The sequence below is a fragment of the Kitasatospora sp. NPDC034023 genome (assembly GCF_055575795.1).
This window is the reverse complement of sequence record NZ_JBVIRY010000026.1, coordinates 57,672-111,607: the sequence shown is the minus strand read 5'-3', so window position 1 is coordinate 111,607 and position 53,936 is coordinate 57,672. Positions and strand designations below refer to the sequence as shown.

The 53,936-nt window shown below is 73.9% G+C and carries 56 protein-coding genes and 1 pseudogene (2 of these 57 cut by a window edge); 32 read left to right on the top strand and 25 right to left on the bottom strand.

Annotation, left to right across the window (positions count from 1 at the left end; genetic code table 11):
• Window positions 1-483: the final stretch of an NUDIX domain-containing protein gene (locus ACZ52R_RS29770; RefSeq protein WP_465754463.1), read on the top strand. The gene continues 648 nt to the left of window position 1, outside the view; 483 of the gene's 1,131 nt are visible here — the last part of the coding sequence; its start codon lies beyond the left edge, outside the window; its stop codon occupies window positions 481-483.
• Between the two features lie 178 nt (window positions 484-661).
• Window positions 662-1,105, top strand: coding sequence for a DUF6188 family protein (locus tag ACZ52R_RS29765; protein ID WP_465754462.1), 444 nt, complete (start codon window positions 662-664; stop codon window positions 1,103-1,105).
• Between the two features lie 36 nt (window positions 1,106-1,141).
• Here ACZ52R_RS29765 and ACZ52R_RS29760 read toward each other — a convergent pair whose 3' ends face one another.
• The 7 genes from ACZ52R_RS29760 to ACZ52R_RS29730 all read right to left on the bottom strand — a co-directional run bounded on the left by ACZ52R_RS29760 (window position 1,142) and on the right by ACZ52R_RS29730 (window position 7,472).
• Window positions 1,142-1,516 (bottom strand): hypothetical protein, encoded by a 375-nt coding sequence (locus tag ACZ52R_RS29760; protein WP_189917531.1) that lies wholly within the window; start codon window positions 1,514-1,516, stop codon window positions 1,142-1,144.
• A gap of 88 nt (window positions 1,517-1,604) precedes the next feature.
• The gene (locus tag ACZ52R_RS29755; RefSeq protein ID WP_360503266.1) at window positions 1,605-2,000 is read right to left on the bottom strand and encodes a roadblock/LC7 domain-containing protein; all 396 of its coding nucleotides are present in this window, start codon (window positions 1,998-2,000) and stop codon (window positions 1,605-1,607) included.
• A gap of 82 nt (window positions 2,001-2,082) precedes the next feature.
• Window positions 2,083-3,159, bottom strand: coding sequence for a hypothetical protein (locus ACZ52R_RS29750; RefSeq protein ID WP_465754461.1), 1,077 nt, complete (start codon window positions 3,157-3,159; stop codon window positions 2,083-2,085).
• A gap of 139 nt (window positions 3,160-3,298) precedes the next feature.
• Window positions 3,299-3,682, bottom strand: a complete 384-nt coding sequence (locus tag ACZ52R_RS29745) for a hypothetical protein (protein ID WP_465664242.1) — start codon at window positions 3,680-3,682, stop codon at window positions 3,299-3,301.
• A gap of 622 nt (window positions 3,683-4,304) precedes the next feature.
• A complete protein-coding gene (locus ACZ52R_RS29740) occupies window positions 4,305-5,333 on the bottom strand; it encodes an MsnO8 family LLM class oxidoreductase (protein ID WP_465754472.1) in 1,029 nt (342 codons plus the stop codon).
• Window positions 5,334-5,443: 110 nt separating this feature from the next.
• On the bottom strand, window positions 5,444-5,953 hold the full coding sequence (locus ACZ52R_RS29735) for a DUF2269 domain-containing protein (protein ID WP_465623374.1): 510 nt from the start codon (window positions 5,951-5,953) through the stop codon (window positions 5,444-5,446).
• 334 nt (window positions 5,954-6,287) lie between these two features.
• Window positions 6,288-7,472: a peptidoglycan-binding protein gene (locus ACZ52R_RS29730; protein ID WP_465754460.1), complete on the bottom strand. Its 1,185-nt coding sequence runs from the start codon at window positions 7,470-7,472 to the stop codon at window positions 6,288-6,290.
• A gap of 361 nt (window positions 7,473-7,833) precedes the next feature.
• On the opposite strand from ACZ52R_RS29730, the gene ACZ52R_RS29725 reads away from it, so the two are divergent.
• From ACZ52R_RS29725 to ACZ52R_RS29710, 4 genes are all read left to right on the top strand, one after another.
• Entirely contained in the window at window positions 7,834-9,186 is a 1,353-nt protein-coding gene (locus ACZ52R_RS29725; protein WP_465754459.1) for a DUF6271 family protein, read from the top strand.
• An 11-nt stretch (window positions 9,187-9,197) separates the two neighbouring features.
• The gene (locus ACZ52R_RS29720; protein ID WP_465623369.1) at window positions 9,198-9,695 is read left to right on the top strand and encodes a GNAT family N-acetyltransferase; all 498 of its coding nucleotides are present in this window, start codon (window positions 9,198-9,200) and stop codon (window positions 9,693-9,695) included.
• A 133-nt stretch (window positions 9,696-9,828) separates the two neighbouring features.
• Window positions 9,829-11,151 (top strand): hypothetical protein, encoded by a 1,323-nt coding sequence (locus ACZ52R_RS29715; RefSeq protein ID WP_465754458.1) that lies wholly within the window; start codon window positions 9,829-9,831, stop codon window positions 11,149-11,151.
• Window positions 11,152-11,440: 289 nt separating this feature from the next.
• A complete protein-coding gene (locus tag ACZ52R_RS29710; RefSeq protein WP_360503248.1) occupies window positions 11,441-12,472 on the top strand; it encodes a hypothetical protein in 1,032 nt (343 codons plus the stop codon).
• 39 nt (window positions 12,473-12,511) lie between these two features.
• On the opposite strand, the gene ACZ52R_RS29705 is transcribed toward ACZ52R_RS29710, so the two are convergent.
• Window positions 12,512-13,159 carry a response regulator transcription factor gene (locus tag ACZ52R_RS29705; RefSeq protein ID WP_360503245.1) on the bottom strand — a complete coding sequence of 216 codons (648 nt, stop codon included), beginning with the start codon at window positions 13,157-13,159 and terminating at the stop codon, window positions 12,512-12,514.
• A complete protein-coding gene (locus tag ACZ52R_RS29700; protein WP_465754457.1) occupies window positions 13,144-14,454 on the bottom strand; it encodes a sensor histidine kinase in 1,311 nt (436 codons plus the stop codon). Before ACZ52R_RS29700 ends, ACZ52R_RS29705 begins: the two co-directional genes overlap by 16 nt.
• Window positions 14,455-14,703: 249 nt before the next feature.
• Here ACZ52R_RS29700 and ACZ52R_RS29695 point away from each other — a divergent pair.
• The 9 genes and pseudogenes from ACZ52R_RS29695 to ACZ52R_RS29655 all read left to right on the top strand — a co-directional run.
• Window positions 14,704-16,311 (top strand): annotated as a pseudogene (locus ACZ52R_RS29695) (AMP-binding protein); the annotation flags it as partial.
• Complete coding sequence (locus ACZ52R_RS29690; protein WP_465623404.1) at window positions 16,297-16,731, top strand: acyl-CoA thioesterase; 435 nt, start codon at window positions 16,297-16,299, stop codon at window positions 16,729-16,731. The pseudogene ACZ52R_RS29695 and the gene ACZ52R_RS29690, both read left to right, overlap by 15 nt.
• Entirely contained in the window at window positions 16,728-19,154 is a 2,427-nt protein-coding gene (locus ACZ52R_RS29685; protein WP_465754456.1) for an oxidoreductase, read from the top strand. Before ACZ52R_RS29690 ends, ACZ52R_RS29685 begins: the two co-directional genes overlap by 4 nt.
• 9 nt (window positions 19,155-19,163) lie before the next feature.
• Window positions 19,164-20,135 carry a carbon-nitrogen hydrolase family protein gene (locus ACZ52R_RS29680; RefSeq protein ID WP_360503240.1) on the top strand — a complete coding sequence of 324 codons (972 nt, stop codon included), beginning with the start codon at window positions 19,164-19,166 and terminating at the stop codon, window positions 20,133-20,135.
• The gene (locus ACZ52R_RS29675) at window positions 20,132-21,286 is read left to right on the top strand and encodes a cupin domain-containing protein (protein WP_465623360.1); all 1,155 of its coding nucleotides are present in this window, start codon (window positions 20,132-20,134) and stop codon (window positions 21,284-21,286) included. The genes ACZ52R_RS29680 and ACZ52R_RS29675 overlap by 4 nt, the downstream gene beginning before the upstream one ends.
• A 17-nt stretch (window positions 21,287-21,303) precedes the next feature.
• Window positions 21,304-22,197 carry a fumarylacetoacetate hydrolase family protein gene (locus ACZ52R_RS29670; RefSeq protein WP_465623358.1) on the top strand — a complete coding sequence of 298 codons (894 nt, stop codon included), beginning with the start codon at window positions 21,304-21,306 and terminating at the stop codon, window positions 22,195-22,197.
• 16 nt (window positions 22,198-22,213) lie between these two features.
• A complete protein-coding gene (locus ACZ52R_RS29665) occupies window positions 22,214-22,972 on the top strand; it encodes a maleate cis-trans isomerase family protein (RefSeq protein ID WP_465664250.1) in 759 nt (252 codons plus the stop codon).
• A gap of 73 nt (window positions 22,973-23,045) precedes the next feature.
• The gene (locus ACZ52R_RS29660) at window positions 23,046-23,933 is read left to right on the top strand and encodes a PaaX family transcriptional regulator (RefSeq protein ID WP_465623355.1); all 888 of its coding nucleotides are present in this window, start codon (window positions 23,046-23,048) and stop codon (window positions 23,931-23,933) included.
• On the top strand, window positions 23,930-25,549 hold the full coding sequence (locus tag ACZ52R_RS29655; RefSeq protein WP_465664251.1) for an amidohydrolase: 1,620 nt from the start codon (window positions 23,930-23,932) through the stop codon (window positions 25,547-25,549). Before ACZ52R_RS29660 ends, ACZ52R_RS29655 begins: the two co-directional genes overlap by 4 nt.
• A gap of 7 nt (window positions 25,550-25,556) precedes the next feature.
• On the opposite strand, the gene ACZ52R_RS29650 is transcribed toward ACZ52R_RS29655, so the two are convergent.
• Together ACZ52R_RS29650 and ACZ52R_RS29645 are read right to left on the bottom strand one after the other, a co-directional pair.
• Window positions 25,557-26,078 (bottom strand): universal stress protein, encoded by a 522-nt coding sequence (locus ACZ52R_RS29650; protein ID WP_465664252.1) that lies wholly within the window; start codon window positions 26,076-26,078, stop codon window positions 25,557-25,559.
• A gap of 105 nt (window positions 26,079-26,183) precedes the next feature.
• On the bottom strand, window positions 26,184-26,792 hold the full coding sequence (locus tag ACZ52R_RS29645; protein WP_465664253.1) for a hypothetical protein: 609 nt from the start codon (window positions 26,790-26,792) through the stop codon (window positions 26,184-26,186).
• Between the two features lie 76 nt (window positions 26,793-26,868).
• Between ACZ52R_RS29645 and ACZ52R_RS29640 the strand changes: the two genes are divergently transcribed.
• Entirely contained in the window at window positions 26,869-27,015 is a 147-nt protein-coding gene (locus tag ACZ52R_RS29640) for a hypothetical protein (RefSeq protein WP_465664254.1), read from the top strand.
• Window positions 27,016-27,025: 10 nt separating this feature from the next.
• Here ACZ52R_RS29640 and ACZ52R_RS29635 read toward each other — a convergent pair whose 3' ends face one another.
• A complete protein-coding gene (locus ACZ52R_RS29635) occupies window positions 27,026-27,766 on the bottom strand; it encodes an alpha/beta hydrolase (protein ID WP_465664255.1) in 741 nt (246 codons plus the stop codon).
• 249 nt (window positions 27,767-28,015) lie between these two features.
• Between ACZ52R_RS29635 and ACZ52R_RS29630 the strand changes: the two genes are divergently transcribed.
• The 3 genes from ACZ52R_RS29630 (at window position 28,016) to ACZ52R_RS29620 (ending at window position 30,129) form a co-directional block, all read left to right on the top strand.
• Entirely contained in the window at window positions 28,016-28,657 is a 642-nt protein-coding gene (locus tag ACZ52R_RS29630) for an alpha-ketoglutarate-dependent dioxygenase AlkB (protein WP_465664256.1), read from the top strand.
• A gap of 116 nt (window positions 28,658-28,773) precedes the next feature.
• A complete protein-coding gene (locus ACZ52R_RS29625) occupies window positions 28,774-29,547 on the top strand; it encodes a VOC family protein (RefSeq protein ID WP_465664257.1) in 774 nt (257 codons plus the stop codon).
• A gap of 54 nt (window positions 29,548-29,601) precedes the next feature.
• The gene (locus ACZ52R_RS29620; RefSeq protein WP_465664258.1) at window positions 29,602-30,129 is read left to right on the top strand and encodes an IclR family transcriptional regulator; all 528 of its coding nucleotides are present in this window, start codon (window positions 29,602-29,604) and stop codon (window positions 30,127-30,129) included.
• A gap of 37 nt (window positions 30,130-30,166) precedes the next feature.
• Here the strand turns inward: ACZ52R_RS29620 and ACZ52R_RS29615 are convergent, their stop codons facing one another.
• Window positions 30,167-30,706 carry an Lrp/AsnC family transcriptional regulator gene (locus ACZ52R_RS29615; protein WP_465664259.1) on the bottom strand — a complete coding sequence of 180 codons (540 nt, stop codon included), beginning with the start codon at window positions 30,704-30,706 and terminating at the stop codon, window positions 30,167-30,169.
• Window positions 30,707-30,751: 45 nt separating this feature from the next.
• Here ACZ52R_RS29615 and ACZ52R_RS29610 point away from each other — a divergent pair, with 45 nt between their 5' ends.
• The 3 genes from ACZ52R_RS29610 to ACZ52R_RS29600 all read left to right on the top strand — a co-directional run bounded on the left by ACZ52R_RS29610 (window position 30,752) and on the right by ACZ52R_RS29600 (window position 33,687).
• On the top strand, window positions 30,752-31,660 hold the full coding sequence (locus ACZ52R_RS29610; RefSeq protein ID WP_465664260.1) for an NAD-dependent epimerase/dehydratase family protein: 909 nt from the start codon (window positions 30,752-30,754) through the stop codon (window positions 31,658-31,660).
• Entirely contained in the window at window positions 31,657-32,547 is an 891-nt protein-coding gene (locus ACZ52R_RS29605) for an aldo/keto reductase (protein WP_465664261.1), read from the top strand. Before ACZ52R_RS29610 ends, ACZ52R_RS29605 begins: the two co-directional genes overlap by 4 nt.
• Before the next feature lie 429 nt (window positions 32,548-32,976).
• Complete coding sequence (locus ACZ52R_RS29600) at window positions 32,977-33,687, top strand: alpha/beta hydrolase family protein (RefSeq protein ID WP_465664262.1); 711 nt, start codon at window positions 32,977-32,979, stop codon at window positions 33,685-33,687.
• 47 nt (window positions 33,688-33,734) lie between these two features.
• Here ACZ52R_RS29600 and ACZ52R_RS29595 read toward each other — a convergent pair whose 3' ends face one another.
• The 3 genes from ACZ52R_RS29595 to ACZ52R_RS29585 all read right to left on the bottom strand — a co-directional run bounded on the left by ACZ52R_RS29595 (window position 33,735) and on the right by ACZ52R_RS29585 (window position 35,769).
• Window positions 33,735-34,280 carry a universal stress protein gene (locus tag ACZ52R_RS29595; RefSeq protein ID WP_465664263.1) on the bottom strand — a complete coding sequence of 182 codons (546 nt, stop codon included), beginning with the start codon at window positions 34,278-34,280 and terminating at the stop codon, window positions 33,735-33,737.
• A 197-nt stretch (window positions 34,281-34,477) separates the two neighbouring features.
• A complete protein-coding gene (locus tag ACZ52R_RS29590; RefSeq protein ID WP_465623336.1) occupies window positions 34,478-35,149 on the bottom strand; it encodes a TetR/AcrR family transcriptional regulator in 672 nt (223 codons plus the stop codon).
• 227 nt (window positions 35,150-35,376) lie between these two features.
• Window positions 35,377-35,769: a ribonuclease gene (locus tag ACZ52R_RS29585; protein WP_465623334.1), complete on the bottom strand. Its 393-nt coding sequence runs from the start codon at window positions 35,767-35,769 to the stop codon at window positions 35,377-35,379.
• A 283-nt stretch (window positions 35,770-36,052) separates the two neighbouring features.
• Here ACZ52R_RS29585 and ACZ52R_RS29580 point away from each other — a divergent pair, with 283 nt between their 5' ends.
• Window positions 36,053-37,705 carry a carboxyl transferase domain-containing protein gene (locus ACZ52R_RS29580; RefSeq protein ID WP_465623333.1) on the top strand — a complete coding sequence of 551 codons (1,653 nt, stop codon included), beginning with the start codon at window positions 36,053-36,055 and terminating at the stop codon, window positions 37,703-37,705.
• Window positions 37,706-38,209: 504 nt separating this feature from the next.
• Entirely contained in the window at window positions 38,210-38,584 is a 375-nt protein-coding gene (locus ACZ52R_RS29575) for an aggregation-promoting factor C-terminal-like domain-containing protein (protein WP_465664264.1), read from the top strand.
• Window positions 38,585-38,809: 225 nt separating this feature from the next.
• Here the strand turns inward: ACZ52R_RS29575 and ACZ52R_RS29570 are convergent, their stop codons facing one another.
• Complete coding sequence (locus ACZ52R_RS29570; RefSeq protein ID WP_465623402.1) at window positions 38,810-39,268, bottom strand: HD domain-containing protein; 459 nt, start codon at window positions 39,266-39,268, stop codon at window positions 38,810-38,812.
• A gap of 169 nt (window positions 39,269-39,437) precedes the next feature.
• Between ACZ52R_RS29570 and ACZ52R_RS29565 the strand changes: the two genes are divergently transcribed.
• Window positions 39,438-40,364, top strand: a complete 927-nt coding sequence (locus ACZ52R_RS29565) for an AEC family transporter (protein ID WP_465754455.1) — start codon at window positions 39,438-39,440, stop codon at window positions 40,362-40,364.
• 38 nt (window positions 40,365-40,402) lie between these two features.
• Here ACZ52R_RS29565 and ACZ52R_RS29560 read toward each other — a convergent pair whose 3' ends face one another.
• Window positions 40,403-40,846 carry a MarR family winged helix-turn-helix transcriptional regulator gene (locus ACZ52R_RS29560; RefSeq protein ID WP_465623401.1) on the bottom strand — a complete coding sequence of 148 codons (444 nt, stop codon included), beginning with the start codon at window positions 40,844-40,846 and terminating at the stop codon, window positions 40,403-40,405.
• A 209-nt stretch (window positions 40,847-41,055) separates the two neighbouring features.
• Here ACZ52R_RS29560 and ACZ52R_RS29555 point away from each other — a divergent pair, with 209 nt between their 5' ends.
• The gene (locus ACZ52R_RS29555; RefSeq protein ID WP_465623330.1) at window positions 41,056-41,922 is read left to right on the top strand and encodes an alpha/beta fold hydrolase; all 867 of its coding nucleotides are present in this window, start codon (window positions 41,056-41,058) and stop codon (window positions 41,920-41,922) included.
• 109 nt (window positions 41,923-42,031) lie between these two features.
• Here ACZ52R_RS29555 and ACZ52R_RS29550 read toward each other — a convergent pair whose 3' ends face one another.
• Both ACZ52R_RS29550 and ACZ52R_RS29545 read right to left on the bottom strand, forming a co-directional pair.
• Window positions 42,032-42,331, bottom strand: coding sequence for a barstar family protein (locus tag ACZ52R_RS29550; protein ID WP_465754454.1), 300 nt, complete (start codon window positions 42,329-42,331; stop codon window positions 42,032-42,034).
• Between the two features lie 446 nt (window positions 42,332-42,777).
• The gene (locus tag ACZ52R_RS29545) at window positions 42,778-43,041 is read right to left on the bottom strand and encodes a DUF1707 SHOCT-like domain-containing protein (protein ID WP_465754453.1); all 264 of its coding nucleotides are present in this window, start codon (window positions 43,039-43,041) and stop codon (window positions 42,778-42,780) included.
• A 43-nt stretch (window positions 43,042-43,084) separates the two neighbouring features.
• Between ACZ52R_RS29545 and ACZ52R_RS29540 the strand changes: the two genes are divergently transcribed.
• Window positions 43,085-43,552, top strand: coding sequence for a hypothetical protein (locus ACZ52R_RS29540; protein ID WP_465754452.1), 468 nt, complete (start codon window positions 43,085-43,087; stop codon window positions 43,550-43,552).
• Between the two features lie 124 nt (window positions 43,553-43,676).
• Here the strand turns inward: ACZ52R_RS29540 and ACZ52R_RS29535 are convergent, their stop codons facing one another.
• Window positions 43,677-43,940, bottom strand: a complete 264-nt coding sequence (locus tag ACZ52R_RS29535; RefSeq protein ID WP_350524766.1) for a dsRBD fold-containing protein — start codon at window positions 43,938-43,940, stop codon at window positions 43,677-43,679.
• A gap of 374 nt (window positions 43,941-44,314) precedes the next feature.
• On the opposite strand from ACZ52R_RS29535, the gene ACZ52R_RS29530 reads away from it, so the two are divergent.
• The gene (locus ACZ52R_RS29530; RefSeq protein WP_465623321.1) at window positions 44,315-45,313 is read left to right on the top strand and encodes a DMT family transporter; all 999 of its coding nucleotides are present in this window, start codon (window positions 44,315-44,317) and stop codon (window positions 45,311-45,313) included.
• Between the two features lie 8 nt (window positions 45,314-45,321).
• Entirely contained in the window at window positions 45,322-45,984 is a 663-nt protein-coding gene (locus ACZ52R_RS29525; protein ID WP_465754451.1) for a DUF6629 family protein, read from the top strand.
• A gap of 24 nt (window positions 45,985-46,008) precedes the next feature.
• Here ACZ52R_RS29525 and ACZ52R_RS29520 read toward each other — a convergent pair whose 3' ends face one another.
• Window positions 46,009-47,454 (bottom strand): MFS transporter, encoded by a 1,446-nt coding sequence (locus tag ACZ52R_RS29520; protein WP_465754450.1) that lies wholly within the window; start codon window positions 47,452-47,454, stop codon window positions 46,009-46,011.
• Complete coding sequence (locus tag ACZ52R_RS29515) at window positions 47,451-48,065, bottom strand: helix-turn-helix domain-containing protein (protein ID WP_465623316.1); 615 nt, start codon at window positions 48,063-48,065, stop codon at window positions 47,451-47,453. Before ACZ52R_RS29515 ends, ACZ52R_RS29520 begins: the two co-directional genes overlap by 4 nt.
• A 344-nt stretch (window positions 48,066-48,409) precedes the next feature.
• Here ACZ52R_RS29515 and ACZ52R_RS29510 point away from each other — a divergent pair, with 344 nt between their 5' ends.
• Both ACZ52R_RS29510 and polX read left to right on the top strand, forming a co-directional pair.
• The gene (locus ACZ52R_RS29510) at window positions 48,410-49,171 is read left to right on the top strand and encodes a histidine kinase (protein ID WP_465623314.1); all 762 of its coding nucleotides are present in this window, start codon (window positions 48,410-48,412) and stop codon (window positions 49,169-49,171) included.
• Between the two features lie 134 nt (window positions 49,172-49,305).
• Window positions 49,306-51,033, top strand: a complete 1,728-nt coding sequence (polX, locus tag ACZ52R_RS29505) for a DNA polymerase/3'-5' exonuclease PolX (RefSeq protein WP_465623312.1) — start codon at window positions 49,306-49,308, stop codon at window positions 51,031-51,033.
• A gap of 139 nt (window positions 51,034-51,172) precedes the next feature.
• Here polX and ACZ52R_RS29500 read toward each other — a convergent pair whose 3' ends face one another.
• Both ACZ52R_RS29500 and ACZ52R_RS29495 read right to left on the bottom strand, forming a co-directional pair.
• Window positions 51,173-52,051: a carbohydrate kinase family protein gene (locus ACZ52R_RS29500; RefSeq protein WP_465623311.1), complete on the bottom strand. Its 879-nt coding sequence runs from the start codon at window positions 52,049-52,051 to the stop codon at window positions 51,173-51,175.
• Between the two features lie 3 nt (window positions 52,052-52,054).
• Window positions 52,055-53,056 carry a pseudouridine-5'-phosphate glycosidase gene (locus ACZ52R_RS29495; RefSeq protein WP_465623310.1) on the bottom strand — a complete coding sequence of 334 codons (1,002 nt, stop codon included), beginning with the start codon at window positions 53,054-53,056 and terminating at the stop codon, window positions 52,055-52,057.
• Between the two features lie 150 nt (window positions 53,057-53,206).
• Here ACZ52R_RS29495 and ACZ52R_RS29490 point away from each other — a divergent pair, with 150 nt between their 5' ends.
• Window positions 53,207-53,936, top strand: partial view of a LysR family transcriptional regulator gene (locus ACZ52R_RS29490; protein WP_465623308.1) — the 5' portion only. Its footprint extends 173 nt past the window's final position; the window shows 730 of its 903 coding nt (coding positions 1-730); it begins with the start codon at window positions 53,207-53,209; the stop codon falls past the right edge of the window.

The window sequence follows — 53,936 nt, the reverse complement described above, 5'->3', positions numbered from 1 at the left end:
CGGGCGCTGTTCACCGACGCCGCCGGGCGGGTACTGCTGGTGCGGCTGCGGCCGTGGGACGGGCCGCGCGGACAGGAGCCGTACTGGACGCTGCCGGGCGGCGGGGTCGAGGCGGACCGGGAGACGCCCCGGGCGGGCGCCCGCCGGGAGATCCGCGAGGAGCTGGGGTGGGAGGTCGAACCCGGGCCGCTGCTGGCACTGGACTGGCAGCCCGGAGCGGCCGCCGACCCCGGGGCGGACCCGGCGACTGGCCGGGACACCGCCGTGCTGGTGTACGTCTACGACGGGGGCGCGGTGACCGACGGGATGCTCGATTCGATCGTGCTGCAGGAGGCGGAGCTGGTGGAGTGGCGGCTCTGCGGTCCGGCCGAGGCACGGGCCCTGCTGAGCGGACCGTCCTGGGACCGTACGGCCGGGGCCCTGGCCGCCCGGGAGGGGACGGGCGGACCGGTCGAGCTGGTGCGCGGCCGGGCCGCCGGATAGCGGGCAGACGGGCAGCGGGCAGACGGGCAGCGGGCAGCGAGCGGCCGGCGGGCTGCGGGCGGCCGGCCGTCCGGGCTGCTGGATGGCGGACGGGCAGGTGCCTGGGCTGCGACCCGGTCGGGACAAGATCGGTTGGGACAGGCCGGTTGGGACAGGCCGGTTGGGACAGACTGGGGGTATGCAGAACGCGATCACGGAGGTGCTGGCCGGCCGTCGGGTGGAGTCGGTCAGCGGGGGCGGGCGGCTGAACCTGCTGCTGGACGGCGAGGTGACCGTCCGGGTGGCGCACGAATTCCGCTTCGCGGCGCCGTCGTTCGCCGCGCCGGAGGAGGTCGGGCACTACTTCCCGGCACTGACCTTCCAGCCGAGCACCGCGCTACTGGCACTGGTCGGGCGGACCGTCGACTCCGCCCGGATCACCCTGGCCGGCGGACTCGAGCTGGGCTTCGCCGGGGGCGGTGCGCTGTCCGTCCCACCGCACGCGCAGCTGGCGCCATGGAGCGTGCTGACCGCCGGGGGTGTGGCGTGTGCGGCACTGCCGGGCGGCGAGGTCCGATGGACCGGGCCGCCCGCGACGCAGGGGACCCAGGGGACACGGGGGACGGAGCCCGGCGGGGCCTGAGCCGCCGCCGGGGACTCCTCCGGTGCCCGGTGGGTGTCAGACCTCGAGGTCGGCCTCGATCTTGACGAGCTGGTGGCGGGCCATGGCCAGGTTGGCGCGGGCCTTGTCCAGGGCGAGGTAGAGGAACAGGCCCTTGCCGGTGCGGCCGGTGAGCGGACGGATCAGGTGGTACTGGCTGGACAGGGTGATCAGGATGTCCTCGATCCCGTCCTGCAGCCCGAGCATGTCCATGGTGCGCATCTTGGCGCGGACCACGTCGGTGTTTCCGGCCGCGGCCACGTTGAGGTCCAGGCCGCCGGGGCCGTCGAGGGTGGCGAGCGCCATGCCGCTGTTGTAGTCGACCAGGGCGGCGCCGATGGCGCCCTCGATGCTGGTCATGGCCTGCTTGAGCGCGCCGGCTGCGTCGGTCATCTGGGTAACTCCCTTTCGGTGGCTGGGCTGTGGGGTGGTGAAGTCGTGAGGTCGGGGGGTGGCGAGGTGGTGGCGTGGGCGGTTCGGGTCAGCCCGCGTCGCGCGGGTCCTTGGGCAGGAGGGTGTCGTTGAGCAGCCCGGCGATGCGCTGGGCGCTGCGACGGGCCTCCAGGTGGAGGCGGCCGACATTGACGTCCGGGTGCGCCAGCAGGGTCAGCACGCAGCTGCCGCCGGCCGCGTAGGTGGCCACGTAGCCGTACTCGCCACGCACCAGCGACTCCCGGAACTCGCCCTGGCCGGTGGTGTCGGCGAGCCGTTGGGCCAGCGAGAGCGAGGCCGCCGTCATCGCGGCCAGGCCGGAGGGTTCGACCCCATGGGTGTCGTGCGCGACGAGCAGGCCGTCCACGCTGGCCACCAGGCCGCCCGCGAGGTGCGGGACGCGGTGCTTGCAGGCACGCAGTTCGGCGAGCAGCTCGGTCTCCAAGGCGATCAGTTGTCTCCTTCCGACACGCTGCTTGAGCGCCCGCCTCATGGCCGGAACGACGGGGTCGCGGGCGGGGAGTGGGTCAAAGTCGGGCCTCCAGAAGGTCTCGGACCCGGGTCAGCAGCGCGATGTCCGGGTCGGGGACGGTCAGCGGGTGGGCCGCTGCCGGGGTGGGCTGGCGTTCGGGGCGGGCGTGAGCGGCGATCGGAGCGATCGGGGCGACGACCTGGGCGGCGAACGGAGGGCCGGTCGGCACGGCGGACGGAGTGCCGACCTGGGCTGCGTCGGCGGCTGGAGCACCGGTCGCCGTGACACCGCGCAGGGTGGCGCCGGGGATCCGGCGGTGCAGGCCGCCGGGCGGCCTCCCGCTCGTGGCGGCAGGGCCCGCAGCCGGCGGCGCGGTGGCATGCGGTACGACGGCCGGCGGCGCACTGGTGTGCGGTGGTGCGGCAGGCCCCAGTGCGTCGAGCAGTCCGGCGGCGGCCAGGCGGCGGATGTCCGCCGTGACACCGAAGCCGGAGCGGCCGAGCAGGCGGGCCAGGTCCGCCGGGGTTCTTCGACCGTCGGCGTGGTCGAGCAGCTCGCGGCTCCGACGGCCGGGCGGGCGGTGGGACGGTCGGCGGTTGTGCTCGACCGGGCGGACCGGCGCGGTGTCGAGCTGCGCCCAGGGCCAGATCCGGTCGAGGAGCCGGCGTCGGCGTTCGACCTCGCGGCGGAGCCGGTCCGGATCGACCGTCGCGACCGTTCCGAGCCAGTGCCGGGCGTCGGACTCGAACCGCCACAGGCCGCCGCCCGGATCGGCGAGGACGAAGAAGGCGGCGTCGAACAGCGTTCCCAGGTGGCCGAGTTCGAGCTCTCCCCGGGTGAGCAGCCGGCGTTCGACCAGCACGTCCCCGACCCGTGCCCGCGGGCCGTGGACGTGGAGGAGCTCCGCCCAGCCCTCGGGGGTGATCCGGCCGCAGCCGGTGAGCAGGTCGGCCAGACCGGGCGCCCGGGGGGACTCGGCGCCGACCACCTGGCCGTCGACGAGGTGGAGGGTGCCGAGCGGGCCGTGCAGGGTGCCAGTGGCGCGGCGGTCGGCGAGCAGGGCGAGCGCCTCGCCCGGGGTCGTCGGCGCGGCGCACTCCGGGGGCGGGGCGGTGCCGGTGGCGGCGGTCACGCGGTCCACCGCCGGGAGACGGCTCCGGGAACGGCTCCGGGCACAGCCCTGGGGGCGGCTCCGGGGGTGGCAGAAGGGCGGGCCGGCGGCCGAAATGCGACGGGCGGCCGGCGCGGATCGGGTGTCACGGACGTCGAGTTCACCCCAGCACCAGTTCCTCGGCCAGCGCCTGGAGGCGGAAGCGGGCGACGGCGAGGTTGCCCTCCGTACGGTCCAGCCAGAGGTGCAGGACGAGCCGGCTGTCGAAGACCGTGTCGATGAAGCGGATCAGGTGGTAGCTGCGGCCGGCCGTGACGATGATGTCCTCCAGCGGGGATCGCCGGTCCTCCGCCACCGTGAAGGTCTGGCTCTCAACAGCCGCTCGCACGAGGTCCGTTGCCTCGGCGGCGGAGGTCTCGTGTTCGCCCGTCGGGCTGCCTCCGAGGCTGCCGAGGGCGAGCCCGCTACTCCAGTCGACGAGGCTCGCGGCGCGTGCTCCGGCGATCGCCATCGCTCCGGATAGGCATTCGTCGATACCCGGCACACCGGCTCCTTCGCGGGGTCTGGGCGGCCGGGCGCTGCGCGGCACCGGCCGGATCGCCACCAGCAGTGGCAGGTTCGACACGGAAGGCTACTGCCGGATTCCGTATGACGAACATTCCAATGGCATATTCACATCATTAGCGGCCAGTTCCGGCCAAGGTATGACGATGCGTCAGACCTGCCCGATGGGCAAACCCGCTGGCCGGTCGATCGTTCGGAAGCGGCATTCCTCGGCCACCTGGCACGGGACCTTGGCCGATACCAGGCCGCCACGGAGGGTTTCGAGCCCCGAAGTGCGATAAAGGGACATCCACGCGAGAAGCGAACACATGCGGCCCCGGCCATGAGGAACGCTCATGGCGAAGGTGATGAGAAACGCTCATGGCGAGAGTCATGAGGAACGCTCATGGCGGCGGTCATGAGTGCCGCACATGACGAAGGGGCCCGTTCCGTTGGACGGAACGGGCCCCTTCGGGTGGAGCGCCAGGCCCGGGTTGCACGGACTCTTCCTACTGAAAGTAGGACGTGCTCTGGTAGCACCGCTGACGCCTGCTCGAGAGTTTCGCTCTCCGGAAGATCACTTCCTCTCGACGAGAAGAACAGTAGCAGGTCATCACGCCTGGTCAGAAATCGTGCATCCCGGTTCGGGCCTGGCCGACCGCCTCGGCGAGCAGGCGGTAGGAGTCGAGCAGCGCGGTGCGGTCGTAGGTACTGGTGGTGACCAGGAACTCGTCCGCGCCGCTGCGCTCCACCAGCGCGGCCAGTTCGGCGGCGGCCTGCTCCGGAGTGCCCGCGATGTGACCCTTGAGTGACTGCTCGTACGCGGCGCGCTCCCGCGCCGTCATCGACCGGGCGCGGATCTCGTCGGCGGGGGCCAGCGGCGGGAACTCGCCGTGGGTGCGGGAGTACGCGCCGGACCAGGCCTCCGGGACCAACAGCTCGTGGGCCCGCTCGGCGGTTTCGGCGACCGCGACCGTCCCCGCGACCACCACGTACGGCTCGGCGGCCCGTGCGGAGGGGCGGAACCGGGCACGGTAGCGGTCGATCGCCGCGAGCATCCGGTCGTCCCCGCGCGCGGCAGCGATGACCAGCGGCAGCCCGGCGTCGGCGGCCAGGTCGGCGCCCGCGCCGGTGGCCAGCACGAAGGCCGGCACGTGCAGGCCCTCGGCGGGCCGGGCGTGGACATCGCGGTGCACCTGCTGTGAGCCGTCGAAGTAGCCGAGCAGCTCGGCCAGCTGGGCGCCGAAGTCGTCCGCCGCGTCCTTCTCCCGCCCGAGCGCCCGCCGGACACCGTCGGTGAACCCCACCGAGCGGCCGAGGCCCATGTCGATCCGGCCGGGGAACAGCGCGGCGAGCACCCCGAACTGCTCGGCCACCACCATGGGCCGGTGGTTCGGCAGCATCACCCCGCCGGTGCCGACCCGGATCCGCGAGGTGGCCGACGCCACCGCCGCGGCGAGCACGGTAGGCGCCGAACCGGCCACCCCCGGCACCCCGTGGTGCTCGGAGACCCAGAACCGGTGGTATCCGAGCCGCTCGGCCTCGCGGGCGAAGTCCACCGTGTCCCGCAGCGCCCTGGCCGACTCCTCGCCCTGTCGGGTGCGGGAGCGGTCGAGCACGGAGAGCCTGACGGCGGGCGTAGCGCTGGTCACATGGCTGGACAACGCGCGCCCACCTGGCGGGCATTCCCGCCGGGCCGGGCCCCGGAGCCCGGAGCCCGGAGTCGGCGGCCCGTGGCTCAGGCGACCCGTCGGCCCGCGACTCAGGCGCCCGCCCCCGGTATTCGGCCCTGACGCGCACCCGCGGCGGCGACGCGACGGCGACCCCAGGGCTTGTACACCGACAGGATGACGTTCACCAGGTAGAGCGACAGGGCGACCGCCGGGACGATCACCGTGTTGTAGCGGACGAAGCCGAGCGCCGCCGCCGGGATCGGGCCGTACGGGTGCGCGTCCACCACGCGCACCGCATCGTGCAGCCGGGCGGTGAGGGCGAAGACCGAGGCCGCCATCGCCGCGAGCGTCAGCCAGAACTTGGTGCTCACCCAGTAGTAGCGGAACAGGCCCCAGGACGTGCCGAGCCCGAGCGCCACCCCGCTCAGGAAGGTGAGCAGGCTGAGCGGCAGCACCAGCGCGTCGCCGAGCATGCCCATCGCCCGGTAGGCGGTGCGCAGTCGGTCGGCGTCCCCGGTCGTCAGCGCCGTCACCGCCAGGGTGAGCAGGCAGAGCATCAGTGCCAGCCAGCTCACCGAGGCGACGACGTGCAGGACCACCAGAGGCTTGCGCGCCCTCGGTGGCAGTCGGCGATCCGCCGATCGCCGCCTGCCACCGGGGACCGGTTCGGGCGTCGCGACAGCTCCGACGACCCGGTTGGATCCGGCGGCCCCGCCGCCGGATGCTCCGCCGGCGCCGTTGACTCCGCTGGACGAGCGCACGGATACCTCCTTCGAGTCTGGCCACGCGAACGGCCCCAGACTCTCCCGCCCGCCCCTCATCGGGCATCTGACGACGGAAGTAACCTCGGCTACTCCCGGGCGAGTACGCTCCCTCGTCCGGACGCGCCGACACACCTTCCCCAGGAGTACCACCCCCGGAGAACCGCGTCGCTCAGTCGGTCACCGCGAAGCCCTGCGCCGCGCCCAGCCGGTGGAGCGAGGCCTGTCCGGGAATGCCGTCCGCCGCGCCCGCCTCGTACCCGCAGCGCCGCTGCCAGGCCGCGTACGCGGTGACCGTACGGCTGCCGAACGAGCCGTCCGCCCAGCGCTGTTCGAGCAGTCCCTCGTCCACCAGCGCCTGCTCCACGATCGCCACCTCGGCCCCGTACGTCCGGTGGCCCTGCTCGGCGCCCGGGTCGGTCCGCGCGGCGGAGACCACGTGGGCGACCGACACCGACCGCTGCCCGGGGATGTAGCCGAGCAGCCGGTTCAGCGAGCCCTCGCCGGGGACGCCGTCCGCCGCCTGGCCGGAGTAGCCCAGACTCACCTGGTAGTCCGCGTAGTTCTCGGTGTCCGCGTCCGTCCAGGTCGGCCCGGGGCCGGAGTGGTAGTGGGCGCCGAAGCCGCGCGAGACGAGCGCCCGCCCGACCGCCGTCACCTGGTAGCCCTGGGCGCCGTAGCCGTACGGCAGGCCGTTGATGGAGACCTGGTAGCGGGCCGGGGGCACCGGGTGCTGCTGCGAGGGCGGGGTGTCCGGGGAGCCGGGGCCGGCCGTGAGGTCGGGCCAGGATCCGGGGTCGGTGTGGTCGTTGAACGGTACGTGGGCGTGCGCGTACCAGCCGCCGCAGGTCTCCCACACGTGCTCGTCGCGGTGGCCGGAGAAGTCGACCGGGCGTCCCATCGGCCACGCGTCGGGGACGCCCCAGGAGGCGATCCAGGCGTGGATCCGGTCCCAGCCCGCGCACGGGGTGTCGACCAGCCGCGGGTAGACCTTTCCGCCGTAGCGGCAGTAGGGGAAGAACACCGCCTCGATCTGGATCACCACGCGGCCGGCCCGGTTGGTGCGGGTCGGGCTCCCGGTCGGGCTGAGCAGGCTCTTCGAGCGGGAGTCGGCGGGGAACAGCTGCGCCGTCCGGCCGCTGAACGGGTCCCAGACCAGGTGCGGCGCGTCGCCGGCGCCGCTGCCGGTGAAGTAGTTCACCAGGTCCTCGTAGGAGCACCAGTCCTGCGGCGCGGCGGCGGTCGCGTTGCGGTCCCAGGTGATGTGCGCGATGGCCTTCGGCGGGTACTGCTGGTCGGTCGGCGCGTGGTCGCCGAGGTCGTGGACCTCGGCACCGGGCAGCCACGGGTCGGGCATTGCGGTCTCCTCCCAACGGCATGAGGACATCGCTTCCGGTATCGGCACATCGGCGGTCCGGATTGACCCCGACGGCTCAATACGCGGCGTTGAACCGCCCACACTCGCCCGGCCGTTCGACTCGGCGAGTGGATTTCGCTCTCGCGTGCGAGCCGCGGGCCCGGACACGCTGCCGGGCCCGCGGCCGCGCGAGGAGGGCGCGTTCCACCCCGCCGAGGCCCGGCTGTCAAACGTTGACATCACAAATGGTCTAGTCCACGGTAGTCCGACGGACCGGTCGAAGCCCGCCCCAGGGCCTCCCTGTGCGCCCAACTCGCTGCCGTGACAACGAATCTGACGATCCGACGGAGACACCCGCGCCATGCAAAGAGTCTGCCTCGCCCTGCCCACCATGCGCCCCTGCGCCGCCACCATCGCGGACCTCGCCGAGGAGGCGGCCTACGCCGTCGCCACCTTCGACGTCGAGGTGCACCTGCTCATCCTCGACACCACCGACGCCGCCGGATTCGCGGAGAACGCGGGCGCCGTCAGCGCACTCGCACCCACCCCCGGCGTGGTCGTCCACCACCTCGGCGAGGCGCAGCAGCGGGAGTTCCTGCGCCGGGTGGCCGAGCGCTCCGGTGCCCCCGACCCGGAGCTGCTGCTCGACCTGATGCTCCCGCAGGCCGTCGCGTACGGTTCCTGCGTCAACCGGCTGTTCCTGGGCGCGGCCGCCCTGGGCTGCACCTCGGCGCACCTGCGCAACGACGACGCCGACTTCCAGGAGCTCGACGGCCGGAAGGTCTTCCCGATCCACCACGAGTTGCTCTCGATCGGCCGGCCGGCCGGCGAGGCGGCGGCCGGCGTGTCCCGCTCCGAACTCGACCCGGCCGACGCGGACAAGCCGGTGATGCTGGTCAGCGGCTCCTTCATCGGCGAACTCAACGTGGACATCAGCGAGATCCACGAGCTGGACCCGGCCGTCTACCGCGACGTGGTGCGCCTGTGGACCCCGCCGGTGTGGTCGGAGGAGGACCGGGACGCGATGGTGGACGTCTCCTTCAAGGGCGCCGGCGCCGAGCCGTTCGGCACCGACCACTCCGTCCTCGGCGTGCCCGACATCTGGGACGTCTACATGTGCAACATCGCCCTGGACCACCGGGCCTACGAGGTGCTGCCGCTGCTGCCCTCGATCGAGACCATCGGCAGCGACTACGCCCTGCTGCACGCCATGGTCCACTCCCGGCTGCCCGGCGTCACCCACAACCGCCACATCGTCAACTACTACACGTCCGAGCGCCGCACCGGCGCCGGCTTCGTCTCCTACCAGATGCGGTTCGTCAAGTTCCTGCTCTCGATGCTGTATCTGTACCCGGTCTACGGCGGGATGATCGACCTCGACCGCGGGATGCTGGACGAGCGGCACGGGCTGAAGGTCGAGCCGATCCTCGGCCTGGTGCGGGGCAGCGTCGACTGGGACCGGGCCGGGAACGAGCACTGCCTGGACGTCCTGGACCGGTCCTACCGCAAACTGGGCGGCAAGTACGCCGAGCTCGCGGACGTGGTGGCCGGGCGGCGCCGGCAGCTCCTGGACGAGGCACAGGAGGACGCCGAGCGGTGGGCGGTGCTGATGGAAGCCTGGGCGGCGCTGGTGGCCGCCGCCCGCGCGGAGGGCATCGGCGGCGGTGCAGAAGGGATCGGCGCCCGCGCGGAGGGCATCGGCGCCGGCGCGTAGGGGCCGGCCGAGTGAGCGAGGATCTCCGGATCCGGCTGCTGGCCGAGCCGGACTGGGACGCCGTGGTCGACCTGGAACACGCCGCCTACGCGGCCGACGGCCTGTCCGAGGGCCGGGAGGCGTTGCAGTCCCGGGCCCGCAGCTCGCCCGACACCTGCTTCGTGCTGGAGGAGCGCGGCGTCGTGCGCGGCTACCTGCTGAGCCTGCCGTACCCGCCGCTGCGCTGCCCGGACCTCCGCCGGTCGGAGGAGGCGGTGTACGAGTCGGGAAACCTGCACGTGCACGACCTGGTGATCGCCGAGGACCTGCGCGGGCGGGACGTCGCGCTGGGGTTCATGCGGCACTTCCGGGAGCAGGCGAGCGAGCAGGGGTTCGAGCGGATCTCGATGGTCGCGGTGCGCGGGGCGGACATCCTGCTGCGGCTGCTCGGCTACCGGGCGCACCGGGAGGTGGGGGTGCCGGCGAGCTACGGGCGGCGGGCGGTGTACATGTCCATGCCGGTGGCCTGAGCCCCCCGCCGGCCCCCGACGGCCCCCGCCGGCCCCCGACGGCCTGACCGCACCCCGGCGGGGGCCGACCGCCCCAGGCCGGGTCCGCCGGAAATCGGCGGCGGACCGGCCTGGCAGCGGGCACAATGCCCGGATGCCGCCCCTGCTGTACGCCGTCGCCCTCAACCCCGCGCTGCCCCGCGACCTTCTCGGGTACCTCATCCGCGCCACCGACGCCGACGAGGAGCTGGCCTGTGCTCTCGCGGACCGGGCCGACCTCGCGCCGGAGCAGGTCCGACGGCTCGCCGAACGCGACGAGGACGCCGCCGTCCGGCTCGCCTACGGCGGGCAGCTGCGCGCGGAGGACATCGATCCGGTCGCCCGGCCGGCCGTCGCGCTCGCCCTGCTGGACGAAGGGCGCGGGGATCCGGCCTGGGCGCGGCAGCTGGTCCGGGACCCGGACCCGTACGTCCGGATGCGGCTCGGTTCGTGTCCCGGCCTCCCGGACGAGGTGGCCGACCTCCTCGCGGAGGACGAGGAGACCGACGTGCTGGCCGAGTTCGGTCGCCACACCCTGCGGTCTGACCTGTCGGCCCGGCTCGCGGGACACCCGGAGGCCGAGGTGCGACGGTGGGTCGCGGCGAACGAGGCCGCGCCGCCGGAGCTGCTGACGGCGCTGCTGGCCGACGCCGACGACCGGGTCCGCGGCCAGGCGGCGGGCAACCCCGCGACGCCGGGCGCTGCGGCCGCCCGGCACGTCGACGACCACCTGTCGGTCCGGTGCCAGCTCTCCGAGCACCCGGGGCTGTCCGCGGAGACCTACCACCGGCTCGCCGAGGACCCCACCCCCTGGATCCGGGGCAACCTCGCCGAGAACCCCGGCATCGACCTGCCGCTGATGCACCGGCTCGCCACCGACGACGGCTACGACGTGCGACGACGGCTGGCCTTCCACCCGCGGATACCGCTCGACCTGCTCGAGCGGCTCGCCGTCGCCGTCCGGATCGGGCCGGCCCTGCTCCCCCGGATCGCCACCGCCGATCCGGCCGAACTCGCCCACCTCGCAGGCTTCTCGGAGCCCCGGGTGCGGATGCTCGTCGCCCGGCACCGCGACCTGCCCGCCTCCGTACGGGACGCGCTCGCCGCCGACCCGGACGCCGCGGTGGCGAAGGCCGTCGCCCCGCACCCCGGCCTCAGGCCCGCGCAACTCGCCGCCCTGCTCGACCGGTTCGGCACCAAGGTCGCCACCGCCGTGGCCGCCAACCCGGACACCCCGACCGCCCTGCTCGACCGCATCGCCACCACCGAACCGGTACCGGTCAAGGCCCTGCGCGCCATCGCGGCCCACCCCCAGGCCGGCCCCGAGGCCCTCACCCGCTGCCTGGCCTCGCCCGACCCCCGCACCGCCGAAGCCGCCGCGAGCAACCCGGCCCTGCCGCCGGAGGTCATCGCCGCCCTGGCCGTCATCCCCCGGTGACGGGGACGCCCGCGAAGCCGCCCTGCCCTGCCGGTCCGCGTCGGCGGCGCTCCTCCGGCGGACGGTAGCCGAGGCGGCCACGGCGGCCGGTCCGCGCCGCCACGCACCACGGCCCCGTTCACCGTGCCCCACGCACCACACCCGCCCCACCGGCCCCGTCATCGTCCGGGAGCGGTTGCAGTTGCGTCTCCATTCCGTTTCGGCGGGCGTACGAAGTACCGGCCGGTCCGGGATCGTGGAGGCAACGACTGGTCCGGCAAGGGGAGTTGCCATGGGGGACGGCCGCGGGATGGTACCCGATGTCGTGGAGGCGCTGCTGGTCGGCGGGCCGCACCAGGCGGTGGCGGACGTGGTGCGGGCGCGGCTGCGGATGGTGCCGGAGGGGGCGCGGGCACTGGCCTCGGCCGAGGCGAGCCCGAAGGACGTGGGGGCGCGGGCGCAGCTGACCGCCGCGGTCGCCCATCTGCTGGCCTCCGACGAGGCGTTCGCGCAGTACCTGGCGACGACCGGGCTGGGGCGGCCCGCCGATCCGTCGACCGTCCAGCTGCGGACCGGGCCGAGCACCGTCCAGTTGCGGACCGGGCCGCCCACCGCGCCGCCGACGACGGGCCCGACGACCGTCCAGCTGCGGGTCGGCCCGGCGGACGCCCGGGCCCAGGCCCTCGCCGCGCGCCGTGGCAGCGCCGGGATCGTGGTGGCCCTGGCGCTGGTGCTGATCGCCGCCCTGGTCGCAATCGGCATCCACCTGGGCTCGCGCCCGCTGCTGAAGCCGGGCGGGCCCGGTCTGGCGCACGCCGCACAGCCGTTGCGCGACCCGGCGCTGGTGCAGGGCGTGCTGCCCGACGCGCGGGCGATGCCGAGCGGGTGGCAGGTGCAGAGCGGGCCGGAGTCGGGGTCGGGTACGAACGGCGAGGTGCCGTGTCTGCTGCCGGACTCCTGTGATCAGCAACTTGCCTACGCCACCGTGCGGTTCAGTGCGGCGGACATCCAGAGTGTGGAGTTCACCGCGGTCACCTTCGTCTCCCCCGAGGCCGCCGCCCGGGCCTTCGACACGACGCTCGACCGCACCGCCGGCGAGGATTCGGGGGCTATGGCCCTCCCCCGGATCGGCGACCAGAGCGCCGTCCGGACGCGCGGTTCGTCGGCGGCGGTGGCGCTGGTCCGGGTCGGCGGCGTGGTGCTCACGGTGCACGACAACGGGCCGGGTGCCGCCGTCACCGCACCCTGGCTCACGATGTTCGCCCGGCTGCTGGCCGATCGCGCCCGGCAGGCGCAGGACGGCCACACCCCGGACGCGGCCGCACAGACCGCAACCACCTGACGGTCAGGGCTTGTTTCACGGCTTGTTTCACGGCTCGTTTCACGGCTTGTTGAGGTACGCGAGGACCGCGAGGACCCGCCGGTTGCCGTTCTCGTCGTCGATGAGCCCGAGCTTGCCGAACATCGAGGTGGTGTACTTGCTGATCGCGCTGTCGCTGAGGAACAGCCGCTGCGCGATGGCCTGGTTGGACAGCCCTTCCGCCATCAGGCCGAGCACCTCCAGCTCGCGCTCGGTGAGCCGGTCGAGCCGCCGGTTCGAGGGGGCGGAGGAGACCAGCGCGGCGATGACGGCCGGGTCCATGGCCGTGCCGCCCTTGGCGACCCGCTCCAGGGCGTCGACGAACTGCTCGCCGTCGAACACGCTCTCCTTGAGGAAGTAGCCGATGCCGCCCGTGCCGTCGGCCAGCAGCTCGCGGGCGTACAGCTGCTCGACGTGCTGGGAGAGGATCAGCACCGGCAGTCCGGGTACCTCCCGGCGTGCGGCGAGGGCCGCCTGCAGGCCCTCGTCCGACTGGGTCGGCGGCATGCGCACGTCGACGACGGCGGCGTCCGGACGGTGGGTCAGCAGGGCGTCGAGGGTTTCGGGGCCGGTGGCGGCCGTGGCCACCACCTGGTGCCCGTAGGCCTCCAGGAGGTGGACCATTCCGTCCCGGAGCAGGTAGAGGTCCTCGGCTACGACGATTCGCATGGCACCATCATCGTCGCACGCGTCGGCCCGCCCTCGGGGCTGGTGATCTCCAGGGTGCCGTCGAACACCGCGAGTCGGCGGCGCAGGCCCGCGAGTCCGCCCTCGCGCGGCACGGCTCCGCCGCGGCCGTCGTCCTCGACATCGACGACGATGCCGGTCTCGTTGGGGGCGATGTCGATCCGCACGGCCGTCGCCCGGGCGTGTTTGGTGGCGTTGGCGAGCAGTTCGGCGATCCCGAAGTAGACGGCGGACTCGATCGGCGGTTCCCACCGGAACGGCCGGTCGGCGGTGCCGGACAAGGTGCCGGTCGCAGCGCCGACGGCGGCGGCGCCGGCCACGGTGACGGCCACGTCGAGCGGGCTGTTGAGGGCGAGCGCGTGGACGGCGGCGACCAGGCCGCGCTCGGTCAGCACCGGCGGGTTGATCCCCCGGACCAGGTCGCGCAGTTCGGCCAGCGAGCTCGCGGCGCCGGCCCGCGCCGCCCGCATCAGGGCCCTGGCCCGCTCCGGGTTCGTCTCCATCAGCTTCTCGGCGGTGGCGAGGGAGAGCCCGAGCGCGACCAGGCCCGCCTGCGCCCCGTCGTGCAGGTCCCGTTCGATCCGGCGGATCTCGGCAGCCTGGGCGACCGTCGCGTCCGCCCGCTGGGCGGTCAGCTCGTCTACCCGCTCGGCCAGCAGCATCGCGGCGGACGGGCCGAGGAAGCGGACCGCCACCGGCTCGACCAGCCGCCAGGCGTACGGGGCGGAGGCGACGGCCGCGACCGCGGCGAGCGCCCCGACCAGGCGGGCCAGGGGCTCCGGCCGGGCCGACCCGAGGACCGCCGCGGCCACCCCGGCCGACGGGACGGCCGCGGCCAGGCCGGCGGTGAACGGCGCGATGCCGGTGAAGCGCAGGTCGCGCCAGGTGGCCGGGTCGCCCCACCAGGTACGCCACGCCTGGTCAAGCACGGCGTCCCGGCGGCTGCGCTCGTAGGAGTGCCCGTTCCACCAGTAGCCGGTGGACATCCGGGTGACCGGCCCGGGCTCCCGGTAGCCGGCGGGGACGGCCGTGCCGGTCCACCGCTCGACCAGGAAGCGGACGGCCCGGCAGACCGGAGGGGCGAGGGCGAGCGTGCCGGTGCCCACCAGCACCACCGGCAGCAGCCACGACCACGGGTTCGCCGGCCCCCACCGGATCCCCAGCGCCACGGCGGCGGCCCACACCGCCGGGATCAGCAGGGTGACGACCGCCACCGCGCACGCCCGGGCGAACCCCACACCGACGCGTGCACCCCATGAAGCCAGCTGTCTCAGCATCCCCGCTCCTCGACCTCCGTTCGAATGCTCCCACTCTGCACCGACCGGAGCCCCGGATGTGCTGGTCAGCGCAGGAGTACGCCCAGGCCCACCCCTCCGTACGTCCAGCCCCTCACCTCCGCACGTTCAGGCCCCGCACCGCCACCATCGGCAGGGCCCGTCGCCCGAATGCATGTATCGCTCTCTTGACTGGCGTCACCAACGCGCCATACTGGCCTCACTCCCGCTCGCACGATGAGGTGCCCGCCCATGGAGCTCTCTCCCTCAGCGCACGTGGACACATACTGTCGAGACCACCTCCCGCCCTTCGAGCAGTGGCCCGAACTCCTCTTCGAACTCCCGGAGTTGGCCTACCCGGATCGCCTGAACTGCGCCTCCGCCCTGCTCGACGACACCATCGACCGCCTCGGACCCGACCGCCGTTGCCTGCTCACCCCCACCGAGCAGTGGTCCTACGGCGAACTGCGCGACCACGCCGACCGGATCGCCCGCCTGCTGACCGAGGACCTCGGCCTCGCCACCGGCAACCGGGTGCTGCTGCGCGGCCCCAACACCCCATGGCTGGCCGCCTGTTGGCTCGGCGTACTGAAGGCCGGCGGGGTGGTCGTGACCACCATGCCGCTGCTGCGCGCCACCGAACTGACCGAACTGACCGGCATCGCGAAACCCGTCCTCGCCCTGTGCGACCACCGCTTCCTGGCCGAGCTGCGGCAAGCGCGGACCCCCGGCCTGCGGATCGTCGCCTACGGCGGCAGCGGACCCGAGGACCTCACCGCCCGCTGCGCCGCCAAGCCGCCCGGCTTCGCCGCCGTCCCGACCGCCGCCGACGACGTCGCCCTGATCGCCTTCACCTCCGGCACCACCGGCCGGCCCAAGGCCACCCTGCACTTCCACCGCGACGTGCTCGCCAACGCCGACACCTTCTCCCGCCACCTGCTCCGCCCCACCCCCGACGACCTCTTCGCCGGCACCCCGCCGCTGGGCTTCACCTTCGGCCTCGGCGGCCTGCTGGTCTTCCCCCTGCGAGCCGGCGCCGCCGGCCTGCTGCTGGAGCAGGCCACACCCGAACAGTTGGCCGAGCAGGTCCGGCAGCACCGGGTCAGCGTGCTGTTCACCGCGCCGACCGCCTACCGGGCGATCCTGGCCGCCGGGCTGGCCGACCGGCTGGCCGGGGTGCGGCGCTGCGTCTCGGCGGGCGAGCCGTTGCCCGCCGCCGTCTGGCGGGCCTTCCACGCGGCCACCGGGCAGCGGCTGATCGACGGGATCGGCGCCACCGAACTTCTGCACGTGTTCATCTCGGCCGCCGACGAGTCCATCCGCCCCGGCTCCACCGGCCGGCCCGTCCCCGGCTACCGCGCCGCGATACTGGACGAACAGGGCCGCCCGGTGCCGGACGGCGAACCCGGGCTGCTCGCCGTCAAGGGCCCGACCGGCTGCCGCTACCTGGACGACGAGCGCCAGCTGAGCTACGTCCGGGACGGCTGGAACCTCACCGGCGACACCTACGTCCGTGACCGGGACGGCTACTTCTGGTACCAGGCGCGCAACGACGACATGATCGTCTCGGCCGGTTACAACATCGCCGGGCCCGAGGTCGAGCAGGCGCTCGCCGCCCACCCCGACGTGGCCGACTGCGCGGTGGTCGGCACGCCCGACGAGCGGCGCGGCAGCGTGGTCACGGCGTACGTGGTGCTGCGCACGGGCGTCCCGGCCGGGCCGGACACGGTGCGTGCCCTCCAGGAGCACGTCAAGCGCACCATCGCGCCGTACAAGTACCCGCGGGTGGTGGAGTTCGTCACCGGGCTGCCGCGCACCGCGACCGGCAAGCTGCACCGCGCCGAACTGCGGCGGCGGGCCTCGCTCGCCCCGGCCAGCGTCGCGATCGAGCGCCGGGTCGAGTGGTCCGACACCGACGCGGCCGGGCACTACCACTTCTCCGCCGTGCAGCGCTGGGCCGAGGCGGCGGAGGCGGCCCTGCTGCGCCGGCTCGGGCTGGCGGAGCTGTTCGGGCGGATCCCCCGGGTGCACTTCGAGGCCGACTACCGCGAGCGGCTCTGGTTCGGGGACGTGGTCCGCACCGAGCTGCGGGTGGTCCGGGTCGGCGGCTCCTCGCTGCACTACGCCTTCGAGGTGCACGGCCCGCAGGGCCTGGCCGCGAGCGGGAGGATGTCGGTGGTGCACGCCGCGCCGCACAGCAAGGGCGCCGAACCGTGGCCCGACCGGGTGCGCCGGGCGCTGACCGAGGCGGGGCCGCAGCAGCCGGAGGTGGTCGCATGAGCGGCACCGGCCCCAGCCCCGGCCCCGACACCAGCCCCGGCCCCGGCCCCGGCCCCGACACAGGTACCGGCACCCGGGCGCGCCGGATCGCGGTGATCGGCGCCGGCCCCGGCGGGCTCTACTTCGCCGCCCTGGCCAAGCAGCTGGCGCCGGACCGGGAGATCACCGTCTTCGAACGGGACGGCCGGGAGGACGAGTTCGGCTTCGGCGTGGTCTTCTCCGACGAGACCCTGGACGGCATCGCCCAGGCCGACCCGCAGGTCTTCGCCGCGATCAGCGCCGAGTTCGCCCGCTGGAGCGACATCGACATCCGCTACGCGGGCCGGGTCCGCACCAGCGGCGGCCACGGCTTCGCCGCCCTGGACCGCAACCGGCTGCGCGCCATCCTGCAACAGCGCTGCGCCGAGCTGGCGGTGGACGTGCGCTACCGCACGCCCGCCCCGCCCGTCGAGCGGCTCGCCGCCGAGTACGACCTGGTGGTGGCCGCCGACGGCATCCACTCCGGCACCCGGGCGGCCTACCCGGACGCCTTCCGCCCCGAGTCGGACGAGCGGCGCTGCCGCTACATCTGGCTCGCCACCGACAAGGTCTTCGAGGCGTTCACCTTCATCGTCGAGCAGTACGACTTCGGCGTACTGCAGGTGCACACCTACCCGTACAGCGCGACCCGCTCCACCTTCATCGTCGAGATCGCCGAGGACGCCTGGCGCCGCGCCGGCTTCGAGGCCTTCGCCGCCCGGGAGTTCGCGCGTGGCGAGAGCGACACGGAGAGCGTGCGGCGCTGCGCGGAGCTGCTCGCCGGCCACCTGGACGGCCACCGGCTGATCCCCAACGCCTCCCGCTGGATCCGCTTCACCACGGTGCGGAACGCGAGTTGGCACCACCGCAACGTGGTGCTGCTCGGCGACGCCGCGCACTCCGCGCACTTCTCGATCGGCTCGGGCACCAAGCTGGCGTTGGAGGACGCCCTCGCCCTGGCCGCCGCGCTGAGCGAAAACCCTTCCCCCGAAGAGGCGTTGGCGGCCTACGAGGCCGAGCGTCGCCCCGTGGTGGAGTCCACCCAGCGCGCCGCGCAGGCCAGCCTGGAGTGGTTCGAGACCGTCGGGCGGCGCACCGGACAGGGCATCGACCAGTTCGCCTTCAACCTGCTCACCCGAAGCCGCCGGGTCACCTACGGCAACCTCCGGGCCCGCGACGCCGCCTTCGTGGACGCCGTGGACACCGCCTTCGGCGGCTCGCCCGGGGTGCCGCCGATGTTCCGGCCGCTGAAGCTGGGCGCCTTGGAGCTGCGCAACCGCGTCGTGGTGCCGCCGCTCGCGACCTTCACCTCCCCCGACGCCCTGCCCAGCGTCTTCGACCGGGCCCAGCTGACCGGGCACGCGCTCGGCGGCGCGGGGCTGGTCCTCGCCGGGATGACCGCGGTCAGCCCCGAGGGCCGGACCACCGACCGCTGCCCGGGCCTGTGGACCGACCGCCAGGAGGCCGCCTGGCGCGAACTCCTCCGCGCCGTACGGGCGGTGAGCGACACCCCGCTCGGCATCCAGCTGACCCACGCCGGACGCCGGGGCGCCACCACCGTCCCCGGGCCGGACGGCATCGGGCGCCCGCTCGTCGAAGGTCGGCCGCTGACGGCCGCCTCGCCGATCCCGTGGGACGCCGACAGCCCGGTGCCGCACGAGGCCAACGACATCCAACTGGCGGCCATCACAGCCGACTTCGCGGCCGCCGCCGAGCGCGCCGCGCGGGCCGGGTTCGACGTGCTGGAGCTGCAGTTCGGCCACGGGCACCTCGTCTCCTCCTTCCTCTCCCCGCTCACCAACCACCGCACCGACCGCTACGGCGGCCCGCTCGCCCACCGGCTGCGGCTGCCGCTGGAGGTGCTCACGGCGGTGCGCGCCGCCTGGCCGGCCGGGCAACCGCTGCTGGTGCGGATCTCGGCGAGCGACTGGGCGCCCGGCGGCACCACCGAGGCCGAGGCCGTGGCGATCTGCCGCGCGCTGGCCGAGGCCGGGGCGGACGCGGTGGACGTCTCCACCGGCGAGGTCGTGGCGCACCAGCGGCCGCCGTACGGGCGCGGCTACCAGACGCCCTTCGCCGAGCTGGTCCGCGCCGCCACCGGCCTGCCGACCGTCGCGGTCGGCGCGATCTCCGGGCCCGACGACGCCAACTCCGTCCTGCTGGCCGGGCGGGCCGACCTGGTCGCGGTCGGCCGGGCCCAGCTGTACGACCCGCTCTGGACGCTGCACGCCGCCGCCGAGCAGGGCTACACCGGGCCGGGCGCCCGCTGGCCCGAGCCCTGGCGGGCGGGCAGCCGCAAACCGCCCGGCCCGGGCGCCGACCGGGTCGCCCCACGGCTGCACCTGCTGCGCGAGCCGCCCGCCCCCGTCCACCGCCGGTGGCTGCCGGCCCCGCCCGAGGAGTGACGAGGACCCATGCCCCATCTGCCCCGCTTCACCGCCGCCGCCGTCCAGGCCGCCCCCGTCTACCTGGACCCGGCCGCCACCGTCGACAAGGCCGTCGCGCTGATCCAGGAGGCGGCCGGCCACGGCGCCGAGCTGGTGGTCTTCCCCGAGGTCTTCGTGCCCGGCTACCCGTACTGGAACTGGACGATGAACCCGGTGCAGGGCTCGCCCTGGTACGAGCGCCTGTACCGCGCCGCCGTGGACGTCCCCGGCCCGTACGTCGACACCCTGCGCGCCGCCGCCCGGCAGGCCGGCGTGGTGCTGGTGATCGGCGTCAACGAGCGCGGCCGGCACAGCCTCGGGGCGCTCTACAACACCCTGCTGATCATCGACTCGGACGGCGAACTGCTCAGCGTCCACCGCAAGCTGGTGCCGACCTGGGCCGAGAAGCTGACCTGGACCCAGGGCGACGGCAGCACCCTGAAGGTCCATCCCACCACCGTCGGCCCGCTCGGCGCGCTCGCCTGCGGCGAGAACACCAACACCCTCGCCCGCTTCGCCCTGCTGGCCCAGGGTGAACTCGTCCACGCCGCCTGCTACATCGCCCTGCCGGTCGGCCCCGAGGACTACGACATGGCGGAGGCGATCGCGGTGCGCGCCGCCGCGCACTGCTTCGAGGGCAAGCTGTTCACGGTGGTCTCCTGCTCCACCGTCTCGCCCGAGATCGTCGACCTGATCGCCGGCGACGACCAGCAGGTCCGCAAGCAGCTCGCCCGCCCGCGCAGCGCGCTGTCCGGGATCTTCGGCCCGGACGGGCGTGCCGTCACCGAGCCGCTGGTGGACGAGGAGGGCATCGTCTACGCCGAGATCGACCTCGGCCGCTGCATCCAACCCAAGCAGATGCACGACATCGTCGGCCACTACAACCGCTTCGACGTCTTCCGGCTGCACGTGAACGACCGCCCGCTGCGGCCCCTGGTGTTCCCCGAGGAGGAGTCATGACCAGCCACGACGACGACCGGAACGACGGCCGCGACAACAGCTACGACGACGACCGGATCGGCCGCGCGAGGGTCACCGACAGCCCGGAACTTCTCGCCTACTACGAGGAGTTGGCCAAGCACGAGGCCGGCGCGCTGTGGACCGTGGCGAACGAGATCGAGCCCTGGTACCCGCAGCCGAAGTCCGTCCCGGTGCTCTGGCGCTACGCGGACCTGCGCCCACTGGTGCGCAAGGCGCTGCCCCTGGTGAAGGGCGACGACGCCGGCCGCCGGGTGGTGATGCTGGTGAACCCCGGACGCCGCGAACTGAGCGCCGCCGTCGGCCTGTTGTACACCGGCCTGCAGATCATGGGCCCCGGCGAGGCGATGACCGCGCACCGCCACCAGGCCTCCGCGCTGCGCTTCGTCCACGAGGGCACCGGTGCCTGGACCATCGTGGACGGCCAGAAGCTCAAGGTCGGCCCGCGCGACTTCGCGATCACCCCCAACAACACCTGGCACGAGCACGGCAACGAGGCCGACGACGCCCCGGTGATCTGGCAGGACGGTCTGGACATCCCGCTGGTCAACACCCTCGACGCCAACTTCTACGAGGTCCACCCCGAGCTGTACCAGCGCCCCGGCCCGGTGGTGAACTCCTCACTGCTCAGCCACGGCGGCAACCTGCTGCCGTACGGCGCCGAGAAGTGGACCCGGCCCTACTCGCCGCTGCTCGGCTGGCCCTGGGAGCCCAGCTACCACGCGCTGTGCCAACTCGCCCGCGCCAGCGAGGGATCGCCGTACGACGGCGTCATCATGGAGTACACCAACCCGGTCACCGGCGGCTCGGTGATGCCGACCATGGCCGCCCACCTGCAGCTGCTGCGTCCCGGCCAGGCCACCCGCGCCCACCGGCACACCGGCTCGGTGGTCTACACGGCGGCCAAGGGGCGCGGCGTCTCGGTGATCGCCGGACAGCGCTTCGAATGGCAGCAGGGGGACATCTTCGTCGTCCCGTCCTGGGCCTGGCACGAGCACGCGAACCTCGATCAAGGCGAGGACGCCTGCCTGTTCTCCTTCAACGACTTCCCGGTGACGCACTCGCTCGGCCTGCACCGCGAGGAGGCCTACCCGGACCACGACGGGCACCAGCCCACCACCCCCGCCACCTGACCAGGAGACCCACCACCATGCACCTGCTGACCTACTGCGCGGACGGCGACGACACCCCGCGCCTCGGCGCACTGCTCGCCGGGGACAAGGTCGCCGACCTCACCGCCCTCGCCACCGCCGCCGGGGCCGAACTGCCGGGCGACCTCCTCGGGTTGATCCGCGCCGGGGCGCCGGCGCTGGCCACCGCGCGCGAGCTGATCGCCGGGGCGCCGGACACCCGGCCGCTCGCCGAGGTGTCGCTGCGCGCGCCGCTGCGCCCCGGCAAGATCGTCGGCGTGGGCCTCAACTACGTGGAACACGTCGCCGAGTCGCACCGCACCCTGGACACCGACCGCGAACTGCCCGACCGCCCGGTGCTGTTCAGCAAGCCGTCGACCGCCGTCACCGGCCCGGGCCAGCCGATCCGGCACAACGCGAGCCTCACCAAGCAGCTCGACTGGGAGTGCGAACTCGCGGTGGTGATCGGCGAACCCGCCTTCCAGGTCGCCGAACGGGACGCCCTGCGGCACGTGTTCGGCTACAGCATCGTCAACGACATCAGCGCCCGCGACCAGCGCCGCTCCGGGCAGTGGTTCTTCTCCAAGGGCCAGGACAGCTACGCGCCCTTCGGCCCGGCCGTGGTGACCGCCGACGAGATCCCCGACCCGCAGCGGCTCGACCTCTCGCTGAAGGTCAACGGCGAACCGCGGCAGGACTCCAACACCCGCCACATGCTGTTCGGCATCGCCCGGCTGATCGCCGACATCTCCTCCGGCGTCACCCTGGAACCGGGCGACGTGATCGCCACCGGCTCCCCCTCGGGCGTCGGCGCCGGCATGGTGCCGCCGCAGTTCCTGCAGCCCGGCGACCTGGTCGAGGCCACCATCGAACGGATCGGCACGCTCGCCAACCCCGTGATCGACGCCCGCTGAGAGGAGCGCCCCGCTGATGCCGACGTACCGGATCGGCCAGATCGTCCCGAGCTCCAACGTCACCATGGAAACCGAGGTCCCCGCCCTGCTGCGGGCCCGCGAGGCGGTCGCCCCCGAGCGGTTCACCTTCCACTCCAGCCGGATGCGGATGACCAGGGTCACCCCCGAGCAACTGCGCGCCATGGACGGCGAGTCCGACCGCTGCGCCGCCGAGCTCTCGGACGCCCGGGTGGACGTGATCGGCTACGCCTGCCTGGTCGCCGTGATGGCCACCGGCCCCGGCTACCACCGCGAGGCCGAGCAGCGGCTGCACCGGCGCACGGTGGAGAACGGCGCGCCCGCGCCCGTGGTCACCAGCGCCGGGGCCCTCGTCGCCGGGCTGCGGACGCTCGGCGCCAAGAAGGTCGCGATGGTCACCCCGTACCTGCGGCCGCTGGCCCGGACGGTGGTCGACTACCTCGCCGAGGAGAGCATCGAGGTGCTCGACCACGCCGCCCTGGAGATCGCCGACAACCTGGACGTGGCCGCCCACGACCCGGCCCGGCTGCCCGCGATCGCCCGCGGTCTCGCGTACGCCGAGGCGGACGCCGTGGTGCTCTCGGCATGCGTGCAGATGCCCTCGTTGTCCGCCGTCGAGGAGGCCGAGCAGCAGTTGGGCAAGCCGGTGGTCTCGGCCGCGATCTGCACCGCCCACCAGCTGCTCCGGGCCCTCGGCCTGCCCGCCTTCGCACCCGGCGCCGGGCACCTGCTGTCCGGTGCCTACGCAGAGGTCTGAACCTTCCGGACCAACGCTATGATCACCACCGGTCACCGGGCCGCCGCAGATCGCCGGGGAGGAGCGCCCACGCATGTCGGAGAGCACACCCCGGCCGAGTTCCCTGATCCACACCGTCTACGGCGAGTTCGTCCGCCGCCTCGGCGGCTGGATATCCATCGCCGACCTGATCGCGCTGATGGCCGAGCTGGACGTCGACGGTCCGGCGGTCCGCTCGGCGATGTCCCGGCTGAAGAAGGCCGGCACCCTTCTCCAGGAACGCCGCGCGGGCACCGGCTACCGGCTCGCCCCCGCGATGGAGCCGGTGTTCGAGGAAGGCGACCGCCGGATCTTCCACAGCCTGGGGCCCGCCGAACTCGCCGACGGCTGGGTGGTGGCGGTCTTCTCGGTGCCCGAGTCCGAGCGCGCCCACCGCCACCAGCTGCGCTCCCGGCTGAGCTGGCTCGGCTTCGGCAACGCCGCCCCCGGCGTCTGGCTGGCCCCCGCCCGACTGCTGCCGGACGCCCGCCGCCTGCTGGAGCGCCTCGGACTGAGCGCCTACGTCCACCTCTTCCTCTCCGCCGAGTACGCCGGCTTCGCCGATCTCCGGACGGCGGTGGCGAGTTGGTGGGACCTCCCGGCGATCGAGGCGCAGTACGCGGCCTTCACCGACGCGTGGCGCCCGGTGGCCGAGGACCTGCGCGGGCCGGGCGAGCACCAGGGGCCGGGCGGGCAGCCGGGGGAACTGCCACCGCCCCGGATCGACCCGGCCGAGGCGTTCCGCGCCTACGTCCCGATGCTCACCCAGTGGCGCCGACTGCCCTACCTGGACCCGGGGTTGCCCGCGCAGCTGCTGCCCGCCGACTGGAACGCCGTCCCGGCCCGCGCGGTCTTCACCGAGTTGCACGGGCTGCTCGCCGAGCCCGGCCTGCGGTACGTCGAGAAGGTCACCGGTCTGTCCCCCTCCCAGGAGCCGTCATGACCCCCCAGCCCCCCGCCGACCTGCTGATCCGTGCCGCGGCCGTGCACACGCTCGTCCCCGGCGAGCCGCCGCGGCGCGCGATCGCCGTCACCGGCGGACGGATCACCGCCCTCTCCCCCGCACCCGGCGGACTGGACGCCCTGATCGGACCGGCCACCGAGGTCGTTGACGCCCCGGCCTCGACCGTGCTGCCCGCGTTCGACGACACCCACACCCACCTGATCATGGCCGCCCAGAGCGTCCACGGCGTGCCCGTCCACCGCGCCCGCAACCTCCCCGAATTCCTCGACCTGATCCGCGAGCGCGCCGCCCGCACCCCCGCCGGGGAGTGGATCCACACCACGGTCAACTGGCAGGAGGTGCTGCTGACCGAGCAGCGGATGCCCACCACCGAGGAGTTGGACGCCGCCACCGCCGACCATCCGGTGCTGGTGCGCCGCGGCGCGTACAACATGGTGCTCAACTCGGCCGCGCTGCGGCTGGCCGGGATCACCGAGGCCACCGAGGCCCCGCCCGGCGGCGTGATCGAGCGCGACGAGCGGGGGCGGCTCACCGGCCGACTGATCAACCGGGCGGTCGAGCCGGTCGAGCGGGTGCTGCCGCGCCCCACCCTCACCGAGCGGATCGACGGCCTGCGCGCCGCCTCCGCGAACTACGCGGCCACCGGGATCGGCACCGTCCGCGACTGCCTCGTCCCGGTCGAGGACCTCGACGTGCTGGACGCGGCCCGGGCCGAGGGCGCCCTCGCCGTCCGGGTGCGGGCGTTGGTCTCCGGCTTCACCGCCCGGACGCCCGAACAGGTGGACGCCCTGCTGGACCGGATGGACGCCTGGCGCGCGGATGGCCGCGACGACGAGCAACTACAGCTGTGGGGCGTCAAGTTCGGCATCGACGGCGGCTTCGAGGCGGGCGCACTGGAGGAGCCGTACCAGGGGCAGCCGTGCTACCACGGCCGACTGCTCTGGGAGCCGGCCGAGCTGCTCGCGGCGGTGGACCGGGTGGTCGAGCGCGGTTGGCGGGTCGGCGTGCACGCCTGGGGCGACCGCGGCCTGCGCGTGCTGCTGGACGTCTTCGAGCGGGTGCTCAAGCGCCGCCCGGGCCTGCCGCCCGGCACCCTGGTGGTCGAGCACGGCGGCCTGGCCCGCCCCGACCAACGCGCCCGGGCGATCGCGCTCGGCATCCCGGTGACCGTCCAGCACCCGCTGCTGCACGACGGCGCGCTCACCCAGCAGCGGGCCTGGGGCGAGGAGCGCACGGCCGCGCTCTTCCCGCTGCGCGAATGGCTGGACGAGGGCGCGCTTCTCACCGGCGGCTCGGACTTCCCGGTCGGCCCGTACGGCGCGATGGTCTCGGTGTGGGGCATGACGACCCGGGGCACGACGGCCGGGGTGGTCGGCCCGGAGCACGCGATCAGCCGGGCCGAGGCGGTCGCGCTGCACACCGTGAACGCCGCCCGGCTGACCGGGGAGAGCGCCGTACGCGGCAGCCTGCGGCCGGGGGCGTTCGCCGACCTCACGGTGTGGCCGCAGGACCCGCTGGACTGCCCGGCGGACGCGCTGCGCGACCTGCTCCCCGCGCTCACGGTGGTCAACGGCCGCACAGTGCACACGTCCTGACTGTTCGTCAGGCCGTGACCAGCTCCCGCAGGTCGATACCGCGGTGCAGCGCACGCAGGTCCTCGTGCAGCGTGGACGGCGGGACGACGAGCACGCCGCAGCGCGCCTGGTCGAGGCAGCGGCGGGTGACCGAGCGCCGCGTCAGCCGGCGCAGCCCGGCGCGCAGACCGCCCTGCTCGCCGGTGCTGACCACCAGCAGGTCGCCCGGGCGGTCGGCCAGCTCGGTCAGCACGGCCCCGGCCTCGCCGCGCACGACCAGCGGTCGCACCGGCACCCCGATCCGGAGGCCGCCGAAGGCCTGCTCCAGCGCGCTCTCCATGCGGGCGTCGGCGAGGTCCTGCCAGGCCCGGAGCAGCGGCGGGCACGGCCGCGCACGGTAGTTGCGCTCGCCGCCCACCGGCGCCCAGGCGAGCACCGGGACCAGGACGGCCTGCCGGGCCCGGGCCTCCTCCGCCGCCCGGTGCAGGGCGGTGAGGCTGTGCAGTGAGCCGCTGACTCCGACGATGACGCGAGCGCCGTCCGACGACATGATCCTTCACTTTCCGATGTCGAGCTTCTTGAATGTCTGCGATTATGCTGCCACATCTGCGCCAAGACCTGCAAATCGAAGGCATTCAGTGAATATCGCCTTGCATCACTCGACAACACCGAGGTTCTGGCCGTCCGTCGGCCGGACCTCCTGGAGCAGCCCCCAGGTGAAGTCGGCCGTCCACGGACACACCCGCGCGTCGCCGCCCGGAGCCTCGAAGTCCAGCTGGAAGCGGGTCGGCGCGCTTCCCTCGCGCGGCACGGCGGGCGGGAACGCCGCACCCACGTCCTCCACCACGCAGCTCCACGGCACCAGGTCGGCGACCGTGCGCAACGCCGGCACCGGGGCGCCGGCCGCCCGCACCAGCCACTCGTTCAGCACCGGCGAGCCGATCTCCGCCGGCCCGAGCAGGACCTCGAACCGCAGCTCCGGCCAGAGCGGCAGCGCCCACTGCCGCGCGGTGCACGCCAGGTCCCCGATCCGGCGCGGCACGCTCGCCTCCGCCGGGCCGAGCACGGCGCTGTGGCGGGCGGCCCCGCGCGGGAACCGGGGCGCCCGGACCATCGCCTGCCAGCGCTTGTTCGCCTCCCGCATCGAGGCCCGGGTGGCACCCAGCCGCCGCACCGCGTCCTCGACCAGGTCAGGCTGGTAGTCGGCCATCCGGCGCAGCAGCACCAACTGGAACTCGGTCACCCCGAAGCCGTTGATCGCCATACCCGCAGGCTAGGGCCTCTCCTCAGGCTCCCGCCGCCGGCCTGACCGGCGCGCCCTGACCGCAGCGGTACCGCCGATGGCCGGTACCGCTGCGGTCGGGGCCGGTACCGCTGCGGTCGGGGCGGTTGTGCGTCGGCCGGCCACCGTCATCGAGGAGGGCCTGGTCCCGTCCTCGATGCGCGGTATCCCGGCCGACACGGCCTACCGCCTGGCGTCGGCCTGACGGCCCGGCCTCACTTCAGGTGACGGGTGAAGAACCGGGCCGCGGCGTCCCCCGCGAACTGCGGGACGCCCGTGTGCCCGCCCATATTGGCGTGCAGGGACTTCTCCTCGGAGCCGAAGGCGTCGAACAGGTCCAGGGCCGCCTGCCGGTCGTTGCCCTCGTCGTCCCACTGCAGCAGGACGTGCAGCGGAATGGTGACCCGGCGGGCCTCCTCGAACATGGCGCGGGGCACGAGACTTCCGGCGAAGAGACCGGCGGCCACGATGCGCGGCTCGACGACCGCAAGGCGAACGCCGATGGATATCACTCCCCCCGAGTACCCGACGGGGCCGCCGATCTCGGGCAGCGACAGGAGGGCGTCCAACGCGGCCTGCCATTCCGGGACCGCCTTCTCGACGAGCGGGAGGACGAGGGCGTCGATGATCTCGTCGCCGACCGGCTCGCCGGCCTCCATGGTCCGGCGCAGGTCGGCGCGGGCCTGCTCGACGGCGGCCCAACGGGGCCGGTCGCCGCTCCCGGGGAGCTCGATGGTGGCTGCGGCGAAGCCGTCCGCCACGGCCTGCCGGGCCCGCCCCGCCAGGCGGGGGTACATCCTGCGCAGTCCGAGCGGGGGATGGCCGAGCAGGATCAGCGGCACCGGTACGGACGCGGACGCGGACACAGGGGTCCACAGAATGCCGGGGATCTCGCCGAGGGTGAATTCGCGCTCGAGGACGCCGTCGTCGAGGCGCTGTTCGGAAGTGAAGTGCACGGTCGTGCCTTTCGGGAGTGCTCGTGAACGGCGCTCCCGGACGACCTATCGCCCGACCGTGACCCCGGAGGAGAGCACCCATGTCGTTACTGCGTTCACGGGTACCACCTCCTCGTTCTCTCGCACGGCCTCCGGAAACGTATCAGTGGTCACGTGGTCCGCCAACAGGTTTTCGCGCAGGCCCCGGGAAGCGGACGATGCGGGCGTCAGTTTCGAGCAGATGTTCGAATGAAGGCGTACGCTGGCCCCATGCACGACACCCTCCCCCGCCAGCCCTCGCTGTTCGACGACGCGGAACACGACGGCATCCGCCTCGGCCCGCTCGACGGCCTGCGGCGGCAGGTGCTCGGCGACGGCGCCTGGCTGGACGTGCTGCCCGGGTGGCTGCACGGCGCGGACGAGCTGTTCGAACACCTCGCCGAGACCGTGCCCTGGCGGGCCGAGCGCCGCGAGATGTACGAGCGGACGGTCGACGTCCCCCGCCTGCTGGCCTCCTACCCGGCGGACGCCGAGCCCCCGCACCCGGTGCTCGGGCAGGCCCGCACCGCGCTGAGCCGGCACTACGCGGACGAGCTGGGCGAGCCGTTCCGCACCCTCGGGCTCTGCTACTACCGGGACGGCCGGGACAGCGTGGCCTGGCACGGCGACCGGATCGGGCGCGGCGCCCGCGAGGACACCATGGTGGCGATCCTGTCCGTCGGCGAGCCCCGCACCCTGGCCCTGCGACCGCGGTACGGCGGCGGGACGGTCGTCCGGCGCCCGCTCGGCCACGGGGACCTGGTGGTGATGGGCGGCTCCTGCCAGCGCACCTGGGAACACGCCATCCCCAAGACCGCCCGCCCGGTGGGCCCGCGGATCAGCATCCAGTTCCGGCCGCACGGCGTCGCCTGAGCCCCCGGCTGCCGAACGCCCCGAGCCTGCGGATCAGCCCCGGGCCTGCCCCCGGTTGCCGCACACCCGCCCGGCGCGGAGGCTGGCGAGTGGGGTCGGCGGCACCAGGAGGCGGCATGCCGAAGGCGGGCAGGTACCGCGAGGGCGTCCCGTGCTGGGTCGTCCTGACGGCGCCGGACTCCTCACACGCTCAGCACTTCTACGGCGCGCTGTTCGACTGGGAGTTCGTCCCGACCGGCCCCGCCGAGGCGGTCGCCACCCGGTACGGCGCCCAGGTCGCGGCCATCGGACAGCCCGCGGCCCTCGGAGGACAGCCCGCGGACAGCCCGGAGCCCGCCGCGTGGACCACCCACCTCGCCTGCGCCGACCTCCGCCACACCGCGGCGCTGATCCGCGCCGCGGACGGCCGGATCACCCGCGAGCCGTACGAGGTGCCCGAGCAGGGCCGGGCCGCGCTCGCCGTCGACCCGCTCGGCGCCTCCTTCGGCCTCTGGCAAGCGGGCACCATCGACGGCGCCGGCCTGGTGGACGAGCCCGGCGCCCTCGCCTGGAACGAGCACCTCTCCCCCGACCCCGACACCGCGCGCGCCTTCTACCGACGCGTCTTCGGCTACACCTACGACCGGCCGAAGGCCGGCCACGCCCTCGCCCGGGCCGCCGGCCTGCCCGCCTGCAGCATCGGCCCGTCCGCCACGGGCGCGAGCTGGCTGGCCCATTTCGGGACCACCGACACCGACCGCGCGACCGACCGGCTGCGCGCCCTGGGCGGCACCGTCCTCACCGGGCCCGAGCCGACGCCGTACGGCCGCGCCGCACTGGTCCGGGACGACGCCGGCGCGGTGTTCGTCCTGGTCACCGTCCCGTCCGTCGAGTCCGCGGCGGCCGCCTGACCCGGCCCCGCGCCCGCCGGTCCTTCCCCCCTGCCCGTCAGTCCTTCCCCGCCCATGGGCTTGAAGGCCGAGAGCACCATCCAGAAGATCGGGAAGGCCGTGACGACGGCCAGCGCGATCGCGGCGGTGTTCGCCGCGAGCCGCCACCGGCTCCGGGAGTTCGAAGGGAGTCCCGGATGCCGTTCCCAATGCCGTTCCCAATGCCGTTCCCGATGCCGTTCCGAGGGCCGTTCACAGCTCGTTCCCCGTCCGCTGCCCGAGGAGGCCGTCGCCGAGGTGGTCGCGGCCGGCCCGCGCCCGGTGACCGCCTGGACCATCTCGGACGAGACCCGGCTGCGCGCCGACCTCGCCCGGATCCGCGCCCGCGGCTACTCCATCGACGACCGGGAGAACGAGCCGGAGGTGCGGTGCGTCGCCGCGCCGATCTTCGACCACACCGGCGAGGTGACGGCGGCGCTGTCCGTCTCCGGGCTCACCTCGCGGATGACGGCCGCCCGGGTGCGCTCCCTCGGGCCGGTCGCGGCGCAGGTCGGGCTGCGGATCTCGCGCGAGTTGGGCTCCGACCGGCAGCCGTCGTCCTGAACCTCCCGGGACGGACCCCCGGAACAGGACATCCGGGTCATTCCGAGGGCAGCAGCACCCGTTGCTCGACGGGCGAGGAGAGGATCACCGAGGTCGTCGTCCGGCCGAGCACCGCGATCGCCTCGATCAGCTCCTCCAGGTGGGTGGTGTCCCGCGCGGCGACCTTGAACACCCAGCAGTCCTCGCCGATCACGTGGTGCACCTCCAGCACCTCCGGCCGGTGCAGCAGTTCCTGGCTGCGCAGGTACTTCACCGTCATCCGGGCGTGCGGCGAGACCCGGACGAAGGCCCGGATGCCGTACCCCAGCCGCTGGGGCGCGACCTGCGCCGCGTAGCCGGTGACCGTGCCGCTCGCCTCCAGCCGCCGCACCCGCTCGCCGACCGCGGCCGGGCTGAGGTTCACCCGCCGGCCCAGCTCGCTGAGCGTGATCCGGCCCTCGGACTGGAGCAGCTCCAGCAGCCGCAGGTCGACCGCGTCCAGGCCGCCGCCGACACCGCTCCGGGAGCCCGCCGACGAATCGTCGGCCGAACCGCCGGACTGCCGTTGGTCTTTCGGTCGCAGCGCCTGAACTCCCATGATCACCCCTTCATCGAACCGCGCCGCACCATAACACTTGTGGGTATGGAAAACGTGCTCGTCATCGGGGGAAACCGGTACTTCGGACGGCAGTTGGTCACCCGGCTGCGCGACTCCGGAGTCCGGGTCAGCGTGCTCAACCGGGGCTCGACGCCGCCACCGCCCGGCGTCACCCGGCTCGTCGCCGACCGCGCGGACGAGACGGCGCTGACCGCCGCCCTCGCCGGGCGGGACTTCGACGCCGTGATCGACCAGGTCTGCTACACCCCGCGACAGGCCGAACTCGCCGTCCGTGCCTTCGCCGGGCGGACCGGCCGCTATCTGATGACCTCCACGATCGAGGTCTACGACACCGGCGAGCCGCGCCCGGCGGGCCGCCCCCTGGCCGAGTCCGCCGTCGACCCGGCCGGGTGGCCGGTTCGGCTCGAACTTCCCTGGACGGCACCGGAGTTCATCGACGCATCGTACGGCGAGGGCAAGCGCGAGGCGGAGGCGGTGTTCACCCGCGACGCGCCGTTCCCGTTCGTCTCCGTCCGGCTCGGGCACGTCCTCGGCGCCGCCGACTTCACCGGGCGGCTGGCCCAATACGCCGAGCGGATCGACGCGGGCCTGCCCGTCCTGGTGCACCCGGAGAACCAGCCCTCCTCCTACACCCACGAAGCCGAAGCAGCCGCCTTCCTGGCGTGGGCGGCGGGCGAGCCGTTCACCGGCCCGGTCAACCTCGCCTCGCACGGCGAACTGACCGCCACGGACCTCTGCGACCTTCTCGCCGCCGGCCGCCCGTACCGCACGGCCGCGCCCGAACCCGGACAGCAGGCCTCGCCGTTCTCCTTCGACCGCTACTACGGCATGGACAACTCCCGGGCCCAGCAGCTCGGCCACCCCCTCTCACACACCCGCGACTGGCTGCCCGGCCTGATCGCCGCCACCCGCGGACAGGAGCTCCCCGTATGACCGCCGTCACCACCACCCGCCTCCTCGGCACCGTCCGGACCAGCGCCATCGGCCTCGGGGCGATGCCGCTCTCCGTCGAGGGCCGCCCCGACGAGGCCCGCGCCATCGCCACCGTGCACGCCGCACTGGACGCGGGCATCACGCTGATCGACACCGCCGACTCCTACCACTGGCACGCCGACGAGTACGGCCACAACGAGGAGCTGATCGCCCGGGCCCTCGCCGCCTACGGCTCGGACGCCGACCGGGTCCTGGTCGCCACCAAGGGCGGCCGCGGCCGCCCCGGCGACGGCTCCTGGACCGTCAACGGCGACCCGGCCCACCTCAAGCGCGCCTGCGAGGGCTCACTGCGCCGCCTCGGCGTCGAGGCGATCGGCCTCTACCAGCAGCACCACCCGGACCGGACCGTCCCGTACGCCGACTCGCTCGGCGCGATCCGGGAGCTCTACGAGGAGGGCAAGATCCGCGCGGCCGGCATCTCCAACGTGGACGTGGCGCAGGTCCGCCTCGCCCGGGAGGTCCTCGGCGACGCCCTGGTCTCGGTGCAGAACGAGTACTCCCCCGCCGTCCGCACGCACCAGCCAGTACTCGACCTGTGCGCCGAACTGGGCCTGGCCTTCCTCCCCTGGAGCCCCCTCGGCGGCATCGGCCGCTCCGCCGAACTCGGCGGAGCCGGCGAGGAGTTCGTCGCCATCGCGGCCGAACGTGAAGTCAGCCCGCAGCGCGTCGCGCTCGCCTGGCTGCTGGCCGCCTCCCCGGTGACCATCCCGATCCCGGGCGCCAGCCGCCCCGAAACCATCCGCGACTCCGCCGCCGCAGGGGACTTGGTGCTCAGCGGAGAGGAACTGGCCCGCCTCGCGAACGCGAACGGGGCCCGGCACCTGTGAAAGGCACCGGACCCCGTCCGACAGTTGAGCGCCAGGCCCGGGTTGCACGGACTCTTCCTACTGAAAGTAGGACGTGCTCTGGTAGCACCACTGACGCCTGACGAGGGATTCGTTTCCCTCGCGACAGGAAGAATATTAGCAGCTCAACACCCATGCGCCGAACCACGGACAATCCCCGGCAGCCGCCGACCAAGCGCCGACAACCGCCGACAACCGCCCCCGAAAACGCGAACGGGGCCCGGCGCCTGTGAAAGGCACCGGACCCCGTCCGACGGTAGAGCGCCAGGCCCGGATCGCACGGACTCTTCCTACTGAAAGTAGGACGTGCTCTGGTAGCACCGCTGACGCCTGGCGAGGAATCATCTCCCTCGCGACGAGAAGTACAGTACCAGTTCAGTGATCAGTCACCGAACCGGAGGCGAACCCCGCATGACGAGCACTCCATCCGAGGTCGTTCCGTACGCGGACGGGCGGCTTTTGGACGTCCACCGGCCGACCGCCGGTGCCACCGGGCCGACTCCCGTCGTCCTGCTCTGGCACGGCAGCGGGCCGAACGAGCGGGACGTCCTCCGGCCGCTGGCCCGGGAGGCCGCCGCGCTCGGACTGCTGGTGCTCGTCCCGGACTTCGACACCGAGCAGGCGGACGGCGGCGCCGCCGAGCTGCTCGCCTCCCTCGCCCAGGCCCGCCGCATCGCCACCGACTTCGGCGGGGACCCGACCCGCTTCGTGCTGGCCGGCTGGTCCCTGGGCGGCCGGGAGGCGATCGCCGTGGCCACCCACCCGGACACCCCCGCCGAGCTCCGGCCCACCGCCGCCGTCGGCATCGCCTCGCGCTACGCCGACCCGGCCGTCACCACCGGCGACGCCCCGCTCGACCAGCTGACCGCGAGCCCCTCCCCCGTCCCGCTCTGGCTGGTGCACGGCACGGCGGACGACATCGTGGACGTCGAGCACACCCGCAAGCTGAGCGCCGCCGTACCGACCGCCGCACTGCTCGAACTCCCCACCGACCACGCGGGCGTGGTGATGACCGCGTACAGCCCCGAGGCCCGGCGCTGCCTCCCCGCGACAGCCGCCGACACCGTGGAGGCCGGCCGCCGCACCGCCGCCGTCCTCGCCGACGCGGCCGGGCTGTCGTAGCGACGGGGCGGCGGCCGGTGCCCGGATCGCGGACTGTGAGCGAACGGTCAGTTCCGCGCGAGCGGCGCCCGCAGTCCGTGCCCGCGCTCCAGTGCCTCCAGGTCGCGCTGCAGCGGCGGGCGCGGGACCGTGAGCACCGGGCAGGTCGCGTGCCGGACGCAGTAGGCGGTGACGGACGGGTGCACCAGCCGGGCGAGCCGGCCGCGTTCGCGCCCTGCGCCGAGGACGAGCAGGTCACCGGGGCGGTCGGCGCACCGCACCGGGGTGTGGCCGGTGTCGCCGCGGACGGTCTGGCACTGCAGTCGGACGCCCACGAACCGGCCGGCGAAGGCCTCGTCGAGGGCCTGCCGCAGCCGGGCCACCGCGTCGTCGCGGCCCGCGGTGATCACCGGCGGGCAGGGGGAGCGGCGGTAGCCGAGTTCGTCGCCGGGCGGGGTCCAGCAGAGGACCGCGAGCACGTCGACGTCCGTCCGGCGGGCCTCGGCGACGGCATGGTGGAGGGCGGCGAGGCTGCCGAGCGAGCCGCTGACGCCGACCACGATCCGGCCCTCGTCCACCCCAGTGTCCGTGCCACTGTCCGCGCCGTCCGCCATGCCCCGCCCCTGCCCCTCCCGGCCCATCCGCCGTGCCACCGAACCGACGGACCGGCCGGACCCGGTGGGCCGCCGAACCGCGCTCCGTCGCATCCCAGCAAAGCGCTTCGCGACCGCGTGGCCGCCGCCCGTTGACGGAGCTCTGACGCGACGCCCGGCGTTCCGTACGCGTCCCTGATGCAGCCGGAGCCGTGCTCTCAGGCTTCCGGGGACTCCGCTTCCCAGAGGTCCGCGAACATCCGGTCCAGGTGTTCCTCGCCGATCGGCGGAACCGGCAGCGGGTGGGTGGCCCGGGCGCGGAAGCCGTCCAGGAGGAGGGCGAGGTAGCGGCGCCAGAGGTCGGGGCGCAGCTCGGTGGCGGCGGGCAGGGCGCGGCAGAGCGGGCCGAGCAGGAACAGCAGGTCCATGGTGACCACGTCGCGCCGCATGGCGCCCTGCTCCTGGGCGCGGGTGATGAGGGCGCCGACGGTGGCGGCGTGCTGCCGGCTGATCTCGATCATGCCGGGGATGGTCGGGATGGCCTGGGTGACCAGGTCGTTGATGCCCCGGTCGGCGGCGACGAGTTCGAAGATCCGCTCGAAGTACCGTTCGAGGCCGGTCCAGGCGTCCTCGGCGGCGAGTGCTTCCTCCCCGGCGGTGGCCAGGGCGGCGCCGGCGTCCGCGAACACCTCGCCGATCAGCGCCTCACGGGTCGGGAAGTGCCGGTAGAGGGTGGCGTTGCCGACGCCGGCCTCCTTGGCGATCTGGTCCAGCGGCACGTCCAGGCCCTGGCGGGAGAACAGGTCGCGGGCGGCGGCGAGCAGCAGGTCGCGGTTGCGCTGCGCGTCTCGCCGGAGCCGTCCCGGGGGGTTCGCGCTGCTCGGTGCCATGCGTCCGACCCTAGCAAGCGCGCGGGCGGGTGACGGCGTGCCACTCAACTGCCGTGCCGCACCAGCCCACCGTCCCGCGGCGCCCCCGACCGACCCTGCCGCCCAACCGGGCAACCGGGCAACCAGGCACGGGCAACCGGGCAACCGGGCAACCGGGCAACCGCTCCGGCGGTACGACGGTGGCCCCGGCGGGGACGTGCGCCGGGGCCGTCGTCGTGCCGGGAGGGTCAGCAGGTCTGGTCGACGAGGGAGAACGTGGCGTAGTGGTCGCCGGTGTAGTAGTCCTCCTGGTAGTCCTGGCCGGTCACGATCCGGCGGGCACCACGGGTCGGGGAGCCCGGGGTGACGACGGTGTACTCGTGGTAGTACCCGTAGGACTCGCTGGGCAGGACGCCCTCTCTGTTCTGGAAGACCACGCCGTCCTGGGAGTAGGGGAACGGCCCGTCGGAGGCGATCAGGTCGAGGGTGTCGGTGGCCTCCGGCGGGAGGGTGGAGAGGCACACCGAACCGCTCACGGCGGCGTGCGCCTCGGTGGCGACGGCGACCGGCGCGAGGGTCATCAGGGCAACGGCGGTGATGGCGGCAGCGCGGGACTTCCACGCGCGTAGAGTGCGAGTCATGCCCCCAGTGTGGCGAGACACCGTCAACTCCGGAACCCCTCCATCCAAGTATTAACCGGCGAGTAACTCTCCTTTACCTAAGGCGACTTGACCCGTACCCCGACGTCCGACGGCATCCCCCGGGCACCGTCCACGAACCGCCCGGACGACACAAGGGTCGACAGTCATCGAACTAGCGTCGAGGCCGCCCCGCCCCGCCCCGAGGGCTCTCGCCGCCCCCGGACCGCGCCGCATAGAGTGACGGATCACGGCGGACCGGAACGATCTCTGACGGGGTGGGGCCATGGCAGCGAACGAGGACAACGCGCGGACCACGCCTCCGGGGCTGACGAATACGCCGACACAGCAGACCGCACCGCCCCCGCTCACAGCGCTCACCGCACTCACCGCCCATCAGCTGATCGGCCTGCTGGTCGACCCCGGCAGCTTCCGCAGCTGGGACGAGCCGCCGCTCGGCCCGTCCGCCGACCCCGACTACCGCGCCTCGCTCGACCGGGCCCGCGAGCGCACCGGCCTGGACGAGGCCGTCCTCACCGGCCTCGGCCTGATCGACGGGCGGCCGGTCGCGCTGGTCGCCTCCGAGTTCGGCTTCCTCGGCGGCTCGATCGGCGTCGCGACCGCCGAACGGATCACCCGGGCCGTCGAGCGCGCCACCGCCGAGCGGCTGCCCCTGCTCGCCCTGCCGGTCTCCGGCGGCACCCGGATGCAGGAGGGCTCGGCGGCCTTCCTCTGCATGCTGCGGATCACCGCCGCCGTCCAGGCCCACCGCGCGGCCGGCCTCCCCTACCTCACCTACCTGCGCAACCCCACCATGGGCGGGGTCTTCGCCTCCTGGGGCACGCTCGGCCAGCTGGTGCTCGCCGAGCCAGGCGCCCGGCTCGGCTTCCTCGGCCCGCGCGTGTACGAGGAGCTGCGCGGCGTGGAGCTGCCGCCGGACGTCCAGCGGGCCGAGACACTGGCCGAACAGGGGCTGGTGGACGCCGTCGTTCCGCCGCAGGAGCTGCGCGAGCTGGTCCGCCGCACCCTCGCCGTCCTCGCCACCACGCCGCCGACCCTTCCCATGGACACCCCTCTTACCGGCAACGCGGGTGCCCTTCCGCTTACCGGGAACGCAGGCGACACCCCTCCTACCGGGAACGCGGGCGCCGCCGCGACCCCCGAGCGCCCCGACGCCTGGGACTCCGTCCGCCGCACCCGCCGCCCCGGCCGCCCGGGCACCCGCGAGCTGCTGCGGCACACCACCGAGGAGCTGGTACTGCTGGACGCCCCCGGAGGTCGCAGCGGTGCGCTGGTCCGCGCGCTCGCCGTCCTCGGCGGGCGGCCCGTCCTGGTGGTCGGCCAGCAGCGACAGACCCCGGAGCACGAGCGCCCCTTCACGGCTGCCGACCTGCGGTCCGTCCGTCGCACCGCGCGCCTGGCCGAGCAGCTCGGGCTGCCGCTGGTCACCGTGGTGGACACGGCGGGCGCCGAGCTGTCGGCCGAGGCCGAGCGGGACGGCATCGCCGTGGAGATCGCGCACTGCCTGACCACGCTGCTCGCGCTGCGCACCCCCGTCCTCGCGGTGCTGCTCGGCCAGGGCTCGGGCGGCGGCGCGCTCGCGCTGCTCCCGGCCGACCGGGTGCTCGCCGCGAGCCACGCCTGGCTGGCGCCGCTGCCGCCGGAGGGCGCTTCGGCGATCGTCCACCGCGACGGCGGGCACGCCGCCGAGCTGGCCCGGGCGCAGGGCATCGGGGCGCAGCACCTGGCGGAGGTCGGGCTGGTGGACCAGGTGGTCCCGGAGCTGCCGGACGCCGCCGACGAACCGGAGGCCTTCTGCATCCGGCTCGGCCGGGCGGTCGGCGCGGCGCTCGGCGCCCTCGCGGCGACCCCCGAGGCGGACCGGCTCGCGGCCCGGGCGGTACGGCACCGGCGGCTGGGCGACCTGCGCGGTCAGTAACCGTCGGCCGTCAGCCAGCCGTGCGTTTCAGGGTGTGGCGCCGGTCTCAGCAGCCGATTGATCGTCTGTACCCAAAGTGCTTCCCCCGAACCGGCGGGTGACGGCGGCGCAGGCCCGAACGGTGAGTGCGCTCACACGGAATCGATGGCCACGACGGACCGTAGTAGACACTGCCGGACCATCCGCCCCCGCCCTATGTCCCCCACGTTCACGCACGTCAGAGCCGGTCCGCGCACCCGGCGCGACCGGCCCTTCGAATCCACGGCCGCCGCTTCCGTACGACCGTCGGTCGTAATGAGGGGGTCTTGGCGGCGGCCGATCCGGTCTGGCAACAATGGCTCTCGTCGCCAGCCACACCGGCTCCTGTCCCGCCGGTGAACGGCTTACTGCCGAGTCACGCCCCGCGACTACATCGGCCCCTGTCCGGCCTGTGGTCCTGGACGGGGTGTGACCCGGCCCAACCTGATTGAGGTTTTGTTCTTCATGCCCGCTTTCAAGCTCCGTATGCGTACTTCGGCCGCGATTCTTGCCGGCGCCGCTGGTCTGACCGCCCTGGGTGCCGGTGTCCTGCCCGCCACCGCTAACGCCGCCACCGCCTCCCCGCAGGCGATCGCCGCCCAGATCGTCCCGGCGAACCAGCTGGCCTCGTTCAGCCAGATCATCTCCCACGAGTCCAGCTGGAACGTGACCGCGACCAACGCGAGCTCGGGTGCGTACGGTCTGGCCCAGGCGCTGCCGGGCTCCAAGATGGCCTCGGCCGGTGCGGACTGGAAGACCAACCCGAGGACCCAGATCAAGTGGGCGCTGGACTACATGAACTCCCGCTACGGCAGCCCGAACGCCGCCTGGGCCTTCTGGCAGAACCACCACTGGTACTAAGCCGGCCCCGTCGGCCCACCGATTCCCTCCCGTCCCCTGACCACTCCCCTCACCCCGGGGGTCGGACAGGGACCACCGGGGTGCCCGAGAGGGCCCGGACCCGCGCGATCCGCGTGGCCCGGGCCCTCTCGTGGTTTTTCCGCTTTCCCGACCTGCTCGGGATCCCTCCGGCGTGCCCTACAGCACGCCCGGCAGCCCGCCGTACAGCACGCCCGGCAGCCCGCCCTACAGCTCGCCGGTCAGCCCCAGCAGCTCGCGCATCCGCGCGTACTTGGCGGCCAGCCGCTCGGCGGTCGCCCGGTCCAGCGCGGCCAGCCGGGCCGGGTCGGAGTTGTGGGCCAGGTCGGCGCGCTTGACCAGCAGCGCACCGGGCGTGGCCAGGATGCGCGCGGTGTAGTCCTCCAGCGGCTCCTCCGGGCGCTTGGTGAGCGCGTCCACGATCGCCTTGGTCTCCTCGGGCAGCGCGGCCGCCGCCAGCCACTCCCAGCTCAACCGGTCGTCCTCGACGGTGTCGTGCAGCCAGCCCGCCGCGATCTGCGCCTCGCTGCCGCCGCGTGCGGCCGTCCCGCGCGCGACCGCCGCGATGTGCTCGCCGTACGGGTGCCCGTTCTTGTCCACCTGCCCCTGGTGGGCACCGCGCGCGATCGTCTCCACCTCGGACAGGCTCAGGTATTCGTCGTCCATCGGCTCCTCCATCGGCTCATCGTAGGCCCGTGATCGACGTGGCGCGGGTCACTGGTTTACTGCCGCGGGGGGTTCACGGCTTCGAGGGTCCACCGGCCCGGTGTTGACGCCCCCCGGCGGGCGATCCCCGCCGCACCCGGCAGACACGTCCGAGCGATCCGAGGAACCCATGCCATCCCTGCATCCGCTGCTCTCCGGCTTCGCCCCGATCTGGGCGCTCACCGGAGTCGGTTACGTCGTCGGCCGCACCAAGCTGCTCGGGCCGCACGCCGAGGCGGTGCTCAACCGGTTCGTCTTCCACGTGGCGATGCCGGCCGCGCTCTTCCTGATGATCGCCCGCACCCCGCTGGGGCGCTTCGCCAACCCGTCGATGCTCGCCTTCGCCGCCGGCACCGCCGTCGCGACCGGCCTCGGGCTGCTCGCCGGGCGCCTGCTGTTCCGCCGCAAGTCCGGCGAACTGGCCATCGGCGCGATGGCCTCGGGGTACGTCAACTCCGCCAACCTGGGCATCCCGGTGACCATGCAGGTCCTCGGCGACGCCTCCTTCGTGGCCCCCGTGGTGCTGTTCCAGATCCTGCTGGTCACTCCGGCCGTCCTCGCCGTGCTCGACGGCGGCGCGGCCGGCCGCCGGGCCCTGCGCACCCTGCCGGTGCGCAACCCGATCCTGCTCGCCACCGCACTCGGCGCCGTCGCCTCGGCGACCGGAGTGCACCTGCCCGCCGAGCTGAATCGTTCCTGCGAACTGCTCGGCGGCGCCGGCGTGCCGACCGCCCTGATCGCCCTTGGCATATCGCTGCACAACCGCCCCCCGGCGGACGGCCGTTCGCGCCGCACCGAGGTCGGGCTGACGGTCGCCGTCAAGACCCTGGTCCAGCCGCTCGTCGCGCTCGCCGTGGCCGGTCCGCTCCTCCACCTGCCCGCCCACCAACTCCTCACCGTCGTCCTGTTCTCCGCGCTGCCGACCGCACAGAACGTGTACACCTACGCCCGCGAGTACGGGCAGAACACAGAGCTCGCCCGGAACGTGGTGCTCGGGTCGACGCTGGCGTCGATGGCGACGCTGTCGGTGATCAGCTGGACCCTCGGACCGGCGTAGCCCCTCGTCTACCTACCCCGGCGCGCCCTGCCCGGCCGTCATTCCGACGCGCCCTGCCTGGCCGTGGCCACCACCTCGGTCATGGCCTCCAGGAAGCGCCGGGCCGTGGCCAGCTCCCCCGGGTCGAACCGCCCCATCGCCGCGAGCAGATCGCCGATCAACCCGCCGAAGAAACCCTGACCCAGCTCCATCGCCCGCTCCTCCACCAGCAGCCGCACCCTGCGCCGGTCCTGCGGGTCACGCTCGCGGCGGATCAGCCCGAGCCGCTCCAGCCGGTCCACCAGGCCGGTCGTGCCGGCCGAGTTCAGCTGCAGCGCCGCACCGAGCCGGCCCGGGGTGACCACCTCCCCGGCCCGGGCGGCGTCCAGCAGATGGATCAGCGCCCGCAGATCGGTCGGATGCAGGCCGTTGCGGGACGCGAACTCGGCCCCGAACAGATCGAGTTCGACCGTCAGACCGCGCAGCAGGTGAACCAGCCGCATCGGCTCCTCAACCTCGGGCACCCTGCCGTCCTTCCCTGGGCACACCTGTGCCATTATTCTCTCGTCCAGCGAGATAGTTGTTGAGCAAGTTACTTGCCGAGCGATTTGCTTGGCGAGCGACTTGCTTGGCGAACAAAGTACCAGCCAGGCAAGATACTCGCTGGGCGAGTGGTTCGCACGCCATCCCACCACACCCGCGGAGGCCCGCCATGTCCGCCCGCACCGCCCCCTTCCTCGCTGCCTACGACGCCCTGCTCGCCCGCTGGCCCGTTCCGGTCGAGGCCCTCACCGTCCGCACCGCCCACGGCGCCACCCGGATCAACGCCTGCGGCCCCCGCGACGGACGCCCCCTCGTCCTCCTCCACGGCGGCGGCGCCACCTCCACCATGTGGTTCGCCAACGCCGCCGCCTGGGCCGAAGCCGGACACCGCGTCCTCGCCGTCGACCTCATCGGCGACCCCGGGCGCAGCGTCCACGACGGCGCCGCACTCGACGGCATCCCCGGACTGCTCGGCTGGCTGGACGCCGTCCTCGACGAACTGGGAGTCCCCGAGGCCGACTTCTGCGGCCACTCGTACGGCGGCTGGATCGCCCTCGAGTACGCCCTGCACGCCCCCGCCCGGGTCGGCCGGCTCGCCCTGCTCGACCCCACCCAGTGCTTCGCCGGCTACCGCCCCCGCTACCTGCTGCGCGTGGTGCCCCTCTTCCTCCCCGGCCGCACCCCCGCTCGCGCCCACGCCTACCTCGACTGGGAAACCGGCGGCGGCCCCCACCTCGACCCAGCCTGGCGCGACCTCTACGCCCTCGGCTACGCCGACTTCCCCGCCTCCCGGGTCGTCACCGGCCCCCGGCCCACCCCCGCCCGCCTCCGCACCCTCAGCCCGCCCGTCCTCACCCTCTTCGCCGCCCGGAGCCGCACCCACAACCCCACCCAGGTCGCCGAGACCGCCCGCCGCACCCTCCCGACCGCAGAGGTCGCCGTCCTCCCGGACGCCACCCACCACAACCTCCCGATGGCGGCCGCCCCCGAGGTCAACCGGCGCCTCATCGACTTCCTGTCCGCCGCCCGGACCTGAGCGTCAGCGCCCGCAGGGATCTCGAGGGAAGTTCGGGGGCGCCGAAGGACTGGCGCGAGGGTGCCGTCGGTCGCAAGGGTGCCGTCGGGCGCAAGGATGCCGTCAGCGCCTACAGCAGCAGCGAGTTGAACGACGTGCCCGGCCGATCCAACCGGTGCCCCTGGTGTCGACCGGCGGCATCGAGGGTCCTGAGGAACGTCTCGCGGTCCTCGGGGCACTCCTGCAGCATGAGCGCCGACCGCTCGATGACCAGCAGGTAGTGGTCGGCGGGCACCCATGTCATGTCGCGCAGGCAGTCGGCGAGCGCGTTCCGGTTCCATTCGAAGTAGACCGGGAGCCGAAGGCGGGCACTCAGCTGTTCGAAGAGCCTTTGCTCGTCGCTCATCCCGGCGCCGTCCAGCCGGGCCACAAAGCTGGTGCCCGACGGCGGCAGGAGGAACGCGGCCCCCTGCGCGTCCTGCGTCAGGTGGTGGACCCAGGGGCCTCGCCGGTCCAGTAATGGCGCATGTCCGTCCGATGCCGGGTGTCGAGTTGGGCCACGAGGTGCACGGGCCGCCGCCGGTCCGGTGTCTCGCGGGTGGGGGTGGGGGTGGGGGTGGGGGTGGGGGTGCGGGTGCGGGTGCGGGTGCGGGTGGTGATCGTAGCGCTGCCGGATCACCGAGAGGACGCGGGCGGGCGGATCGCAGGTGAGTGCGGCTCATGTGATGGCGTCGGCGATGGTGTTCGCGATCCCGGTGCTCACGTTGGCGGGGACGCTCGGGATGGGGACGCCGCGCGGGACGCGCCTGTCGGCCTTGCGCAGGTGCCGCGTAGGGCCGGTGCCGGCCAGCCGCCGATGTCGGCCAAGGGCCGGTGTCAGCGCCAGGCGTGCCGGATCCGTCCGCCGACGGCGGCGATCACGGACGTCGGGCCCGGGTCCTCCTGCGGGAGCGCGGCCAGGAGCTGCGCCGGCTCGCCGCGCGTGCCGGCGGTGAGCACCCGGTGGAGTTGCTCGTCCATCTCCTCGTGCGTGATGTGCCCCTCGGCGTAAGCCTGCTGGAGACGCGTCACGGCCGACTCGCGTTCGTCCTCGGCGATCGGGCGCGGTGCCCGGGACGGGTGCTTCGACGGAGGATTCACCGCCCCACTCCTCGGCCGCGTCCGGTGCCACAGAATTGCCTGCATGGAACAACTACTCACCCTTGCCTGGCAGTACCGTGCCGGGCTGGTCCCCAACGAGGAGCTGCCGATGGCGGCGGCGCACCTGCTCGTCGCCGGCCTGGACTCCCCGGCCCTGCGCGAACTCGCGGGGCTTTCGCGGAGTGACAGCAATGCCGAGCTGTTCCCGGTGGTGCTGGGCGAGTTCGGCACCGCTCTCCCTGACCAGGACATCACCGAGTGCTGTGTGCTGCACCATGTGGCGGACCGGCTGGTGGCCGGTGCGATGACGCCGTCGCAGGTGGCGGCCGAGGTCTGGCGGCGCCTCTTCGCGGGCTGGACCGAAGCCGAGCGCGACTTCGTGGACGCCGTCGGCTACGAGTACCACGTCGACCTCATCGCGGCCGAGCGGCCCGAGGCCTTCCGAGCCTGGGAAAAGGCGCTCCGCTCGGCAGCGGAACGGCTCTGCCGCACCCCGTTCCCGACCTGGTAGGCAGACCCGGGACGCTGGCCCGGGCGGGGCAGACCCGGGCGGCAGCGAACGGGCCCGAGCGGGGTTGCCGTGGCCGTCGCCTTGGCCGTACGACCGTGCCGCCCGGGACCGTGACGGGCCGCCGTCAGTAGATCAGGTACCCCGGGCGGTGCCCTTCGTCGTCGATCTCCCCGGTGGCCTGGGCCCGCAGCTTGCGGGACAGTTCCTCCAGGGCGCGGGAGGCCGCGACCTCCTCGCCGATCCTGGCGAGCGGACGGTCGTCGGCGCTCTTCACGGCCTCGCCGTGCGCGCTCAGGCCCGGCGCCCTCGCGCCCGTCAACCTGGCGTCGCACGCCGTGTGCACGCCGTCCTCGTCGAATGTCAGCTCCACGTCCCACTGGTTGTGCATGCCACACCTCCTGGTGCAGGCCCCCGTCGCGCCTGTCCTGACCGGCACGGACGGTGACCCGTGGCGGCCGCTCACACCAGCGTGCGCCTGCCCCGCCCGAGGCGGCAAGCGCGGACGACGGCACCGGGCGCGGCAGCCCGGCACGCCCCGTCGCGCCGCCTCCCGCAGGCGGGTGCCCGGCCCAGCGCCCGGCGCCCGCTCGGTGCAGTGCCCGGCGCAACGCCCGGCGCAACGCTCGGCCCCGCGCCCCGCCGGTCGCGTCCGATCGGCCCGGCCGCCGCCCCGGCGGTACGCTGACGGAAGCGGGCCGCGACCGCCGACCCACCCCGGGCCCTTCGGCGCGGCGCGGGCAGCGACAACCTGGTGGTCCCTCCGTGGCGGTCTTCCTCCTCGCCCTCAGTGCGGCCTGCTGTCTGGGTCTGGGCTTCGTCCTCCAGCAGCACGCGGCGCAGCGGGCCCCCCGTGCCGATCTCCTGCACTGGCGGCTGCTGCTGGACCTGATGCGGATGCCCGAGTGGCTGCTCGGCACCGGCTTCATGGTCAGCGGGCTGATCCTCTCGGCGCTCGCGCTCAACCAGGGCGAGGTGTCCCTGGTCGAACCGCTGCTGGCCACCAACCTGCTGTTCGCCATGGCACTCGCCCGGGTGCTGACCCGTCAGACCCTGGGCCGCTCAGGCTGGGCGGGGGTGCTGCTGCTCGGTCTCGGAGTGACGGCCTTCATCGTGGCCGGGAAGCCGACCGGCGGTGGGGCGCCCGCCGGGGAGCTGCGGCACTGGCTGGTGGTCGGCACGGTGGTGGGGCTGGTCGTGCTACTGGTCTCGATGGCTCGGCGGATGCCGCTGTTCGAGGAGGCGACCCTGCTGGCGCTCGCCGCCGGTCTGCTCTACGGCCTCCAGGACGCACTCACCCGAACCACCACCCTGCGCCTCGACCACCAGGGACTGTCGGCCGTGCTGCGCAGCTGGCAGCCGTACGCGGTGGTGGTGGCGGGCGTGGTCGGACTGCTGCTGGTGCAGAGCGCCTTCGAGGCCGCGCCACTGCGGATGTCGCTGCCGGCGTTGACCGCCGCCCAGCCGCTGGCCGGGATCGCCTGCGCGGTCGGCTTCCTCGGCGACCGACTGCGGGTTACCCCGGCCGCGCTGGCCTGGCAATCGGCCGGGATGCTGGCCATCGTGATCGGGGTGATCGTGATCGGCCGCCACCCGGCGATGCCCGGCACCGCCCGGGACAACCTGGAGAGCATCGGGGCGGCGCCGGAGGACGAGTCCGTGGACGACACCGGGGACCGGCCCGAGGGCGGAACCGGGAACGGCACCGGCACCGGCAGCAGGCCCGAGGACGGACCCGACGGCGGCCCCGGGAAGTCCGGCTAGAGGCCCCGATGTGCTGGAGCGCGGAGGCGGACGCCGTGGCCGGTGGGGTGGTCGCGGCCGCCGGGGTGGCGTGTCTGGTCCGCGCGCACCGGGCCGGCCGGCCGCAGCGGTTACCGCTCGCCGCGCTCCCGCTGGTGCTGGGTCTGCACCAGCTGATCGAGGCCTTGGTCTGGCGCGGTACGGACGGTGAACTGCCCGTCGCCGTCGCCGGAGCGGCCCGCACCGCCTGGGCGGTGATCGCCCTGCCGCTGCTGCCCGTGCTGGTCCCGGCGGCCGTGTGGTGCGCGACCACCGGACCGCGCCGGCGCGTGCTCGCCGGGCTCACCCTGCTCGGCGTTGCCGTCGCCGTCCCGCTTGCCGCAGCTGTCGGCTCCCACCCGGTGACGGCCACCGCACACGGCCACACGCTCGGCTACGCCATCGGCATCCCGCACCCGGCCCTCCTCCTGACCGGATACCTCCTGGCCACGGTCGGTTCCTTCCTCGCGAGCGGCGACCACCTGCTCCGCCGCCTCGGCCTGGTCACCGGCGCGGGCGCCCTCGTCTGTGCTCTGCTCTGGCGCCTCGCCTTCATCTCCACCTGGTGTGCCCTCGCGGCTCTGGCCGCGCTCCTGCTGCTCCACTGGGCGGGCCACCCACCTGTCGCCGAGGCCCCCGAACCCATCCGCTGAGCGGTTCCGACGGGTGGACAGCTCCTACGAGTGCGCCGGAGCCGGCTGGCTCGTCGTGTCCGCCGCCGACTGCCCGTCGACGGCCTCGCTGCCCGAGCTGCCAAGGCTCTCGGAGCCGCCCGAGCTGCCGGAACTGCCCGAGCTCCCGGAGCCGCCCACGTGCCCCCGGAGGCGGTCCATCTCGCGCCACTCGGGCCGGAGGCCGGCCAGCGTCGTGGTGGCGAAGTAGAGGGCGCCGGCCGCGAGCAGGCTGGGTATCAGCCCGACGAGGGCGACCGACGCGCCCGCGACGAGGCCGCCGAGGGGAATGCCCGCCCAGGCGAGGGAGTCGCCGAGGGCGTGGACGCGGCCGAGGAGGTGGCGGGGCACCCGCTCGAAGAGCATTGCGCCGAGGATCGGGTTGAGGAAGCCGGAGCCGAAGCCGCCGATCGCGAAGACCGTGAGCACCACCCACATCGGCGCGCCGAGGGCGAGCACCACGAACCGGGGCGCACCGCACAGCAGGAAGCCGACGAAGAAGACCGTCCGGCGGGGCAGGCGCGAGGCGACGGCTGCCGCGATCAGGCTGCCGACGACCGCCGTGGCACCCATGACACCGGCGGTCAGCCCGATGGCGGCCGGGCCGTTGCCGGATTCCCGCGCCCAGACCGGGACGAGGACGGTCACGAAGCCGGCGTCGAGCAGATTGGTGATGCCGACCATCACGATCACGGCGAGCAGCAGCGGCTCGGACCGCAGGAAGGCGAATCCCTCGCGGAACATCCGCCAGTAGCCGCCGCCTTGCTCCCGCTCCTCCACCGACGCGGCGGCCGCGCCGGCCACCGCCGGAGCAACCGAAGCCGCCGGAGCGACCTGCGCCGCCGGGCGCCCCATGCCGCGCGGCAGCGCGAGGGCGATGACCAGCGACCCGAGCGCGAAGGTGGCCGCGTTGACCGCCAGCCCGGCCAGCGGGCCCATCAGTGCGACCAGCCCGCCGCCGACCGCCGGACCGATCGTGGAGGCCAGCCGCTCGGTGACGCCCGACAGCCCGGTGGCGCGTTCCATCGGCACCCGGGCGCGGTCGGCCGCCTCCGGGACCATGACCGACTTGGCCAGGTCCCCCGGGCCGCGCATTCCGCCGATCACCGCGACCATCACCAGCAGCACCCAGAACGGGAGCAGCCCCTGCGCGTGCAGCAGCGGCACCAGCCCGGCCGCGACGGCGCTCACCGCGTCCGTCGTCCAGGACACCACGCGCGGCCCGAGCCGGTCGACCACCGGCCCGGTCAGCGCCTTGACCAGCACATACGGCGCCATCTCGGCGAAGGCGACCAGGCCCGTCATGGTGGCGCTGCCGGTGGTGGCCAGGACGAACCAGGGCAGGGCGATGGCCGAGACGCGCGTGCCGGTCACGGAGACGACCGTGGCGGTCAGCACCCCGGCCAGCGGCCGGAAGCTGCGCACGGGCGGGTCGACGGCGGTGGTGGTCATGCGCTTCCCCCCTCGGTGGTGGTGCTCGGATCCGGCAGGACGTGGACGATCACGGAGACCTGCTCGGCGCCCTCCGGGGCCGGTCCGTCGGCGTCGATCGGGCGGTACCGCCCGATCACCTCGGACAGCTCGCCGGTCAGCTGCTCGGCCTCGGCGGGCGTGAGCCGCAGGATCAGGTCGCTGAGGTCCGTCACCCGGCGCCACTCGCGCGGCATGGTCTCGAAGGCGTCCAGCGTGCGCTGGCCGGTCAGGGTGTGTGCGGCCAGGACGGACCGCAGGAAGCCGACGGCCGTGTCGGGCTCCTCGTCCGCCATGTCGTCGCCCGTCCAGACGGTGAGCCGGTGGGCCGAACGCCACCAGCGCTCACGGGCGTTGCCGCGCTCCTGGTCCTCCTCGACGAAGCCCGCGGCGGCGAGCTGGCGCAGGTGGTAGCTGGTGGCCCCGGAGTTGAGCCCCAGCTGCGCGGCGAGCCTCGTCGCCGTGGACGGGCCGTGCTTGCGCAGCAGCCCGACCAGTTGCATGCGCACCGGGTGCGCCATCGCCCGCATGCCCTTGGCGGTGATGGCGATGTGCGGGTCGTCGCTGTGCTTCCAGCCGCGGTCTTCGCTCATGGCAGGAGCGTAGGACCGCAAAGAATGCTTTGCAAAGGGTTTTCTGCGAAGAGTTCTTTGCGGTTCCCGGCAGGCCTGGTCACCGGGCCGCGCCGGGCTGCCTCACCGGGGCCTCGCCGGGCTGCCCCAGCGGGCTGCCCCAGCGGGCTGCCCCACCCGAGCCCCGCCAGTCGGCGGGTGCACGACCGGCCGCTCGGCGGGGGCGCGGGCCGGGTTCGCGTCCCGGGGCGGGATTGTCACCCGGGCGGGTGAGGCGCAGGCTGGCAGGAGGGCCCGGAAAGCGGCCCGTCCCGGTCGGCCGCGGAACCGATGACGGCCGCCGGTGAGGCACGAGGGGCAGGACGATGACACGCGGGAGGCTCTGGGGCTACGTCGCGTCGGGGGCCCGGGCGCTCGCGGCGTTCGGCGGCACGGGCGGCACCGGACGCAGGAGCGACACCGGACGCGCGGGCGGCGGCACGGTCGCCGTCAAGGCCGAGGAGGGCCTCGGGCCGTTCCAGTCCGACACCATGGCCGCGCCCCGGGCGCTCACCCACGCGGAGCTGGAGCGGCTGCGGTGGACCGGCCGCCAGGCCGGCTGCGAACCGATGGCCCGGCACGTCCAGGTGGCCGATGTGCTCCGCCGGGTGATGCGCGGCGGCGGCCGCTCGGCGGCCGTCACGGTCCGGGTGGCGCCCGGGCTGCCGGTGGTGGCCGGGGACGCCCGGCGGCTGGAGGCTGCCCTCGCCGGGCTGGTCGACCACGCGATCCGGCGCAGCCCGCTGGGCGGCCGGGTGCTCGTCCGCGCCGAGGTGTCGGGCGGCGGCCGCCGGGGCGACGCATGCGACGTACGGGACGTACGCGATGCACTCGACGTGCGCGGCATACGAAACGACCTGAGGAACGGCGCGCGGGGACGCGACCGGGTGGAGATCCGGATCTCGGACCGGGGCGCCTACGAGCTGCCCGAGGCACGCGAGTGGCTGCTCGCGGGCGTACGGCCCGCCGGCCCGGTGGGGCCCGCCCTGCACAGTCTGGTGCTCGCGGCGGGCGGCCGGCTCGCGGTCGAGTCCACCCCCGGCGGCGGACTGACCGTGGTCCTGCTGATGACCGTCGCGTACGACTGACGCGCACCCGGACGAACCCCGAACGGACCCGGAACGCACCCCGGACGCGCCCCGGACGCACCCCGGACGCACCCCGGACGCACCCTCCCCACGCCGATCCGGCGAACCCGCCCCGCCGAACCTAGACTTGCCCCATGCCCCGGCTCAACGACCAGGTCAGGGAGCTGCTCCAGGAGTACGCCGACCTGATCAACATCACCGGCGGGGACGCCTTCCGGGCCCGCGCCTACGAGAAGGCCGCCCGCGCGGTCGGCGGCCACCCCGAGGACCTCGCGGGCCTGGACGTCAAGGGTCTGCAGCAGATCCCCGGCGTCGGCAAGTCCACCGCCGAGAAGATCGCCGAGTACCTCGCCTCCGGCAGGATCCCCGCCCTGGAGACGCTGCGCGCCAAGATCCCGGCCGGCGTGCGGGAGATGATGGCCGTCCCCAGCGTCGGCCCGAAGCGCGCCCTGGCCCTGTTCCGCGACCTCGGCATCGCCTCGGTGGACGAACTCGCCGAGGCGGTCCGCGCCGACAAGCTGTCCGACCTGGCCGGCTTCGGCGAGCGCAGCGGCGAGAAGATCCTGCACGGCATCGAGCTGATGCGGCAGTCCGGCGGCCGCTCCCTGCTGGACAACGCCACCGAGCTGGCCGAGCAGTTGGTCGCCGCGCTCTCCGCCGTCCCCGGCTGCACGCGCTGCGCGTACGCGGGCTCGCTGCGCCGGATGCGCGAGACGGTGGGCGACATCGACGTGCTGGCGACCGCCGAGGACTCCGCCCCGCTGATGGCCGCGCTCACCGAACTCCCGTACGTGGCCGAGGTGATCGGGAGCGGGACGACCAAGACCTCGGTGCGCACCACCCAGGGCGTCCAGGTGGACCTGCGGGTCGTCCCGGAGGAGGACTGGGGCGCGGCGCTGGTCTACTTCACCGGCTCGAAGGCGCACAACATCAAGCTGCGCACGATGGCCGTGCGGGCCGGGCTGAAGCTCTCCGAGTACGGGCTGTTCGAGGTGGACGGCGGCGCCAAGGTGGTCTCGGAGACCGAGGAGGAGGTGTACGCCGCGCTCGGCCTGCCGTGGATCGCGCCCCAGCTGCGCGAGGACCGGGGCGAGATCGAGGCCGCCCTGAACGGTGAACTCCCGGACCTGGTCCAGGAGTCCGACCTGCGTGGCGACCTGCACACGCACACCGACCTGACCGACGGGCTGGCCACCCTGGAGGAGATGGTCGACACCGCCGCCGCGCGCGGCTACTCCTACTTCGCCGTCACCGACCACGCGCCGAACCTGGTCATGCAGCGGATGACCGACGAGAAGATCCTCGCCCAGCGCGAGCAGTTGCGCCGACTCGCCGACCGGCACAAGAAGATGCGGCTGCTCCACGGCACCGAACTGAACATCGACCCGGACGGCGGCGTGGACTGGCCACCCGAGTTCCTGGCCGGCTTCGACGTCTGCGTGGCCTCCGTGCACTCGCACTTCGCCCTCGACCGCGCCGCCCAGACCCGCCGCCTGGTCCGCGCCTGCGAGAACCCGTACGTGCACGTCATCGGCCACCTCAGCACCCGGCGGATCGGCAGTCGCGGCCCGATCGACGTCGACCTGGACGCCGTGTTCGAGGCCGCCGCTCGCACCGGCACCGCGATCGAGATCAACAGTTCCCCGCAGCGGCTCGACCTGCGCGACGAGGACATCCTGCGGGCCAGGCGGCACGGCGTCCGGTTCAGCATCGACAGCGACGCCCACGCCACCCCGCACCTCGCCTACCCGCGTTACGGCGTCGGCACGGCGCAGCGCGGCTGGCTCACCGCCGAGGACGTCGTCAACACCTGGACGTGGCAACGGCTGAAGCGCTTCCTCCACAAGGACGCCCTGCGCTGACCCCGCCGTCACCCGACCGGGCGGCCTCGGCGCGCCGAGGCCGGGGCCGCCGGTCAGCACGGCAGGGCGTCAGCAACATCAGGGCGTCATTGACATCAGGGCGTCAGCAACGTCAGAACGTCAGCACGTCCCCGCCAGGTCACCCCTCGCCGCAGGAGGCCCCCGGCGAGGCCAGCACCCGGGCAGCGCTGCGGTGCCCGAGCCCGGCCGCCAGCCGCAGGTCCCCGGTGTCCAGGAATCCGGCCAGGAACCCCGCCGCGAAGGCGTCCCCGGCCCCGGTGAGGTCGCGCACCTCCGCCACCGGGGGTACCGGCACCGTGAACAGTCCCTCGCCGGGCACGTCGACGGTGGTGGCCTCGGCGCCCGACTTGGTGACCACCGTGGTGGCCGCCAGTCGGGCGCGCTCCGGCCCGGGCAGGCCGTCGACCAGCAGGCCGAGGAAGGCGGACTCGGAGCGGTTGGCGAACACGAAGGTGGGTGCCAACTCCGCTAGCAGGTCGAGGAATCGCTCCCGCCCGAACTGCTCCAGCATGCCGGTCGAGGAGGCGTCGACCGAGGTGGTGCCGCCCGCCTGCCGGACCCGGGCGAGGGCGTCCACCGCGGTGCTGCCGACCGGCTCGCCGTCGAAGGAGTAGGCCGGCACGTGCAGGTGGGTCAGGCCCGCCAGCCAGTCGTCCGGGACGCGCTCCAGCAGCGTGGCGGCGCCCCGGTCGGGCAGCATGGTCCGCTCGCCGTCCGGGTCGATCAGCACCACGATGCTCCCGGTCCGGCCCTGCCGGGAGACCCGGACGTCGACGCCGTGGCCGTTCAGTTCGGCGACCACGCCGTCCCCGACCGGGTCCGCACCGACGCAGCCGAGGAAGCGGGCCGGGTACTGCCCGGCGGCGAAGCGGGCGACGTTGGCCGCGCTGCCGCCGCGCCGCCGGAAGACCCGGGCCCCGGAGTCGGTGCCGTGCCGCAGCGGGCCGTCGACCCAGACCACGATGTCCTCGACGAGGTCGCCGAGCACCCCCAGCACGGCTCAGGCCCCGGTCTCGGCGGCCGAAGCGGCCGACCCGCCCGACGCAGCCGAGGCGTCTGACGCAGCCAGGGCAGTGGCGATCTCGCCGCCGAGCCGGACGTTGCCCCGGTAGACCTCGACGTTGACCTCCAGGCTGCGGCCGTCGGTGTCGCGCTGGATGTGGTCGAGCAGGAAGGGGGTGGAGGCGTTGCCGGTGATGCCCTGGCGCTCCGCCTCGGCCCAGGCGCGGGCCAGGATGCCGTCCAGTTCCTCCGGCGGCAGTTGCTTGGCCGGGTCGACCGGGTTGGCGATCAGGACGGCCTGCGGCAGGGCGAGCCGGTCGCGGGCGTCGATGACCTTCGCGGCCTCCTCGGGCGATTCGACGCTGAAGTTGATCTCGTGGCCGGAGTCGGTGATGTAGAAGCCGGGGTACTTGCGGGTGCGGTAGCCGATGACCGGGATGTTGAAGGTCTCGAAGCGCTCCAGGGTGGCCCGGATGTCGAGGATGGACTTCACCCCGGCGCTGATCACGGTGACCGGGGTGGCGGCCAGGGTGGTCATGTCGGCCGACTCGTCGAAGCTCTCGGAGGCACCGAAGTGGACGCCGCCGAGGCCGCCGGTGGAGAAGACCCGGATGCCCGCGCGGTGGGCCAGGAAGGCGGTGGCGGCGACGGTGGTGCCGCCGTGCCGGCCGAGCGCGGCAACCACCGGGAGGTCGCGCAGGCTGACCTTGTCGAGCCCGTCGGTGGCGGAGAGCTCGGTGATCTGTTCGGTGCTCAGGCCGACCGTCGGTACCCCGGCGTGCACGCCGATGGTGGCCGGGACGACGCCCGCCTCCCGCAGCTGCTTCTCCGCCTCCAGCGCGACGGCCAGGTTGCGGGGGCGCGGCAGGCCGTGGGTGAAGATGGTCGATTCCAGGGCGACCACGGGCCGGCCGTCGGCGAGGGCCCGCGCGACCTCCTCGGCGACGCGGATGGCGGGGGTAGCGGGGGTGCTGGGGGTGCTGGGCGGAAGTCCGGTCATGATGCGAACTCTCTGTTGAGATGCCACTGCGGTGGGGCAACGTGATGGCCAGCGTATGGACGGCTCGCATCGGAATCCAGAATGAGTCCTGGGGCTTCCGATAGGCCGTCAGCTATTGGTTCGTCCACCCCTTCGCCTACCCTGACGACCATGGGTTTCACCTTGCGTCAGCTGGAGGTCTTCCTGACCGTCGCCGAGACGCTGCACTTCGGAAGGGCCGCCGAACGGCTGCACATCTCGCAGCCGACGGTCAGCCAGGAGGTCGCCCGGCTGGAGCGGACGGTCGGCGTCGAGCTGTTCGACCGCAGCCGCCGCTCCGTCGCGCTCACCGAGGCCGGCGCGGTGATGGCCACCGAGAGCGCGCGGCTGCTCGGCCAGGCCGAGGCGATGCTGACCCGGGTCCGGCTGCACGAGGAGTCCCGGGTGGGCACCGCCCGGATCGTCGCCTCGCCGAGCGTGGTGAACCGGCTGCTGCCCGCCGTGGTCAGCCGGGCCGAGCAGGAACTGCCCGCGCTCGACACCGCCGAACTCGCCGTGGACACCGGCCAGGTTTCCGCCACCCTGGCCGCCGAACTCGCCGACATCGGGCTCGGCCGCTTCCTGGACGAGGTGGCCGGCTACCGACTGGAGCGGATCGCCGACGAGCCGGTGCTGGTCGCGCTCGGCCGGGACCACCCGCTGGCCGGCCGGACCGGCCTGGGCCTGGCCGAACTGCGCGACCTGCCCCTGCTGTTGTGGCCGCGCGAACAGCACCCCCGCTACTACGACCACGTGCTCGGCCTCTGCGGGGACCACGGCGTGGACCCGCCGGTGCTGGTCAGCCCGCCCCGGATCGTCGGGTCCCGGCTCTACCTGCTCGCCCGCAACCGCGCCTTCTCGC

Excerpts from the sequence above, each read along its gene's own strand:
- ACZ52R_RS29765 (WP_465754462.1), top strand. The coding sequence starts at position 662 with ATGCAGAACGCGATCACGGAGGTGCTGGCCGGCCGTCGGGTGGAGTCG.
- ACZ52R_RS29760 (WP_189917531.1), bottom strand. The coding sequence starts at position 1,516 with ATGACCGACGCAGCCGGCGCGCTCAAGCAGGCCATGACCAGCATCGAG.
- ACZ52R_RS29730 (WP_465754460.1), bottom strand. The coding sequence starts at position 7,472 with ATGCCCGACCCGTGGCTGCCCGGTGCCGAGGTCCACGACCTCGGCGAC.
- ACZ52R_RS29725 (WP_465754459.1), top strand. The coding sequence starts at position 7,834 with ATGCAAAGAGTCTGCCTCGCCCTGCCCACCATGCGCCCCTGCGCCGCC.
- ACZ52R_RS29715 (WP_465754458.1), top strand. The coding sequence starts at position 9,829 with ATGCCGCCCCTGCTGTACGCCGTCGCCCTCAACCCCGCGCTGCCCCGC.
- ACZ52R_RS29710 (WP_360503248.1), top strand. The coding sequence starts at position 11,441 with ATGGTACCCGATGTCGTGGAGGCGCTGCTGGTCGGCGGGCCGCACCAG.
- ACZ52R_RS29705 (WP_360503245.1), bottom strand. The coding sequence starts at position 13,159 with ATGCGAATCGTCGTAGCCGAGGACCTCTACCTGCTCCGGGACGGAATG.
- ACZ52R_RS29700 (WP_465754457.1), bottom strand. The coding sequence starts at position 14,454 with ATGCTGAGACAGCTGGCTTCATGGGGTGCACGCGTCGGTGTGGGGTTC.
- ACZ52R_RS29685 (WP_465754456.1), top strand. The coding sequence starts at position 16,728 with ATGAGCGGCACCGGCCCCAGCCCCGGCCCCGACACCAGCCCCGGCCCC.
- ACZ52R_RS29680 (WP_360503240.1), top strand. The coding sequence starts at position 19,164 with ATGCCCCATCTGCCCCGCTTCACCGCCGCCGCCGTCCAGGCCGCCCCC.
- ACZ52R_RS29675 (WP_465623360.1), top strand. The coding sequence starts at position 20,132 with ATGACCAGCCACGACGACGACCGGAACGACGGCCGCGACAACAGCTAC.
- ACZ52R_RS29670 (WP_465623358.1), top strand. The coding sequence starts at position 21,304 with ATGCACCTGCTGACCTACTGCGCGGACGGCGACGACACCCCGCGCCTC.
- ACZ52R_RS29665 (WP_465664250.1), top strand. The coding sequence starts at position 22,214 with ATGCCGACGTACCGGATCGGCCAGATCGTCCCGAGCTCCAACGTCACC.
- ACZ52R_RS29660 (WP_465623355.1), top strand. The coding sequence starts at position 23,046 with ATGTCGGAGAGCACACCCCGGCCGAGTTCCCTGATCCACACCGTCTAC.
- ACZ52R_RS29655 (WP_465664251.1), top strand. The coding sequence starts at position 23,930 with ATGACCCCCCAGCCCCCCGCCGACCTGCTGATCCGTGCCGCGGCCGTG.
- ACZ52R_RS29650 (WP_465664252.1), bottom strand. The coding sequence starts at position 26,078 with ATGTCGTCGGACGGCGCTCGCGTCATCGTCGGAGTCAGCGGCTCACTG.
- ACZ52R_RS29645 (WP_465664253.1), bottom strand. The coding sequence starts at position 26,792 with ATGGCGATCAACGGCTTCGGGGTGACCGAGTTCCAGTTGGTGCTGCTG.
- ACZ52R_RS29640 (WP_465664254.1), top strand. The coding sequence starts at position 26,869 with ATGGCCGGTACCGCTGCGGTCGGGGCCGGTACCGCTGCGGTCGGGGCG.
- ACZ52R_RS29630 (WP_465664256.1), top strand. The coding sequence starts at position 28,016 with ATGCACGACACCCTCCCCCGCCAGCCCTCGCTGTTCGACGACGCGGAA.
- ACZ52R_RS29625 (WP_465664257.1), top strand. The coding sequence starts at position 28,774 with ATGCCGAAGGCGGGCAGGTACCGCGAGGGCGTCCCGTGCTGGGTCGTC.
- ACZ52R_RS29620 (WP_465664258.1), top strand. The coding sequence starts at position 29,602 with ATGGGCTTGAAGGCCGAGAGCACCATCCAGAAGATCGGGAAGGCCGTG.
- ACZ52R_RS29615 (WP_465664259.1), bottom strand. The coding sequence starts at position 30,706 with ATGGGAGTTCAGGCGCTGCGACCGAAAGACCAACGGCAGTCCGGCGGT.
- ACZ52R_RS29610 (WP_465664260.1), top strand. The coding sequence starts at position 30,752 with ATGGAAAACGTGCTCGTCATCGGGGGAAACCGGTACTTCGGACGGCAG.
- ACZ52R_RS29605 (WP_465664261.1), top strand. The coding sequence starts at position 31,657 with ATGACCGCCGTCACCACCACCCGCCTCCTCGGCACCGTCCGGACCAGC.
- ACZ52R_RS29600 (WP_465664262.1), top strand. The coding sequence starts at position 32,977 with ATGACGAGCACTCCATCCGAGGTCGTTCCGTACGCGGACGGGCGGCTT.
- ACZ52R_RS29595 (WP_465664263.1), bottom strand. The coding sequence starts at position 34,280 with ATGGCGGACGGCGCGGACAGTGGCACGGACACTGGGGTGGACGAGGGC.
- ACZ52R_RS29590 (WP_465623336.1), bottom strand. The coding sequence starts at position 35,149 with ATGGCACCGAGCAGCGCGAACCCCCCGGGACGGCTCCGGCGAGACGCG.
- ACZ52R_RS29585 (WP_465623334.1), bottom strand. The coding sequence starts at position 35,769 with ATGACTCGCACTCTACGCGCGTGGAAGTCCCGCGCTGCCGCCATCACC.
- ACZ52R_RS29580 (WP_465623333.1), top strand. The coding sequence starts at position 36,053 with ATGGCAGCGAACGAGGACAACGCGCGGACCACGCCTCCGGGGCTGACG.
- ACZ52R_RS29575 (WP_465664264.1), top strand. The coding sequence starts at position 38,210 with ATGCGTACTTCGGCCGCGATTCTTGCCGGCGCCGCTGGTCTGACCGCC.
- ACZ52R_RS29570 (WP_465623402.1), bottom strand. The coding sequence starts at position 39,268 with ATGGACGACGAATACCTGAGCCTGTCCGAGGTGGAGACGATCGCGCGC.
- ACZ52R_RS29565 (WP_465754455.1), top strand. The coding sequence starts at position 39,438 with ATGCCATCCCTGCATCCGCTGCTCTCCGGCTTCGCCCCGATCTGGGCG.
- ACZ52R_RS29560 (WP_465623401.1), bottom strand. The coding sequence starts at position 40,846 with ATGCGGCTGGTTCACCTGCTGCGCGGTCTGACGGTCGAACTCGATCTG.
- ACZ52R_RS29555 (WP_465623330.1), top strand. The coding sequence starts at position 41,056 with ATGTCCGCCCGCACCGCCCCCTTCCTCGCTGCCTACGACGCCCTGCTC.
- ACZ52R_RS29540 (WP_465754452.1), top strand. The coding sequence starts at position 43,085 with ATGGAACAACTACTCACCCTTGCCTGGCAGTACCGTGCCGGGCTGGTC.
- ACZ52R_RS29535 (WP_350524766.1), bottom strand. The coding sequence starts at position 43,940 with ATGCACAACCAGTGGGACGTGGAGCTGACATTCGACGAGGACGGCGTG.
- ACZ52R_RS29525 (WP_465754451.1), top strand. The coding sequence starts at position 45,322 with ATGTGCTGGAGCGCGGAGGCGGACGCCGTGGCCGGTGGGGTGGTCGCG.
- ACZ52R_RS29520 (WP_465754450.1), bottom strand. The coding sequence starts at position 47,454 with ATGACCACCACCGCCGTCGACCCGCCCGTGCGCAGCTTCCGGCCGCTG.
- ACZ52R_RS29515 (WP_465623316.1), bottom strand. The coding sequence starts at position 48,065 with ATGAGCGAAGACCGCGGCTGGAAGCACAGCGACGACCCGCACATCGCC.
- ACZ52R_RS29510 (WP_465623314.1), top strand. The coding sequence starts at position 48,410 with ATGACACGCGGGAGGCTCTGGGGCTACGTCGCGTCGGGGGCCCGGGCG.
- polX (WP_465623312.1), top strand. The coding sequence starts at position 49,306 with ATGCCCCGGCTCAACGACCAGGTCAGGGAGCTGCTCCAGGAGTACGCC.
- ACZ52R_RS29495 (WP_465623310.1), bottom strand. The coding sequence starts at position 53,056 with ATGACCGGACTTCCGCCCAGCACCCCCAGCACCCCCGCTACCCCCGCC.